Origin of the sequence: Pedobacter sandarakinus, assembly GCF_026240095.1 — a bacterium.
Taxonomy (GTDB): domain Bacteria; phylum Bacteroidota; class Bacteroidia; order Sphingobacteriales; family Sphingobacteriaceae; genus Pedobacter; species Pedobacter sandarakinus.
In genome coordinates this window covers 115,344-173,014 of the sequence record NZ_JAPIVG010000003.1, presented here as the reverse complement: position 1 = coordinate 173,014, position 57,671 = coordinate 115,344, and the positions used below count along the sequence as shown (strand labels likewise).

Genomic DNA, 57,671 nt, shown 5'->3' with positions numbered 1-57,671 from the left:
ATGCAGATCCAAGTATTGAATATCCATTTTTAGCAAAAAGTACTGGCGAGGCCCCAAAAATTATGGAAAAGAATAGCCCTACTGCAGTAGATCCGCGTGGAGATGTAGGCGCTGGTGAATTTGACTTTTTAAATGAAATGAATTTTGTACCTGAAGATACAGATGAATTGGAGGCTATGGGTGAAATGGGTATCAACCAGGAAGAAAGGGATGAAGATGAAGAGTCTGAAGATGACGACTTTGGAGATGAGTTTTCAGAGAATGACAATTTCGATGATGAAAATCACAAAGAAGACTATTAACAGAAATTGTGAATAAAATAGCGAGTCAGACGGGGAAACGTCTGACTTTTTGTTTTAAATTAAACCATGCTAACACAAAAGAGCACTCAGAGGTCGAAAACTTTAATAGCAATTGTTGGTCCTACCGCTATTGGTAAAACAGCACTTGCAATTCAATTGGCACGACATTTCGAAACCGAAATTGTTTCTGCAGATTCACGCCAATTTTTCAAAGAGATGGAGATTGGAACTGCTAAACCTAATAAAGAAGAACTTCTTGCTGCTAAACATCATTTCATTAATTCGCATTCGGTAACCCAGCTCTTTAGTACTGGTGATTTTGAAGTCGATGCACTGAAGGTATTAGATGAAATCTTTCGCTTGCAAGACGTAGCCATCTTAGTTGGAGGCTCGGGACTGTACATTAATGCAGTGTTAAACGGCCTAGATGAATTGCCTGAGATAGACTTAGCGGTAAGAGAGAAATTGAATCAACAACTCGAAAACGAGGGCATATTGGCAATCCAAAACATGCTAGCAGAGGTAGATCCAGAATATTATGCAAAGGTTGATCAGCATAACCCGCAACGAATGATTAGGGGCCTGGAGGTTTTCTTATCAACAGGCAAGAAACTGTCCTCAATGCTGTCATCAACCAGGAAAAAAAGACCATTTGATGTAATCAAAATTGGTTTAAATACAGATCGTTCGATTTTGTACGGAACCATTAATGAAAGGGTAGATAAGATGATTGCCGCCGGGTTGGTTGATGAGGTGCAATCGCTCCTGTCTTGCAGGAAATTAAATGCGCTAAACACCGTTGGATATAGCGAAATTTTTGATTTTATAGATGGCAAAATTACCTTGCAAAGTGCCATATCTGCGATAAAACAAAACACTCGCCGATTTGCAAAACGTCAGCTCACGTGGTTTAGACGAGATCCGGAAATTACCTGGTTCAGCCCGAATGAAGGAGATAAAATCATTACTCACGTCGAAGGCGAGATCAAAAAAAAGGGATCAGCTAATTGCTAATCCCATTAAGTTATTTTTATCCCTGTTAGCCAGGAAACTTAACACCCCTATATTTTGAAATATCTATTGTTGGGATGTTTGAACCATATTTGTTATTGATTGCATCGATAAATACATTGGCAATAACAGCGTTGCCTCTGGGCGTAAGGTGCACCCCATCGAGCGAGAAAGCACCCCCGCTGATGAACGCCGAACTCAGATTAATACCTTGGATGGCAATCCCGGATTTTACAAGATTTAAGTAGGTATAATTATCTGCTACGGCTAAACCTTTGCTGGCCGCTAATGATTTGATAGTACTATTATAGCTATTTACATAATCTTTAACCTTTACAATCTCGTCTTTATCCAACACCCAATTATTTGCTATAGGGTTTCTTGGATCTAAACCATAAGGAATAGCACCCGTACCAAATAATCCAGCAGATTGAAATGGCAAACGGATCAAGTCATCACTAGTAGCCGCCCGAACAGTACCAGCACCAGTTTGAATAAAGATTGCAGCAGCTGCCGGATTAATGGCCTTTGCCGCGGCTAACAGGGCCTGAACTGTTACAGTATTGAAATAAGGAACTGCTGTAACATCTGGGATGGTGCCAACTACGCCTTTCTGACCAGATGCCGTTAATGAATTAACTAAATTTGAATAAAGCAATGCAAAAGTAGCCTTATCCGTTAATACGTTGGTTGCATCGGTAGTTACACCACCATTTGTTGCATATCCCAAAGCATCGTTATTCCCTAGCCATAAAGAAAAGAATGTATGATTTCTACCTTGTATAAACTGAAAATATGTGGTTGTACCTACTTGAGCATCAGTAAGCAGTCGCTCCATATACATATTTGCAGCTCCATAGGGCCCCGCAAATGCCAGATCGACACGCATGCCTGGTACGCCCAAATTTTGAATTTCACCTGTATATTTAGCCAAGTGAGTTGCATCCCGATAGGCTAAATTAGTGGTAACATTGGTTAGCGTAGGTGTTCCATTTACCAGGGCCGATAGATTTAGATATCCCGAACCATTGGCTTGTGCATCTGCAAAGAAAGGCGAAGTAAAATTTCCGCCGCCTACGGATGCCATTTGTGCTGCAAGCAGATTTGGATAAGCTACCTTCTGCCCTTCTAAATATAAACCACCATCTGCGAAACCAGCCGTTAATGAATTACCCACAGCAATGTATTTTTGGAAATTCGCTGTCCCTGCAGTAGTTGCCGGAGTTTCAATTTCTGGCTTACAAGATGCGGCTAACATTATCGCAGCAGCAACAAAACTATTTATGATATATTTTTTCATTTTAAATTCTCCTACCATTTATAAGTTAATGAAAGCCCTGGAGCATAAACCAGCGTTTTAAATGTTCCATCTAAACCTGTCTCTATATTTTTTTGCTTACGTGCCTTAACATCTTCGAAGAAGAAAGCTGCATTAACCTCAAAATGACGGGTTGGAGCATAACCTATTCCGGCACTTAAAATGTAACGATCGGCATCTGGTGCCTCTGGTGTAACATAGCCATCTTGCACAGGTGAAAATGCATAGCCCACACCAGCTCTCAGTGCGAGTTTCTCTGATGCCTGATGGCTGACACCTAATTTAAATGAAGATCCATCGCGATAATTTCTCGCAGATTTAGTATCTGGCAAGGCACTCGTATTCGTTGCATAATCAAATGCCAATTCTTGATACACCCTCCATTGGACCCAATTGGCATCAAACGCCAACGTGGTACTTGTTGACAATGGAATACCTATACCCAATGTAGTTGTAGATGGAAGTGGTAATTCTGCATTGAAAGTATTACCAGCCGGAAAAGAAGATCGTAAAGATTCAGGAACTTCGAAAGTAGCAGTGCCATCATTCAATTTCGTAATCACCTTAGATTTATGTACAATAGCGAAAGTAATGTTGCTAAGGGTATTAATATACAAGCCTGCGTTCCAACCGTAACCTTTGCCAGTACCAGCTAAGGTGGCATGACCAGAACGCCCGTCAGCATAGTTGACAGGAAGTGCCCGCTGGAGATTAACCTCACCGTAATTATACACAAAACCAGCTCCAATGCCAATTCTATCGGTAATCTTCACACTTAAAGTGGGTTGAAAATAAATTGCTTTGAGATTTAATGAAGTTAAGGCGTAGCGACCAGACCATTCATTACCCCAATCTACCAACCCCCCAAAGGGTGTGTAAACACCCAACCCCAGTTTCCATTTATTAGATTTTGGTCCCCATACAGCATAGGCTTCAAAAGGAGGAGCGATCTTATTCTTAACGTTTTCTGTAATGTTCGTGCCACTTTGTTTGAAAGCAGACTTAAAAAATAATGGATTGACACCCGCAGAAATTGAATTCTGTTTGAGAAACGAAACAGCTCCTGGATTAAAGAAAACAGAGGCTTCATCTAAAGCAAGTGCAGATCCTGCTCCGGCCATACCAACCTGTTTTTGTCCTTGTAAATTAACTTGAAAACCTTGCCCCAATACCCAAAGGGGTGCTGAAAGTAATGCGCACAATAAAATTTTTTTCATTTGATATTTTTTTTGCCATGAGCCGTATCATGGCAACATTATAGATAGGGAATTGTTTTTAAGAAATAATAGGAGATTATGCTTGCGCAGTCGGTCCTCCAAAACCCATCGGAAAAGGTGGCTCTTCCTGCGCTTTAATTCGTCCATTTACCGCTTCGAATTTCTGGATATTATCATCAAGCGCCGTTAGAAGCCTTTTAGCGTGTTCGGGCGTTAATATAATTCTCGACTTCACTTTCGCCTTCGGAATTCCAGGCATAACCCTGATGAAATCTAATACAAATTCAGTATTAGAATGGGTGATAATTGCAAGGTTGGAAAAAATTCCTTCAGCAATCTCTTCAGATAATTCTATGTTTAATTGATTTTCGTTTTGTTGTTCTTCCATTGTAGAATATTATTGGTAAATGCTTAATTCAAGAGCGGGATTAAAGGTATGACTTTATGATAATATTTGGAGCATATTTAAATAAAAAGGGCTGTTCCAACTTAATGAAACAGCCCTTATAAAATATTAAGATGTACTATGCCTCTACTTCTTCTTGTTTAGAAGCCAATAGCTTATCGTACTCTTCTTGCGAACCAACAATGATTCTTTCATAACCACGAACACCTGTACCTGAAGGAATTAAGTGACCAACAATTACGTTTTCTTTCAAACCTAACATGTTATCACGTTTTCCGGCAATTGCTGCTTCATTCAATACTTTCGTAGTTTCCTGGAACGACGCCGCAGAAATGAACGATTTAGTACCTAATGATGCACGTGTAATACCTTGTAAGATAGAACTTGCAGTTGCAGGTCTTGCATCTCTAACCGTAATCTGTTTTAAATCTTTACGTTTCAATTGAGAATTCTCGTCTCTTAATCTACGTAATGATACAATCTGACCTGGTTTAAAATCTGCAGAATCTCCGGCATCTTCAACAACTTTTTTGTCGTACATGGCGTCATTCTCTTCTGCAAAATCCCAACGATCTACAGCATTGTTTTCTAGGAAGATAGTGTCTCCTGGATCTTCGATGTGAACTTTTTGCATCATCTGGTGAACAATTACCTCGAAATGCTTATCGTTGATTTTTACACCTTGCAAACGGTAAACCTCTTGAATACCATTCACCAGGTATTCTTGAACCGCTGCTGGGCCTTTAATTGATAAGATATCTGCAGGCGAAATTGAACCATCTGATAAAGGCATACCCGCTTTCACGAAGTCATTATCCTGAACAAGGATGTGTTTAGACAATGGAACCAGATATTTTTTCACTTCACCATCTTTAGATTCGATCGTAATTTCACGGTTACCACGTTTAACACCACCTAGAGTTACAACACCATCAATCTCAGTTACTACAGCCGGATTAGATGGATTACGTGCTTCAAATAACTCGGTTACACGAGGTAAACCACCGGTAATATCTCGGGTCTTACCAGTTGCACGAGGAATTTTCGCAATAATCTGACCAGTTTGGATTGCTTCACCTTCATCTACAGAAACGTGCGCACCAACCGGAATGTTATATCCTTTAATCATTTCGCCTTTTTTATCAACGATCTGAACTGAAGGGTTTTTAGTTTTATCACGTGTATCGATAATAACCTTTTCACGGTGACCAGTTTGCTCGTCTGATTCTTCACGGAAGGTTACACCCTCAATAATTGCATCAAATTGGGCTTTACCAGCAAATTCTGAAAGAATTACCGCGTTATATGGATCCCACGAACAAATTTTATCACCTTTTGATAGCTTATCTCCTTCTTTAACAAAAAGGAAAGCACCATAAGGAATGTTGTTAGTAACAATTATTCGACCTGTTCCTGGCTCCACAATTTTAAACTCACCTGAACGTCCAAGTACAACTTGTACTGTTCCATCTTCGGTTTGCGTATCAACTGTACGAATATTTTCGAATTCGATTACACCATCAAATTTCGCAACGATGTTAGATTCTGCAGCGATATTTGATGCAGTACCACCCACGTGGAAAGTACGAAGTGTTAACTGGGTACCTGGTTCACCAATTGATTGCGCTGCAATTACACCAACTGCTTCACCTCTTTGAACACGTTTACCCGATGCTAAGTTACGGCCATAACATAGTGCACAAACACCACGCTTTGCTTCGCAAGTTAATACCGAACGAATTTCGATTCCTTCCAACGGAGATTCTTCAATCGCCTTTGCAATGTCTTCGTTAATATCTTCACCTGCTCCTACTAATAACGTATTATCCAACGGATTGTAAACATCATGCAAAGAAGTACGACCTAAAATTCTGTCATACAATGGCTCAACAATATCTTCGTTATCTTTTAATGCTGTGGTATACATACCTCTTAAGGTACCACAATCATCATCATTTACGATCATATCCTGAGCAACATCATGCAAACGACGTGTTAGGTAACCCGCATCTGCCGTTTTTAACGCCGTATCTGCCAAACCTTTACGGGCACCGTGGGTAGAGATGAAATACTCTAATACGGAAAGACCTTCTTTAAAGTTTGATAAAATAGGGTTTTCGATGATATCGCCACCAGAACCAGATTTCTGAGGTTTTGCCATCAAACCACGCATTCCGCAAAGCTGACGAATCTGCTCTTTAGAACCACGTGCACCAGAATCAAGCATCATGTAAACCGAGTTAAAACCTTGATTATCTGAAGATAACTGAGTCATAACAAAAGTGGTCAACCTGTTGTTGATACGAGTCCAGATATCGATAATTTGATTGTAGCGCTCGTTGTTGGTAATGAAACCCATATTATAGTTGTTTCTTACCTCTTCTACCTCTGTAGCTGCTTGTTCAAGTAACGTATGTTTCTCTACAGGGATGTTTACGTCTTGTAAGTTGAACGACAAACCACCTTGGAATGCCATTTTGAAACCTAATTCCTTGATATCATCTAGAAATTGAGAAGCACGAGCCATACCTGTCATTTTAACTACTTCACCGATAATATCTCTTAACGATTTTTTAGTTAATAATTCGTTGATATAGCCTACCTCTTCCGGAACCAACTGATTAAACAATACCCTACCAACTGTAGTTTCTGTTAACTTATTTACGATAGAACCATCGTTTTGCTTAACATTAACCCTTACTTTGATAAATGCATGTAAATCCAATTCTTTCTCATTGTAAGCAATGATTACTTCCTCTGGAGAATAAAATGCTGAATCCTGACCTTTTACAACTCTAGTTTCATCGGTTCTGCGGCCTTTAGTGATATAATAAAGACCTAAAACCATATCCTGTGATGGTACAGTAATTGGAGTACCATTTGCAGGGTTTAAGATATTATGTGCAGCCAACATCAATACTTGGGCTTCCAAAATTGCTGCATTACCTAGCGGTAAGTGGACAGCCATCTGGTCACCATCAAAATCGGCGTTGAATGCAGTACAAACTAATGGGTGTAATTGAATCGCTTTTCCTTCAATTAGCTTTGGCTGGAAAGCCTGAATACCTAATCTGTGTAGTGTTGGTGCACGGTTTAACAATACCGGGTGACCTTTCAATACATTCTCAAGGATATCCCAAACTAACGGGTCTTTACGATCAACTATTTTCTTTGCAGATTTAACGGTTTTTACTACACCACGCTCAATCATCTTGCGAATGATGAATGGTTTGTAAAGCTCTGCAGCCATATCTTTAGGAATCCCGCATTCGTGTAATTTTAGGCTAGGCCCTACAACAATTACAGAACGAGCTGAATAATCAACACGTTTACCTAATAAATTCTGGCGGAAACGTCCCTGTTTTCCTTTCAGAATGTCTGAAAGTGATTTTAAAGCACGGTTTCCTTCAGTTTTAACCGCATTTACCTTACGAGAGTTATCGAATAACGAATCTACAGCTTCCTGCAACATGCGTTTTTCGTTACGTAAAATAACTTCCGGTGCTTTAATCTCGATCAAACGTTTTAAACGGTTGTTACGGATAATTACACGACGGTATAAATCATTTAAATCTGAAGTAGCAAAACGGCCACCTTCTAATGGCACTAGCGGACGCAATTCTGGTGGAATAACCGGAACGATCTTAACAATCATCCATTCGGGACGATTCTCGATACGGGTATTTGCACCACGGAAAGCTTCAACAACCTGAAGACGCTTTAAAGCCTCATTTTTACGTTGTTGAGAAGTTTCGTTAGCAGCCTGGTGACGTAGGTCGTAAGATAAAGTATCTAAGTCGATACGTTTTAATAAATCCTCTAATGCTTCAGCACCCATTTTGGCGATGAATTTACTAGGATCTTTATCATCTAGGTATTGATTTTCTTTTGGTAATTTATCTAAAATATCTAAATACTCTTCCTCTGTTAAGAAATCCATATAGTTGATACCCTCCTCGCCCATAAGGCCAGCCTGGATTACAACATAACGTTCGTAGTAGATAATTAGATCGAGCTTTTTAGTTGGTAACCCTAATAAATAACCGATTTTGTTGGGTAAAGAGCGGAAGTACCAAATGTGTGCTACAGGCACCACTAAAGCAATGTGCCCCATGCGCTCACGACGTACTTTCTTCTCTGTTACTTCAACACCACAACGATCGCAAACAATACCCTTATAACGGATACGTTTGTATTTACCGCAATGACATTCGTAATCTTTTACCGGACCAAAAATACGCTCGCAAAACAAACCATCACGTTCTGGCTTGTAAGTACGGTAATTGATGGTTTCTGGTTTCAACACCTCACCGCTTGAACGCTCCAAAATAATCTCTGGAGAAGATAAGCTAATGGTGATTGATGTGAAATTGCTTTTTAATTTATTATCCTTTTTGTAAGACATACTCTTTTATAAGGTTAAAGGCGGAGGGCGGAAAGGTGGAAGGTTTAGGGCGTTAAACCCTCAACCTTCTACCTTTGTACCTTCTACCTTAGTTAATCTAACGTAATATCTAAACCTAATCCGCGTAATTCATGTACCAATACATTAAATGATTCTGGTACACCTGGAGTTGGTAGGTTTTCACCTTTAACAATAGCTTCGTAAGTTTTTGCTCTTCCGATAACATCATCCGATTTAACGGTTAATATTTCCTGAAGAATATTAGCAGCACCAAATGCCTCTAAAGCCCAAACCTCCATCTCACCAAAACGCTGACCACCAAACTGAGCTTTACCACCCAATGGTTGTTGTGTAATTAATGAGTATGGTCCGATAGAACGTGCGTGCATCTTATCATCAACCATGTGACCTAATTTCAACATGTAGATAATACCTACAGTTGTGGTCTGATCGAAACGCTCACCTGTTAAACCATTGTATAAGTAAGTTTTTCCTGAAGCAGGAACACCCGCTTTAGCAATCCACTCTTCAACCTCATCGTGTGTAGCACCATCAAAAATCGGAGTTGCAAATTTCACACCCAATTCTTTACCGGCCCACGCCAATACGGTTTCGTAAATCTGGCCTAAGTTCATACGCGATGGTACACCTAATGGGTTCAATACGATATCAACAGGGCTACCATCTGCTAAGAAAGGCATATCTTCATCACGTACAATACGTGCAACAATACCTTTATTACCGTGGCGACCAGCCATTTTATCACCTACTTTTAATTTACGTTTCTTAGCAACATAAACTTTTGCCATTTGTACAATGCCCGATGGAAGCTCATCACCTACACTAATCGCAAATTTATCGCGTTTGTAAGCGCCTAGTTCTTCATTCACACGGATACCGTAGTTATGTAGCAACATTTTAATCATCTCATTCTTATCATCATCAGTAGTCCATTTGTTAGGGCTAATGTGATTATAATCAAGATCTGCCAAAATTTTCTGAGTGAATTTGGCACCCTTAGCAACCAACAATTCTTTATAGATATTGAAAACACCTTGAGATGTTTTACCATTAACGATAGTGAATAGTTTGTCTACTAACTCTGCTTTTAATTTCTCAGTGATATTGTTATATCCTTTGTCTAATTTCTCAATTGCCGATTTTTCCTCAGCTTTTGTCGTTTTCTTAGCACGGCTGAATAATTTAGTGTCAATTACCACACCTTGGATTGATGGAGGAGTTTTTAAAGACGCATCTTTAACATCACCAGCTTTATCACCAAAGATTGCACGTAGTAATTTCTCTTCAGGTGAAGGATCAGACTCACCTTTTGGTGTAATCTTACCTATTAAAATATCACCCTCTTTTACATCGGCACCAATACGAATAATACCATTTTCATCAAGGTCTTTAGTAGCCTCTTCAGAAACATTAGGGATATCAGGTGTTAATTCCTCTTCTCCACGTTTAGTATCACGTACTTCTAATTCAAACTCTTCAATATGTAGCGATGTGAAAACGTCATCACGAACAATTCGTTCGTTTATTACGATCGCATCCTCAAAGTTAAAACCTTGCCAAGGCATGAATGCCACTTTCAGATTTCTACCTAATGCTAACTCACCATTTTCAGTTGCATAACCTTCGCAAAGTACTTGCCCTTTGGTAACTTTCTGACCTTTTTTAACAATCGGCTTTAAGTTGATACAAGTATTTTGATTGGTTTTTTTGAACTTGATTAAACGGTAGGTTCTGCTATCACCTTCAAAAGAAACTAAACGATCATCTTCGTTACGTTCGTATTTAATGGTGATTTCGTTAGCATCAACATATTCCACAACACCGTTACCTTCTGCATTGATCAATGTTCTCGAGTCGCGGGCAACGCGACCTTCTAGACCTGTACCTACAATTGGCGCTTCAGGACGTAACAATGGTACGGCCTGGCGTTGCATGTTCGATCCCATCAAAGCCCTGTTCGCATCATCATGTTCCAAGAAAGGAATTAGAGAAGCTGCAATAGAGGTAATCTGGTTAGGTGCAACATCCATTAAGTCTAATTTCTCAGGCTCAATAATTGGGAAGTCACCCTCATAACGTGCTTTAACACGTGGTGTAATGAAATTACCTTTATCATCATATTCTGCATTAGCCTGGGCGATGGTTTTACCATCTTCGTCTTCTGCCGATAGATAGATAACATCAGAATCAACAACTACTTTACCTTCTTCAACACGTTTGTATGGTGTTTCGATGAAACCTAAGTTGTTAATCTTAGCATGCACACAAAGTGAAGAAATCAAACCAATATTTGGTCCTTCTGGTGTTTCAATAGTACATAAACGGCCATAGTGCGTGTAGTGAACATCACGCACCTCGAAGCCTGCACGCTCACGAGATAGACCACCTGGGCCTAATGCTGATAAACGGCGTTTGTGTGTAATCTCTGCCAGTGGATTGGTTTGATCCATAAACTGAGACAACTGGTTTGTACCAAAGAAAGAGTTAATAACCGATGATAAGGTACGTGCGTTAATTAAATCAGTTGGCGTAAATACCTCATTATCGCGGATGTTCATACGCTCGCGGATTGTTCTAGCCATACGGGCTAAACCAACACCAAACTGTGCGTACAATTGCTCACCTACCGTACGTACACGACGGTTTGATAAGTGGTCAATATCATCTACCTCTTCTTTAGAGTTGATCAATTTGATCAAGTATTTAACAATGGCAATGATATCTGCTTTTGTTAAAACTTTTACATCATCTGGGGTATTCATCTTCAATTTACGGTTGATGCGGTAACGACCAACATCTCCTAAATCGTAACGTTTATCTGAGAAGAATAAACGATCAATAATACCACGAGCAGTTTCCTCATCAGGTGGTTCTGCGTTACGCAAAGCCCTATAGATGTTTTCAACAGCTTCTTTTTCAGAGTTTGATGTATCTTTTTGTAATGTATTATAAATAATGGTATAATCGGCCTGGCTAGCTCCATCTTCCTTAGAAAGGATAATGGTTTTAACTCCAGCTTCGATAACCATATCAATGTGTTCGTCTTCTAAAACGGTCTCTCTTTCAAGAATCACTTCATTACGGTCGATAGAAACTACCTCACCTGTATCTTCATCTACAAAATCTTCAACCCATTTCTTTAAAACTCTGGCTGCAAGTTTACGGCCGATGTATTTCTTTAAACCAGATTTACTAACTTTTACTTCGTCAGCAAGATCGAAAAGTTCTAAGATATCCTTATCAGAATCGTAACCGATAGCACGTAATAAAGTGGTAACAGGGAATTTTTTCTTACGATCGATGTAGGCATACATTACGTTATTAACGTCTGTAGCAAACTCGATCCATGAACCTTTGAAAGGGATAACACGTGCAGAGTACAATTTGGTTCCGTTTGTGTGACGGCTTTGGCCGAAGAACACGCCTGGAGAACGGTGTAGTTGCGAAACGATAACACGTTCTGCACCGTTGATAACAAATGTACCTTTTGGTGTCATATACGGAATGGTACCTAAATACACATCCTGAATAATGGTTTCAAAATCTTCATGTTCAACATCGTTACAAGAAAGCTTTAGCTTTGCTTTTAATGGAACATTGTAGGTTAATCCACGCTCAATACACTCGTGTATATCGTAACGTGGCGGATCAACAAAATAATCAAGAAACTCTAATACAAAGATATTTCTTGAATCTGTTATTGGAAAGTTTTCAGCAAACACTTTAAACAAACCTTCGCTAGAGCGATCGTCTGATGTGGTATCTATCTGGAAAAATTCTCTGAATGATTGCAATTGCACATCCAGAAAATCCGGATAGTCTATAATGTGCTTACTAGTTGCAAAATTTACTCTTTGTTCGACTGTCTTTGCCAATGGACTAAAAGATTTTAGTTTAAGAATAAACTATTTGTTTGGTTCGGGTTTTAAACAGGCTCATTAACCAAACAAAATGAGGTGTTTATAAACAGGTAAAGACACCGACATTTTCAGTCGGTGTCTAATACATTTTTAGCTTAGCTAAATTAAGTGATTACTTAATTTCAACTACTGCTCCAGCTTCTTCTAATTGTTTTTTAAGAGCTTCTGCTTCGTCTTTAGCAACACCAGCTTTTAATTCTTTTGGTGCACCGTCTACTAAGTCTTTAGCTTCTTTCAAACCTAAACCAGTTAAGTCTTTAACGAGTTTTACAACTGCTAATTTCTGACCACCAGCTTCTTTTAAGATTACATCAAAAGATGTTTTTTCTGCAGCAGCAGCAGGTGCATCACCACCAGCAGCAGGACCAGCAACTACAGCAGCAGCTGCAGGCTCAATACCATACTCATCTTTTAAGATTTGAGCTAATTCATTAACTTCTTTTACTGTTAAGTTTACTAATTGCTCAGCAAACGCTTTTAAATCTGCCATTTTATTAAGATTTTAAAAATTTACGTGTGTAATAATTTTGTTTAATTTGCGAACTTAAGGTGTTCGTTAACCTTCTCTTTCTTGTAGAGTTTTAACAATTCCTGCAATTTTGCCTCCGCTTGATTTAAGCGCAGATACAACATTTTTCGCTGGTGATTGTAATAGTCCAATGATATCGCCAATAAGCTCTTCTCTTGATTTTAAGCTTACTAAGTTATTCAATTGGTCATCGCCAACGTATACTGATGAATCTATAAAAGCTGCTTTAAGTACTGGTTTATCAGAAGTTTTTCTCAAAGCTTTAATCAACTTAGCCGGAGCGTTAGCTGTTTTTGAGAATAATAATGATGATGAACCTTTTAAAGCTTCGTATATCTCAGATGCATCGCCATCTAAACCTTCAATCGCTTTGCGAATTAAAGAGTTTTTAGCAACTTTCATTACGATATCGCCTTCAAAACATTTGCGGCGGATGTTATTAATCTGCTCAACAGAAAGGCTAGAAGTATCAGCAATATAGAAATTGCCAAACTCTTGCATTTGTCCTTGTAGTTCTAAAACTACTTCGTTTTTTTCTTCTCTGTTCATGATTAGATCCCCGCTACTGATTTTGTTTCAATTGCAATCCCAGGACTCATTGTAGAAGACACGTGAATGCTTTTAAAATAAGTTCCTTTTGCAGCAGATGGTTTTAATTTAGATATTACAGAGATGATCTCCATAGCATTTTCATAAATTTTCTCTGCTGGGAATGATACCTTTCCTATCGAGGCGTGTATGATACCCGTTTTGTCTACTTTAAAATCAATTTTACCTGCTTTAACCTCTGTTACAGCTTTACCAACTTCGTTAGTTACTGTACCAGATTTTGGGTTAGGCATTAAGTTTCTTGGACCTAAAACACGGCCCAATTTACCTACCTTAGCCATACAAGCTGGTGTAGTGATAATAATGTCTACATCGGTCCAACCACCTTCAATTTTAGCAACATACTCGTCTAAACCAACGAAGTCTGCGCCAGCTGCTTTTGCTTCTTCTTCCTTATCAGGAGTTACTAAAGCTAAAACACGTACAGTTTTACCTGTTCCGTGTGGTAAAGTAGCAATACCACGAACCATTTGATTGGCTTTACGCGGATCTACTCCTAAAGATACATCAATATCAACTGAAGCATCGAATTTAGTAGTAGTGATTTCTTTTACCAAAGCAGCAGCATCCTTCAAAGTATAAGCTTTACCAGCTTCTATTTTAGCATGTGCCTTTTTTTGATTTTTAGTTAATTTCGCCACTGTTGTAAACTGTTTTTTAATTAATTGTTCCAGGGTGCGTCACCAGAAACGGTGATTCCCATACTGCGTGCTGTTCCAGCAACCATGCTCATTGCAGATTCGATTGTAAATGCATTTAAATCAGGCATTTTATCCTCAGCAATAACTTTAATCTGGTCCCAGGTCACCGACCCAACTTTCTTACGGTTAGGCTCAGCAGAACCACTCTGTAATTTAGTAGCATCTTTTAACTGGATAGCTACCGGAGGGGTTTTGATGATGAAATCGAATGACTTATCAGCATAAACAGTAATTACAACTGGCAATACTTTACCTGCTTTATCTTGGGTACGAGCGTTGTACTGTTTGCAAAACTCCATAATGTTCACCCCTTTAGCACCTAACGCAGGTCCTACTGGTGGCGATGGATTTGCCGCTCCGCCTTTGATCTGTAATTTGATCATTGCACTGACTTCTTTTGCCATTTTGTGTTTTTTGTTTATTTAAAACTCAATGTTAAATATTGGAAGCATGTAACATTTCTTTTTCCTTATGGCTCCTATAAAGCTTAAAGGACTGCAAAGATATGGATAATCTTGCAGTACTGCAATAGATCTTGGAAAATATTTTTCTCCAGATCATGTGCTACGCTCTATCAAAATATATTTTAAATAACTGTTCTATTCTCAATATATGTTTCCTACCTAATCTTCCCAAACATTTTTATCACGAAAGGTAGAAGCATGAAGGTATAATCGTCTGATTGTATTTTTTGTAATTAAAAACAGCATAATGCTTCCCTCATCATAAATACCATAATCACCTTGCGCCCCAAGGTTGACGCATCCTTCTCCATCAATAGCATCGTCTACCATTTGACAGGGATGAAAAGCTATGGTTTTCTTCCAGAGTTCTTTTGCCCTTTTTAGGAACGATATATTTCACGTTAAAACAGGCATTTGTATCAATCTTTAGCCGTTTAATTTTTAAATCTCTTTGTTGAAATAAATTTCTAATCTCACGGGGGTATCTCATTTACTCCACTTAGCCATTTGACTCAATTCTACATCACTATTTTTCCAGTGTCCTTTTTGCAACTATAAACTCCCAAAAGTGCTATACTGATTAATACGAGTGAAACCTTGGGTAGGCTTTCGTTAAATAGATTGTCTTTCATCCTTTATTCTTTTTTAAATGGTCACAACAAAACTCGCGATGGTTGTTCGGGAATCTGTGTTAAACAAAAATCATAGAAGAATATATAAATAAATTGAACTACTAACTATACCTAAAGAATTGGCATAAAAAAAGCCCCAAATTAACTTCGAGGCTTTCTAAATATTTTAAGAATTTCTTACTCTTTTTCTACTTGCATGTAGTTGAGCTCCAATGGTGTTTTACGACCGAAAATCTTAACCATTACTTTCAGTTTTTTCTTCTCTTCGTTTACTTCTTCGATAACACCCGAGAAACCATTAAAAGGTCCATCCATAACTTTAATACCTTCACCTACGTAATAAGGAACATTCATGGTTTCGCCTTGTTCGCTCATTTCATCAACCACACCTAAGATACGGTTAACCTCTGCTTGGCGCATTGGAATCGGGTTGCCAGCTTTATCTCCTAAGAAACCAATAACACTGTTGATACCTTTGATGATGTGCTCTAACTCTCCATCTAATGTAGCTTCGATTAAAACATAACCTGGATAAAAGTTACGCTCCTTGGCAATCTTCTTACCATCTTTCATTTGATAATACTTTTCCATCGGGATTAGAACCTGAGGAACCAAATGAGAGAAACCTAACCGACTGATCTCAGCATCTATGTATTGCTTTACCTTCTTTTCTTTACCGCTTACCGCCCTTACAACGTACCACTTTAGATCGCTCATTAGTAAATATTAATTAGAAAGTGATTTATAAAAAGTATCTAACACAAACGTAGAGCCTTTATCCATTGCAAAAATAACCAATGCAATAATTAAAGAAGCTACCAAAACCAGAATAGCAGAGCTTTGCAACTCACCCCAAGTAGGCCATGTTACCTTACTTGTCATTTCATCGTATGATTCTTTTATAAACTCAACTACTTTAGCCATATTATAATGATTAAATGATTGAGTTAGTGACGACTGACAGGGTGCATCATGCATTCGGTCATTGTAACATTCACTAATTCAATCATTGTTTTTGGCACGGGAACAAGGATTCGAACCCTGATCAAAGGTTTTGGAGACCTCTATTCTACCGTTGAACTATTCCCGTGGGTATAAAAAAGAGCTAGCCTAAACTAGCTCTTTCATATTATTATAGCTTAAAATTAAGCTAAGATTTCAGTTACCTGACCAGCACCTACTGTTCTACCACCTTCACGGATAGCGAAACGTAGACCTTTTTCCATTGCAATCGCGTTAATTAATTTTACAGTGATTGTAACGTTATCACCTGGCATTACCATTTCAGTTCCTTCAGCTAGTGAAATCTCACCAGTTACGTCTGTGGTACGGAAATAGAATTGAGGACGATATTTGTTGAAGAATGGAGTGTGACGACCACCTTCTGCTTTTGATAATACATAGATCTCAGCTTTGAAATCTGTGTGAGGAGTTACTGAACCTGGTTTACAGATTACCATACCACGACGGATATCAGTTTTCTCAATACCACGTAACAATAAACCTACGTTATCACCAGCTTCACCGTAATCTAAAATTTTACGGAACATCTCAACACCAGTTACTGTAGATTTTAAGTTCTCAGCACCCATACCTAAGATCTCAACCGGATCTCCAGAGTTGATTACACCACGCTCAATACGACCAGTAGCAACAGTACCACGACCAGTAATTGAGAATACGTCTTCAACAGGCATTAAGAAAGGAAGATCAGTTAAACGTGGAGGGATTGGAATGTAGCTATCTACAGCATCCATTAATTCCATAATTTTACCAACCCATTTAGCATCACCGTTTAATCCACCTAAAGCAGAACCTTGGATTACTGGAATATCATCGCCTGGGAATTCGTAGAAAGATAATAATTCACGAACTTCCATTTCAACTAGTTCTAATAATTCTGGATCATCAACCATATCCACTTTATTCATGAATACAACTAATGAAGGTACACCAACCTGACGAGCCAATAAGATGTGCTCTCTAGTTTGTGGCATTGGACCATCAGTAGCAGCAACAACGATAATTGCACCGTCCATTTGCGCAGCACCAGTAACCATGTTTTTCACATAATCCGCGTGACCTGGACAGTCTACGTGTGCGTAGTGACGGTTAGCTGTTGAATACTCAACGTGAGCTGTATTGATAGTAATACCTCTTTCTTTTTCCTCTGGAGCAGAGTCAATTGAATCGAATGAACGTGCCTCAGTTAAACCAGCATCAGCCAAAACTTTTGTAATAGCTGCTGTTAAAGTTGTTTTACCGTGATCGACGTGACCGATTGTACCGATGTTTAAGTGCGGTTTACTGCGGTCAAATTTTTCTTTTGCCATTTTATTTATAACTAATTAGTAGGTTAACTTTTTATTATTTATTTTTTGTTATTTCAACACAAAAAACCTTGTCTACTCTGTATATTTAACAGATTTAACAAAGCTTTATTATACCTGAGCCAAAGATGGGACTTGAACCCACGACCTCTTCCTTACCAAGGAAGTGCTCTACCGCTGAGCTACTTCGGCTTTCTTTAAAGCTCATCAGTTCAAAGCGTTCATTTGTTCATGAGGATTCAAATGAACCAGTGAACATACTCACCAATGAATTTCCAAAGAGCGGAAGACGAGGTTCGAACTCGCGACCTATAGCTTGGAAGGCTATCGCTCTACCAACTGAGCTACTTCCGCTTACTAATTTACGATTGGTGACTCACGAGTTACGATCTTGAAATCGTCAATCTAAAATCTTTAAATCTAAAATCAGATGGTGGGGAGAGAAGGATTCGAACCTTCGAAATCTTGCGATAACAGAGTTACAGTCTGTCCCATTTGGCCGCTCTGGAATCTCCCCAACTTTACTTTAAAATGTTAACACTTTAAAATAAAAAGAGCCTCCTATCGGAATCGAACCAATGACCTACTGATTACAAGTCAGTTGCTCTACCAGCTGAGCTAAGGAGGCTTTTAATTTTGTGTAATGATACGAAAAATCTTCATTTTTCATACAATTAGCGTGTATTTTTTAAAAATCTATCTATTTAAAGAACTTACCTTTTCTTGGTGGCGTAACGCCCTTTCCGAAAGGGAATGCAAATATACACACTTATACTTCACTTCAAAATAAATTTGAAAAAAAATAGCGAACTTTTTGGTTCGCTATCTCGTTATTAGTGTTTTTAAATAATACCTACTTAATAATCAGATGCTTCGCTTTCGCTTAAAATAGCTTTATGTTCGCTTAATTTTGCCCGCGTCTTATCCTTATGTTTAGTGATCTGTTTTCTGAGCGACTCGATCGCTAAATCTGTAGCCTCTTCAAATGATTTACATTGTTCTTTAGCGAATAAAGTTCCCCCTGGCACAATAAGTTTAATCTCACTTATCTTATTCGCCTCGTCTTCTACATTCTCTAATTTTAAATACACTTCACCGCTTATGATCTGATCAAAGAACTGATCTAGCTTATTCGCCTTCTTCTGTATAAAATCTAACAACTTACTGTCTGCACTGAAGTGGATTGATTGAACTCCGATTTTCATTTTTCCTCCTTTTTTTACGCCTTTGGATGGGCTTGTTTATAAATTGTTTTTAATCTTTCAATTGAATTGTGGGTATATACTTGGGTTGCGGCTAAACTCGCATGGCCCAAAAGCATTTTTATTGCATTTAAATCTGCACCTGCATTTAATAATGTAGTAGCATAGCTGTGCCGTAACACATGTGGGCTCTTTTTGTTTTGGGTTGATACATAGTTTAAATACGATGTAACAATCCGATAAATTAGCTTCGGATAAGCTGGAGAACCGGTATTTGTAACGATTAAGTTAAGGGAATTGTTATCAAACTGCTGTAACTTTTTTTCTTTAACGTAGTTAAAAACCTGTTGTACAAGCGTTTTATTTATTGGTATGATTCGTTCTTTATTACGTTTACCCAAAACCTTTATGGTACCAGCAAAATGATCTACATCATTTTCTTTAAGTTGAACTAATTCCGCTAAACGCATTCCAGTTCCAAAAAGCAATTCTATTACCAAATGATCGCGAAGCGATGGAAAACTATCATCGAAATGCTGTGTCGAATCCAATAAATGATCCATTCGTTCGGCATCTATGAAAACAGGTAATCGTTTTGGGATTTTCGGGGCCTTGATGAGCAAGCTAGGATTTTGATCAATTTTTGCATTTTTGAACAAAAACTTATAAAAACTCCTAAGCGCAGAAACCTTTCTATTAATGCTACTTTCAGATGTTTCTTTCTCCATCAAGTAGACCATATAGCTACGCAGGTGCGTATGCTTAACTTCCAGATAATTTAATTCAAATGTTTCTTTGATGAAAGCTCCGAACTGCACCAAATCGGTTTGATAGGAAGAAACCGTATGCGCAGAATAACGTTTCTCGTGCGTTAGATATGTGATAAAGCTATTCAACAACATTCAAAATCATTTATGGGGTGCTGATATGAAGTTACAAATTGTTTTGATATAAAGAAATCATTAATAAATTGTTTTATGTAAAGTTTTGAATAGCCTTTAAACAAAAAAACCTCCAAGAAAAATCTTGAAGGTTCTAATCATTTATATCTTGAACAACTATGAAGTTGTATCTTGATTCATATTCTGAATGTAAACAGCATGTTTAATTTCAGTACGGCGAGCAACGGATTTTTTCTCGTATGCTTGGCGACTACGTAATTCTCTCAATACACCAGTTTTTTCAAACTTTTTCTTGAAACGTTTAAGGGCTTTATCTAATGATTCGCCGTCTTTAATGTTGATAATGATCATAACGCTGAAATACCTCCTCTCGTGGTTTTTAAATTTTCCGATTTATCGGGGCTGCAAATGTATGCAAAATATCTACAACATAAAACATTTAAAAAAATATTTTGTTCAGTAAACCATTCAGACTGCTATTCTTTTTAAGCACGCTTATTAATTCCTTATTACACATGACTTCAAGAAAAAAAATATTTGGAATCGTTGCCATTTTAATAGTAATCATTTTGGCCATTGTGGTCTATTATAGGTATTTCTTCGTTTTTGGAGAAGGCGTAAAAGCAGGAGAGCTAAATTACGTGGTAAAGAAAGGGTATGTTTTTAAAACATACGAAGGAAAACTGATACAAAGTGGAATTAGATCGAGGCAAACTGGCACCGTTCAAAGTAATGAATTTGAGTTTTCCATTGCCAATAAAGACATTGCCGAAAAAATGATGGCGAACAGCGGAAAACTGTACGAATTGCACTATAAAGAGTATAAGCATTCGCTTCCGTGGAGAGGATTTAGCGTTTACGTTGTAGACAGTATCTTAACGGTTAAATAGTCTTAGGGCCTAGGTTTAATAACCCCTGTACTACCGTATGTTTCACTAATCTTGTTTCTTCAGCATTTTCATTGCTTCTTTTTCAACCCCAGCTAATTTATTGAAATGGCTTGATCATGGATTTAATTGTTAATTAATTTAAAAATTTGAACAAAAAAATCCGAAGAACACTGCCCTTCGGATTACTCATAATATATTTGGTTTGTTGTTTCTGTACTAACCAAGCTTGAAGCTTCGGTGTTTAAGCGCTAGCTTAACAATTCTCTTGCAATTACGATTTTTTGGATTTCTGATGTGCCCTCTCCTATTGTGCATAATTTGCTATCGCGATAAAATTTCTCTACTGGAAAATCTTTGGTGTAACCATAGCCTCCAAAAATTTGCACCGCATCTGTTGCAACCCTCACAGAAACCTCTGAAGCAAAGTATTTCGCCATAGCCGATTCTTTAGTCATGGGTAGATGCCTGTTTTTTAGATCTGCAGCTTGGCGAATCAACAATTCGGCGGCTTCGATTTCCGTTGCCATATCGGCCAATTTGAAACTTATTCCTTGGAAACTAGATATGGGTTGGCCAAATTGCTGACGCTGTTTAGCATAAGTAACTGCCGCATCGAAGGCCCCCTTTGCAATTCCAAGGGCCAGGGCTGCAATGGAAATTCTACCACCATCTAAAACTTTCATAGCCTGTTTAAAGCCCTCGCCTATATTGCCTAACAAATTGGCTTTGGGCACTCTGCAATTATCAAAAATCATTTCTGTAGTTTCTGATGCTCGCATACCCAGTTTATTTTCCTTTTTTCCTGCCGAAAAGCCTGGTGTACCCCGTTCTACTACTATCGCCGATATACCTTTCGAACTTCCTTGTTCGCCTGTTCTTACCATTACTACCGCAATATCGCCGCTCTTGCCGTGGGTGATCCAGTTTTTGGCACCATTGATAATGTAGTCGTCGCCATCTTCCACAGCGGTAGTCATCATTCTTAAGGCATCTGATCCGGTATTTGCTTCTGTTAACCCCCAAGCTCCAATCCATTCTGCAGTGGCAAGTTTTGGTAGCCATTTTTGCTTCTGCTCTTCGTTGGCAAAAGCTAAAATATGGCCAGTACATAGTGAATTGTGTGCCGCCAATGATAGGCCAATGGATCCGCAAACACGTGCAACTTCTACAATTACATCTACATATTCTTGATAACCTAAACCCGACCCACCGTAAGTTTCCGGAACTAACACACCCATTAATCCTAGTTCGCCTAGCTGTTTAAATAACTCGACCGGGAAATGCTGACTTTCATCCCAATCCATGATATGCGGACGTATATTTTTCTCTGCAAAATCGCGGACCATTGCCTTAACATTTTGCTGAGTTTCTGTTTCTGAAAAATTGAAGCTTACGCTCATTTAATTATATTTTAAGTTAGTTTTAGCAATTATAAACATTTATTTAGTAGATCATTACCATTAAATATTTGCAGATTTTAAGAATGAAATGGTATTGGGTTCATTTCTATTATCGATTGAATTTAAAGCATGAATTGTAACCTAAATAGCTTTCTGTATTTTTTTAAAATAATATTGCTTTTTATTTGGTCTGGTAAAGAATGGTGATATCGGGCAATGTAATAAGTAAACTAAGCCTGATTGAAGTGAAAATACCTTTTGCCAATTACTGACGAAAAACTTGCTACAGATTTGATATTAGCGCTGGATAAATTTTAGAACACCCACCTTGAAGCAAAAGGATTGCAACGAAAAGCAGGGCCGCAATAACCGATAGGCAGTTACCTTGCCTTACTAAAAAGAAATATAAGGAATTATTTTATCAATTGTTTGTTGGTTCAAAATAGCAACCTTTAGCAAATCTGCCGGGCCGGAATAATTACCATGCTGCTTTCTAAACTGGATGATGGCATTAATTTGCTTGAAAGACAGGTATGGATTGCTCCGCAGATCGTTAAACTGCGCCGTATTGATATTTATTTTTGCAATTGTTACGGCGCTGATGGAAACCTGATTTTGGATTTCTGCGTATTTTACCGAATCTAAACCATAAACCTCCAATAGCTGTTCTTTTTTATGAAAACCACCCAGGCGTTGCCTATATTTTAGAATGCGGTTTGCAAATGCACCACCGATGCCTCTGATTTGATCTAGCTCGGCTGAATCTGCCGAATTAATATCTATCAATGTTAATGATTTTTTAGCAGTTGGAATTTTGGCTTCAAATTGTTGCTTGTCGAAAGCGCTGGGTTGATCTATAATTTTTACGTAAGGCAACAGTTTCTGGTACATTTCTGGGGAAATGGTGTAGGCTTTCTGCAAATCTTCTGGCTTATAAAATCTGCCTCCCCTGCTGGTATAGTTAACAATGGACTTTGCCTGTTTAGGGGATAAACCAAGCTGTTGCCATCCGGTGGCAGCTAAGGTATTGGGATCGAAATTAAAAAGCAGGCCTTTTTTGTTAATTTTAGGCTGATAGTTTCTGCTGCTGAAATTACTATTTTTAAGATTGGCTATGGTGAGTTTCTGAATTTGATCGGTCAAATCTGGAGGATCGGTATGGGAAGGTTGCAGCTGGTAATACAACAGCGGGAGCAATTTCACCAACAAGATAATGGTGATTAATACAATAAGCCCATTGTACTCGCCTTTGTTGAAACCGAAATATTTGTTAAGCCAAAATCTCATTGATGCGATATGACATGTGTATTATAAATTTAAATCATATTTTTGGGATTGCAAAATGTAACGTCTTTTGCAAAATCAACAACTAAGAATTTTATATGAAGATCATAACTACATCTGAGTTTGCAAAGGCTACTAAGATAGATAAACTAGGTGTGCCGGGATTAGCTGGTTTAATGATGGAGATCATGAAACTAAATGACATTAACGATGTTTTTGCCCAAAACCAACACTTTAAAGGCTTGGAATTTGTTGATAAGATACTGGAAACGATAGGTGTTTCTATTGAATTTGACCAGGATGAATTAGATAGCATTCCGAAAACAGGACCGTTTATTGCCATTGCCAACCATCCTTATGGTGGTGTAGAGGGTTTAGCATTGGTAAAACTTTTATGTACTGTGAGGCCAGACGCCAAGGTAATGGTTAATTTTATTTTGAAGAAGATTCCAAATTTGGATGAATTTTTTGTTGCGGTTAATCCTTTCGAAAACGTGCAACACTCATCGAGCATTAGCGGATTGAAAACTACATTCGACCTCTTGCGCAGTGGTACACCAATAGGAATTTTTCCGGCAGGAGAAGTTTCTACCTTTAAATTAGATGCGCAACAGGTTACCGACAGAATGTGGCACCCAGTTGTTGGAAAATTGATTGCGAAGGCCAAAGTGCCGGTTGTACCCATTTATTTTCATGGTAATAATGGCGTGTTGTTTAACATTTTAAGTTTCATACACCCCACATTACGTACTGCTAAACTTCCTTCAGAATTTTTAAACAAGCAAGGTTTAACCATCAAAGTAAGGATTGGAAAGCCCATTGCGCCGGCGGAAGTATCTAACATGAACAGCAGCAACAAGTTGATGGACTTTTTACGTGCCCGAACTTATGCATTGGGTGTTGGTTTAGATACAGAGAAAAAGCTTTTTAACCCGCTTAATCTGTTTAAGATAAAGAAAAAACCTGCTGAAATTATTGAAGAAACGGCCAGAACATTAATTAAAGCCGAGGTGGCAACACTTGAGGCTTTTAAGGTATGGACGGAAAAAAACTATGAGGTGTATATTGTACCTACCTTAAAAATCCCTAACATTTTGAGGGAGATTGGCAGGCTAAGAGAAATTACCTTTAGAGAAGTTGGAGAAGGCACAAATAAAAAAATAGATTTAGACAACTATGACATCTACTATAACCACTTATTTATATGGGATAAGGATTTAGAAAATATTGTTGGCGCATACAGAATTGGAAAAGGCGACGAGATTTTAGAAAGTATGGGTAGGCGTGGCTTCTACCTCTCGGAACTTTTTAAAATGAAAGACCAATTTTACCCCATGTTGAGACAAGGAATAGAGCTAGGCCGATCGTGGATAAGAAAAGAGTACCAAGGCAAGCCACTCCCACTATTTCTTTTATGGAAAGGGATTTTGAAATATTTGTTGGATAACCCACAATACCGTTACATGTTCGGACCAGTAAGTATTAGCAATAGCTTTTCGAAATTTAGCAAGGCATTAATTGTGAGCTACATTACCAAAAACCATTTCGATTATGAAATGGCTAAATATGTAAAACCGAGGAATAAATTTAAAGCCGATTTATTACCTATTTCTACCGATACATTGGTAGATAGTAGCGAATCTTTCAAAGATCTTGATAGCATAATCGGGGATATTGAAAATTCGCATATTAAAATTCCGGTGCTGTTGAGACAGTATATGAACTTAAATGCGAAAATCATTTCCTTTAATATTGATCCAAAATTTTCTGATTGCCTGGATGGTTTCTTAGTAGTAGATACCCATAACATACCGCCAGAAATGATTGAAAAACTTGGTAAAAACCTATAGATTAAAAACAAAAACCCAGACATCCATCTGGGTTTTTTTTAATCAACTAACCTAAACTTTATAAATACTAACCAAATATTTACATCACAAAAGTATAGTCGAATTGTTAAACCGAGATTAACAATTGATTACGATAAGGTGCTAATAAGACCTCCAAAATTAAATTTACGTTAACCATGCATGCTGTAATTAACATGAAGAAATTGTTGCTTTTATGTTAATTATATATAAATTTAATGTAACCAAATATGAATCGGGTTGAAAAAAGAGCGCTTAAAAACATTATCGAAAGTTTGGCTATTCAGCTGCTTGCTATTGCTTTCTACTTTAGCGAGTGCGCAAAACTACGCTTTCGATTTTTATGGTGATACCTTTAATATCAGCATTGATAGCAGCGTAAATTTACCCGTAGCACAAACTGCAACTGCTGCCGCAGTTAGTAAATTTTACGCTAAAATTTATGAAGGCAATTCTACCAGCTTAATCAACACCCTTAAAACATACCAGAAGCAATATGGATTAAACGATTGGGTATACTATCAGCTGATCCGTAAAATTGCAGAGCAGATTAGCCCGAAGGCCGACAACTATTTCCGTTACACATTATACAAATGGTTTTTACTTAACAAATGTGGTTATGATGCCCAAATAGCGGTGGGTAAAGAACAGGTAATTTTGTACGTTAGAAACGAGGAAGACATTAGTGACGTTCCTTTCTTTGTGGTTGGCGAGCAGAAATACATATGCCTCAACTATCACGATTACGGAAAACTTTTTAAACAATCTACCTATGTACCGGTGCCAATTAAATTTGCGGAGGGCACCAAATCTTTCTCTTACAAGGTTACACGCCTCCCAGAATTTAAGCCAGAGGACTATGAAGAAAAAGATTTACAATTTAGCTACAGGCAAAAAACTTATCACTTTAAGCTCAAAGTAAATGTCGAAATCCAGAATTTGTTTAAAAATTATCCGGTTGTAGATTACGAAAGCTATTTTAATATTCCATTAAGCAGACAGACCTATAGCTCGTTAATTCCAATTTTAAGAGGAAATGTAAAGCACTTGGATCAAAAGAGAGGTGTGGACTATTTAATGCGGTTCACCAGGTATGCATTTTTATACGAAGATGACAGCCAAAATTTTGGGAAAGAAAAAAGGTTATCGCCAGAGCAAACGCTACTAAACAAGTATAGCGATTGTGATGACAGAGCAGCACTTTTCTTCTACCTGGTAAAAGAGATTTACAACCTGCCCATGATTGCCATTTTGTATCCTACCCATTTAACTATGGCCGTAGAATTTGATAAGCCTATTGGTGAACCTATAGATTACAATGGAAAAAAATATTCACTATGTGAACCGACGCCTCAGCTTGAAGACCTCAAGATCGGTCATATAGCTACAAATCTGAAAAACCTACAATATCAAGTGGTATACGCATACGAACCAGCTAACAAACCATAGCCTTTATGGAAATGTTAAGATTGGGTTAATTTGATGTTTATTCGATGTTATCTTATTGTTAACTGTATTGAATGTATACTTTTTAAACTACATTAGATTAAAATCCACAAATTGAGTATATATGTCGGCCATCATTTACACTATATTAAAAGAATTGTATGTAGAAATCCATGGTCACGGAGTTAAGGCAAGAATTATGTCGCCGATTAATAGCGAAAATAGCTTTACCTTCCAGATTAACGCTTACTTTAAAAAGAGTAGTGATGGAGAATCAAACATTCCATCGGCTATGTTTACCTCATACGCAAATGCAGAACGCCATTTGCTGAGCTATTTAGAGGATTTCCAAAACACGCTGGATTTAGGAGGCGAAATAGCGGTGAATACTAAGTTTTAGATATTCTCTTTATCATCTTTTTCTGGCGGCAGCTCAGTATCAATTACGTCCTGCTTAAATTTTTTCTCATCTTTATGGTTCCTTATCAGTAAAAAAATGATCATGGCAACAACCAAGATAATCACGGCCACTATAATCGAATAATTCATAAGGCTAATTTTCTTTATTTTCTCATACAATTTACCCAAAATATTATAGATGTTAAGTATCGGAATGTTGCTTAACATAATCATAATATGAATTTAACATAACACGCTTTTATCTTTGTAAAAACCAATCAGCGTTAAATGAAAAAGCATAAATCCAAGTCGAAAAGCAATTCGGCAAATAAGAAAGTACGCAAAGAATTAGAAACCCAATTAACACTTGCTTTTACTGCCGTAGTCACCCAGTTTGGCAAAGCAAAAAAAACCGAAAAATTGGTAGAGAAATTTGCGAAACAACTTTCTAAAAAAGTATCGTTACCAGCAAAAGCTGATGATTCCATTACGCCTTTCATTAAAAATGATGAACCAACTATTGAGGTTACAGAAAAAATGACCACAAAAAAAACGGCAAAGGGCGTTAAAGACCCTTATTGATATTAAACAAAAAATGCCAGCGTGAATTTACGCTGGCATCTACATTATATTAATTAAGGTAACTTATTTTACTGCCCCAGGAGTAGTGTAAGGCAATGTTTGCGCATCAGCATCAGTCCAGCCGGCAGCCCAATTTACTGTTCCGAATGCACCCCTATAATCTACCTTTTCGAAGAAAGAACCAGAAACTTTGGCGTTTGTAAATGATGCACCAGCTGCAGCTGCAGATGTTGCAGACAAGGTGAAGTTAGCAAAACCAGCAGCACCGCTTGCGGCGAAATCAGATCCATAGGTGTATGGACTTCCAAAAAGTGTACTAGCGAATAGAAGTGGCGCAAAAGTGTTCTCAGCTTTTAACTTTGTTTCTATTGCCGCAGCTACAGCAGCATTGCTTACGCTAACTTCTGTATTTTTTGTGCCGTAGATCAGATTATTTGCTATAACCATATTCCCGGTAGTGAAATTTGCAGAAGTTGCTCCTGCAGTTACCACCCTGGTATCATCGATGTAAATTCCAATAGGGAAACCAGATATAACGGAGTTTAATAAGCTAATAGATGAATTACGACGAATTTGAGCTCCATGATAGTAGTTTGCATTATATGAACCTCCAGATGCCTTTATCGGACCCAAAACGGTTACATTAGAGAAAACCGCAGATGTTTTTGGTGTTTGATCTGTTCCTGTTGCGTTATTGTCTGATTCGAAACCATTTGATTGCGATTGATCTGCAACTGTTGAGACACGTTGCGCCAAGGCAAACTGAACGTTTCCTGAGTAACCAAAATCTGTATCGAAATCGTCATCCCAAGTTCCAATAGCTAATAAGTGTTTCGCATTTACAGTTCCACCAAACCATTCAAATGAATCATCGCCAGAACGATAAACTTGGATATAATCTAGCGTTGTGCCGTTACCTACGCCACCAAGAGTTAAACCATTAATCTCGTTGTCTACAGAATAGGCAATCCCACCGAATTCAATACGAACATATTTCATTACCCCTGAATTATCTGCAGGATCTGAACCACCATAGAAGATATAAGCTTTTTCATCTTTACCAGTTGGCTGAACTAAACCACCCTCAATTTTTACATCGGTACCTTGGTTTACTGGTGCTTTTCCTAAAATAATAATGCCACCCCAGTCGCCCTGAGAACGTGCACCGGCTGCTAAAGCAGAAGTAAATACGATAGGTTTGTCTACCGTACCAGTTGCATTAATCTTAGCGCCACGAGTAATAATTAAAGTACCTTTAGAAGCCTTATCACCTTTAATAATGGTGCCGGGTTCTATAGTTAGTGTAGCATTGTTGCTTACAAATACAAAACCCTTTAACGAATAAATTTTACTGGCAGACCAAGTTGTGTTTGTAGAAATCTCACCAGATACCTCAACAACATTTGAAGTTGTACCTGTTGGCGTTTCGGTTGATGGACCTTCAACAATAACGTTCTTCTTACATGAAGTAGAGAATAAAACTATTGCAAGTGCAAATAGCATGAATTGGTTTTTCATTGTTTTCGTTTTAAATATTTTATTTTTACAAAAGGACATTTTTATTTTTTCCTTAGGATTAACATGCTGTTAAGATATTGTAAAGCCTAAAAAGAATAGTTAAATGATAAAGAAATGTTTGTTCCGGTTTTATAGGCGCTAAAAGTTTCGTCGCCGCCATTACCCACACTCCCATTGTACTTTTTATCTTTATTATAATCGAAATAGATGATACTTCTTTGATTTAAGATATCGCCAACATTTAATTTAATTTCCCCTTTTGCTTTAATTACTTTTAAGCTTGCCTGGAAATCGATTACATCTCTAGGGTTCTCCCATGTGCTCGGGAAATTGATTCCACTGGCCTGGATTATTCTTCTGCCGACCTTGTTATACAAGATGTTGATGTTTAATTTATTGTCTAATGCACTGTGCTGTAAACCTGCATTAATTACGTATGGCGATTGACCCACCATCGGACGGGTTTTATCTATATAATTCTGATCTGTTGGATTATCAACTTTCGATTTGATTAAAGAAAGGTTAAAATACGCTATTGTATTTTTGAAAAATCCCTCATCCTTTATAAAGTTTAAGTTTTTCCGCCCCTCAAACTCTAAACCATAAGTATTGGCTTTTGGTGTATTGAAGAAAGATACATCAGGGGTTGATAGCACATCGTAACGATACGATTCGATAGCATTAGTGAAATTTTTATAAAACGCTGAAACAGAAAATAACTGTCCTGCATCTGGATAAATTTCATACCTTAAATCTACGTTGTCAATAATAGATCTTTTTAAATTCGGGTTACCTGTAATATTTCCTAGCTGCTCATAATCATAGTATGATGACAGCGACAACTCTCTAAATTCTGGTCTTGCCAGAGTGCGATAATACGAGGCTCTTAAATTCGTTTTTTGGTTTAAGCTGTACGTTAGATTTAAAGATGGTAGTACATCAAGTTGCTTATCATCTACATAAGTTTGAAGTGAATTTAAAACCTTAACATTGTAATTTTCAATTCTTACACCATATACTGCTCTAAGGTTTTCACCAAATTTTTGATCTAGCATAACATAGCCGTAATTAGTTAGGGAGTTGGCCATGTAACTATCTAACGGACCACTAACTTCGGCTATCCGGTACACACCAGATTCAAATAGTTGGTGAGAGAAGATTTCGGTAACTGGTAATCTTCTTATGGCAGATTGAAGGTCGGGATTGTTCGTGGTAAGCTCTGCTCCAATAAAACGGGCTGTAAAATTACGATCGCGATATTGTGCGCCAACACCAAATTTGGCAGTTGTAGAGAGATTGAAAAGTTTGAATGGACTGCTGTAATTAACTTCACCAGCATACACATCTTCATTCAAGTCTGAAAATAACCTCGTATTGTCTTTACCTAATGAAGTAATGTTAGCTTCGAAAGGAACCGAAGGATCGTTTTGAGAGGCTAAGGGTTTAGTGTAGTTAATTTTAAGTTGGTTTGGCTGATTATTACCTACATTACTGTAAGAAACTGTCCATTTTAACTTATTGTTGCCTTCACCAATTTGATGATCGCCTTCTAAGGTAGTTTTGAAAAGCGATTTCTGCATGATATCATAGGCATAAAATTGATTTAGGGCATTACCATCTTTAACACCAGTACGAATCGTGTAGTTATCATCGTAGTTCTTGTTATAAATGTTTTTGAAACTGATTTTATTCTTTCCAAAACTATAGGCAAAATTGGCCAATGCACCTAGGTTTGTTGCAAAGCGGTATTGGTTATCATCGTAATTATATACATAGAAATTGCGCTCTACATCTTGATTAATCGTCTGCGCATTTCTGTACGTGGCAGAAATCATTGCACCGAATTTGTTTCCATTATCAAAATTTTTAACCCTACCTAAATTAAATTGATAGTTTTGTGTTGGCAAAGCCGATGTGTTCCTAACGCTATTATCAACAGGTAAAGATTTTAGTGCGGCAATGCTCTTTGAACTTGGCAAAGTACCTGCTGCAATTGCTGCGGCGCTTGGAAAGTTCTCTGCTAGTTGCTTGCCACCATCTTCATAACCCAAATAAGCCATGGCATTTTTCTTAGTTGCAAGAAAATCTTTAAAGGTAGATTGGCTATTATAACCATAACCGATACCAAAAGATAAAAAGTTTTGATCGGGAATATCTTTAGTAACGATCTGTACTGCGCCACCGGCAAAGTCTGCGGGCAAATCTGGGGTGGCTGTTTTACTGATCGTTATTTTATCAACTAAATTAGAAGGCACAATATCGAACGAGAAAGCTTTTTTGTTAGCCTCTGTACTTGGTAGCGTGGAATTGTCAAGAGTTGCAGTATTGTATCGGTCGCTCAAGCCACGCACAATAACAAACTTATTGTCTTGAATTGTAGCACCACTAACTCGCTTTAAAACATCAGATGTATTTCTATCTGGAGACTTTTTAATTTGTTCGCTGGAAATACCATCAGAAATTAAAGCGCTATTTTTTTGTTGAGCGTATAAGGTGTTGATGGATTCTTGTTTGAAGCTTGCTTTTATTACCACCTCCTGAAGATTTTGACCACTAGCTTCGGCCAAAATTACGTTAAGATTAGTTACTGCCGGCGCTTTAACGTCTACCTCAGATATCTCTTTGGTTTGATAACCTACATAAGAGAACTCTAGAAGGTATTTTCCAGAAGCCATTGCCTGTAAAATGTAATGCCCATCAACATCGGTTGACACGCCTTTGGTAGTCCCTTTAACTCTAACTGTTACACCAATTAGGGTTTCACCAGTTTTTTTATCAGTAACTGTTCCAGAAATTTTGCCAGTTTGTGCGTAAGCAACAATGCTTAGAAATGAAATCAGCATTGTTAATGCCGATTTTTTAAAAATTGTGATTAAGTCCAATTTGCCTATGTTTAATTTTAGGCAAAGCTATTACCACAATGTTAGCTACATGTTAGGTGTTAATTAAGATTTGTTTAGCTAAAAGTTAATTTAATGTTACCTGTGTCAAGATTAGTATCTGATACCCGTTTTTTTGCAAATAAAGTGCAATAACCAAATCGGTCCGATTAATAAGAACTTAACATCATTCAAAAATGAAGGCTTTTTACCTTCTATTTTATGACCGATAAATTGTCCAACCCAGGCAGCAACGAAAATTGCAGCATAGATACCATATGCCATTCCACTACCCAAACCCACCGCTTGTTCAATTTTCACAATGAAATAACTCATTAGCCCCACTACCCAAATCATCATGAAAAATAATACCGGCGATAAGGTAAAATAATAATACAATGAAAAAGCAAGTAAAAAAGAAGCCCAATTGAAAAAACCATTGTAGCTTCCCAAAAAGTTTAAGTGTGGAAATGGAATTTGCCATACTAGCCCAAGCAAACTAAATACAATTAATGGAACACAAATCCAATGCACCAACTTATTAGTGGCGTTCTGGTGGCTTTCGGCATATTGATCGAAAAGTAAATCAACCGGGCGCTTTGGTTCTGTTAAATGGGTTTGCTTGCTCATGGTGTAAAAATAAAAAAAGCGATGGAATATCCATCGCTTTTATATTGAGTCCTTAAAGGTTTTAATTATTAGTGATTTCTGTAGTACTATTTTGCAAATGCCACTGAGCGGGTTTCTCTGATTACCGTTACCTTAATCTGACCTGGATAGGTCATTTCAGTTTGAATACGTGTTGAAATATCAGCTGCAAGCAATTCGGCCTGTGCATCAGTAATTCTTTCACTTTCTACAATTACGCGTAGCTCTCTACCCGCTTGTATTGCAAAAGTTTTCTCAACGCCTGGATAAGATAATGCCAATTCTTCAAGATCTTTCAGACGTTTTATATAACTCTCCACTACTTCCCTACGAGCGCCCGGACGTGCACCTGAAATTGCATCACAAGCCTGAACAATTGGAGAAATCATCGACGTCATTTCAATTTCGTCGTGGTGAGCGCCAATGGCATTACAGATTTCCGGATGTTCTTTATATTTTTCTGCGAGTTGCATACCTAAAATTGCGTGTGGCAATTCCGGGTTATCATCAGGCACTTTACCTATATCATGCAGTAAGCCCGCACGTTTAGCCATTTTTGCATTAAGACCCAACTCTGCGGCCATAGTAGCACAAAAGTTAGCCACTTCACGAGAGTGGTGCAACAAATTTTGTCCGTAAGATGAACGGTAACGCATACGCCCTACCATTCTAATTAATTCTGGGTGTAAACCGTGAATTCCTAAATCGATTACCGTCCGTTCGCCAATTTCTACAATTTCGTCTTCAATTTGTTTTTTCGTTTTCGCAACAATTTCCTCAATACGAGCTGGGTGAATTCGACCATCAGTTACCAAACGGTGGAGTGCTAAACGGGCAATTTCTCTACGTACTGGATCGAAGCCTGAAAGTATAATTGCCTCTGGTGTATCATCAACAATAATTTCGATACCTGTAGCAGCTTCTAAGGCACGGATGTTTCTACCTTCTCTACCAATTACCCGACCTTTAATTTCATCACTTTCGATATGAAAAATAGAAACTGAGTTTTCTATTGCTGCCTCTGTAGCGGTACGTTGAATGGTTTGAATCACTACTTTTTTAGCTTCCTTGCTGGCAGTTAACTTAGCTTCATCAACGATATCTTTTACCTGCATCATGGCCTGGGTACGTGCCTCTTGTTTAAGGTTTTCTACCAACTGTTCCTTAGCTTCCTCGGCAGATAGGCCGGCAATGGTTTCCAACTGCTTAAGGTGTTGATTTTTCAAAACCTCTACCTCTTCTTGCTTTTTAACAGCGAGGTCAGTTTGTTTTTCGAGGTTAACCTTTTGCTTATCTAATTCCTGTTCTTTTTTGTTGAAATTCTCCATGCGCTGATTTACCGATTGCTCTTTCTGCTTCATGGTATTTTCGCGTTGGTTTAAGGTATTATTTTTTGCATTAACCTCTTGTTCGTGCTCTGCTTTAAGTTGCAAAAATTTCTCTTTCGCTTCTAAAAGTTTATTCTTTTTTAAGATATCTGCATTATTTTCTGCATCCTTTAAAATCTTTTTAACCTTGTTTTGCGCTGCAACTTCTTGTGCTTTTAGCAAGTTGCGAAGTAGATATCTACCTACCGCTATACCGATACCTAGGCCTGCTATTAAGGCAAATATGTATCCCAGAATTTCCGTTGTCTCCATTTTGTTTTTTAAGTAAAAAAAAAAACCGCAACTAATTTTTTAAAGTCTCAATCATTTTAAACCTCAACTAAGCATAATTGGGATTTAAGCCATTTTCAGGTGCCGAAGCAGATGAAATACGCCCTCTTAACCCCATAGATATTGAAGTGTTAAGTTTTATAAATTTTGAAACTCAAAAAACTAGCCGCGGCTATGTCTTTATGCTAATCTGGCATTGTTATCTTTAAGTTGTTTCAAAATCATGCAGATGCTGAAACAAATTTAAAATGAGCAATGGCCGAAAGAACGAACCCTTATTTAGTAAAGAAACCGTTGAGTAAAATATCCAATTCTTCAACTTTATCAGCAACGGCAGTATCTTGGCTTTGCACCTTATTTTCCGTTCTCAAAACAGCAGTTGCATAATGCAAAACTGCCATAGAAAGCAAATCTTGTTTATCTCTAACCGCATAATTATCTTGATAATCTTTTATGCGCTCATTGATCATCTTTGCCGCCCGTCTCACAATTTCTTCCTCTTCAGTATTTACCTTTAGTGGATAAATACGATCGGAAATGGTTATTTTAATCGAGATTTCTCCCATTTGTTAGCTTAGTTTCTGATTTCTTCGCATCATTATTTTTTCAATAATGCGATACTCTTATCAATCTCCCGCACAAAATCGTTAATCTTTTGTTTAATGTCAAGCGATTTTTCGCTTGTGCCCTCTATACTTTTAGCCAATTTTGTAACCCTCAATTTTTCTTCGAGTTCTACATTCTTAACCTTAGACGTATCCAGTGCAACTTTTAACGATTGATTTTCAAGCCTTAATAAATCACTTTCTTCCTGCAAAGCATTACATAACTCAATTAATCGAGTTGTTTTTTGTAGTACTTTATCTAATTGGTCTGCAACAGAAGTCATGAATTTATTTCTAAAAATACGAATTTATATTTTATTTCCTAATTTCTGCCCCGGCTTGCTGCGTAAAATTTGCAATTAACTTCTGCATGATGCTTTCAATTTGCTTATCTGTCAAAGTTTGCTCTTCATCTTGCAAAATGAAATTTAAGGCATAAGATTTTTTACCTTCGGGCAGTTTATCGCCCATATAAACATCAAAAACACCAACTTCTTTAATCAGCTTTTTATCGGTTTTAAAGGCAATACCTTTCAAAGTATCGAAGCTTACCGATTGATCGATGAGCAAAGACAAATCTCTACGCACCTGAGGGTATTTCGAAACTTCTTTATTTACAATTTTATTTTTTTTCACCACATCCAGCAGTGTGGCCCAATCAAAATCAGCGTAAAAAACAGTTGCATTTATATCTGCCACCTTTCTATCTGCTTTGCTAACTGCACCAAAGCTAACCAACGTTTTGTCGCCACGAAAATACTTAATGCCATAGGCAAAGCTATCATCACTTAGTGTGTCGGTTTGGTATGTTGTAATTCCCAATCTAGCTAATACTCCATCTACTGCCGCTTTAAGATTGTAAAAGCTTACTGGTTTAGTGTTTTGATTCCACCGTTCACTTTCTTTCGCACCAGAAATTAATAACAACAATCTCGCCCGCTCTACGTATTTCTCGTTAATTAAATGGTAGGTTTTGCCAAATTCATAAAACTTTACATCAGCATTTTTGCGGTTTTGATTATAAGCGACACTTTCCAAAGCAGGCATTAGCAAACTCTGACGCATTACGTTCAAATCACTACTCAATGGATTCAAAATAAAAACCGCCTGATCCAGGTTTTTAGAATAAGTAGATTTGGTTAGTGAATTACACATAATCTCTGCGTAACCATTTGCAGTAAGCAAATCTGCGATAGTATTGTGGGTATTTTCTTTTTCTGGTTTGGTGCTGTAAGATAATGATGCATTTACCTTCGACGGAATCTCAATATTATTATACCCGTAAATCCTCAATACCTCCTCAGTAATATCACACTCACGGGTCACATCCACTTTAAATGAAGGAACTCTTAATGCCAAAGTATCTGTTGACGTGCTGGTTGCAGAGATACCCAATGCCATAATGATGTGCTTAATATCTGCCGATGGGATATTTGCGCCAATTAATTTATTGATGTTAGTATAGCTCACTTCAAACTCGTAAGGACGGATTGGCGTTGGATAGGCATCTGCCACAGGCGATGAAATTTCTCCACCAGCAATTTCCTTAATGAGCAAAGCGGCATATTTTAATGCGGTAACTGTGATTTCCGGATCGGTACCTCGCTCGAAACGGAATGAGGCATCAGTTTTTAATCCATGTCTCTTGGCCGTTTTACGAACCGAAACGGAGTTGAAATAAGCACTCTCTAAAAAAATATTTCGCGTAGCATTATCAACACCAGAAGTTTTGCCACCAAATACACCCGCAATACACATCGGGCCTTCGGTATTACAAATCATGAGGTCTTCACCACTCAATTTACGCTCAACATCATCCAAAGTGGTGAAAGCAGTTTCGTCGGCAACTTTTTTTACGATGACTTTACCACCTGTAATTTTATCTGCATCGAAGGCATGTAAAGGCTGCCCTAATCCATGCAATACATAATTGGTAACATCTACTACATTATTGATAGGACGGAGTCCGATAACTTTCAATTTGTCTTTTAGCCAATCTGGCGATTCTTTAACACTAACACCAGAAATGGTTAAGCTGCTATAACGCGGACAGGCTTGAGGGTCTTCTACCTCAACAGGAATTATTAGCAACTCATTATCTACCTTAAAGTCACTAAGATCAGGCATTTCAAATTCAGATCTAAAATAGGCTGCCAAATCTCTTGCCACACCCAGGTGCGAAGCGGCATCGGCACGGTTAGGTGTTAAGCCAATTTCGAAAACAAAATCATCATCCATTTTGAAATGATCTTTTGCCCTGATCCCGATTTGTGTGTCTTTAGCCAAGATCATGATCCCGTCATGGTCGTTACCCAAGCCGATTTCATCTTCTGCACAAATCATTCCTTGCGAAACTTCTCCCCTAATTTTCGATTCTTTGATTTTAAATGGCTCACCGGCTAACGGATAAACTGTGGTACCAACAGTAGCTACCACCACTTTCTGACCCGCAGCAACATTTGGCGCCCCGCAAACGATTTGCAGATTTTCTGCACCACCTACGGTAACAGTGGTAACCCTTAAACGATCTGCATTTGGGTGTTGTATGCATGTCAAAACCTCGCCAATTACTAAGCCCTCTAATCCGCCCACCACAGGCTGAACCCGATCTACACTCTCTACCTCTAAGCCAATATTGGTTAGAATTAGTGATAGCTCTTGCGGAGTCTTGTCTATTTGTACGAATTCTTTTAACCAGTTATATGATATTTTCATTTATTGAGATTTGAGATTTTGGAACTATATTTTTGCGCTAAAACGCAAAGAACATTAATCCTTGAAATTTGAAAGGCAAAGATAATATTTAATGATGAAAGGTTTTAAAAATTGAAAAACATTGGACATTAAATATGTCTCATTTAGTTTTCTAAATTCTAACCATATTTAAGTAAATACTGAAAAGGTAAGTTTTCACCCAATAGTTTAATGAGAAAGATTGAGGTTGGTTAAGATATAGGCACATACGCCACCACCGATTACTATTAAGATCAAAGCAATGAGCATCAGCTTTAAACCAGGTTTTGCAGGCTTATTGTAGATGCTGCCGATGATTACTTTTAAGAGCCCTACCGCGAATAACACTGCAACTAAGATCCAATATATTAGAAACAGACCCATACACTAACCATTTGCAAGTATAACAGCGCAAGCGCCAGCCCCTATAACAATCAATATTACAGAACCGATAAGCATTTTTATCCCAAGCTTTGTAGATCGATTCTGAGAAGACTGAACAATTATGGTGATTATTCCGCCAATAAATAAGACTATAACTGCAAATGCATACAGCAATAACAAAAAAATCATATCAAGTCATATTAAGTTTTGCCCTTATGGTATCTATTTTCTGATCACGATAAAAGATATTCATTGTTTCGAATGGAACCATTTTATATTTATCGCTAACAATATGTACACAGGATTTCTTGACTGCACGAACATCAAAATCCAGTGGATCCATAAAATTCATAATAATAATCCGAAATAAGTTGTCGTAGTTCAGATGATCTGATTTGACTCTTGGCAAGCAACACATCAATTCCCCAAGTGTATCTTCGGCACAATCTACCGAAACACCGGTGCTAAATAAGTTTAACATGTGCTCTTTCAGCTTTTCATCATGTTCGAAAACGATGGTATTTTTGGAATTATTAAGCAAGTCTTCCGGATTAATCAAGTGCGTCATCGGGAATACTTCATCGCCAATTTTTAGGGCATAAGCCATGCATAACGCATCTGGATTACAAGGTACCGGGATCAAATCTTGAGGCGTGAAGACCGGAGACTGCTCGTAAATCTTTCGACGTACTTCGGTTAAGGTAATCCGGCCTTGCTGATCATTGTAATCATCATTCCTGCCCGCAACTTGTGTAGGTTGGAAGGTTACACCACGAACGCAACGTTGTTTTAACGCATAATCGATAATCTCACCAATCTCGTGGTCGTTCAAACCTTTTTGCAGCGTAACTACCAAGGTTGTAGAAACATTAAATTGATTGAGGTGATTGATAGCCTTCTTACGCACTTCGGTTAAGTCCTCTCCTCTCATTTTGGTAAGTACTTCAGCGCTAAAACTATCAAATTGCAGGTAAATCTCAAAATCTGGCATATATGAGGCCAGTTTTTCAACGAAGTTGATGTCTTTGGCAATCCTGATCCCGTTGGTATTTACCATCAGGTGCTTGATGGGTTTGGTTTTGGCTAAATCTAAGATTTTGAAGAATTCCGGATGAACAGTAGGTTCACCTCCAGAAAGCTGTACCACATCTGGCTCTCCTTCGTTAGCTACAACGATGTCCATCATTCGTTCTATTTCCTGCAATGTTCTATGTCTACCATAATTTGGCGAAGACATTGCGTAACATGTTGGGCAAGCCAAATTGCAGCGATCGGTAACTTCAATAACGGTTAAGCAAGAATGCTGCTCATGGTCGGTACACAAACCACAATCGTACGGACAACCATAATGCACTTTAGTATTAAACTTTAGTGGAATTTCAGATTGCTTATTGTAATTCCTGATTTGCTTGTAATATTCAACGTCATCAGCAATCATTACTCTACTATCGCCATGCGTACGACAATGCTTTAACATGTAAACTTTTGCATCCTGAAACACAATCTTCGCATCGCAAAGCAATAAGCATTCTGGGCAGAGGCTTTTAGTGTAATCGTAATAGACATAATCTCTAGTATTGGCCATATTGATTATTTTTTTGAGCGATTACTGAAAATGTTCTTAAGATAAATTTATAATAATAAACGATTACCACCAAACCAGCCCAGTGAATACTACTTAAATTAAGATATAATGGCTGGTAAGGTTTGATGAATTCGATAAGAAATCTAAACAAGAAATACAGTACCATAAACAGTTTGAAACGATCTCCATTTGGCATTTCACTGGTTTTGATGCGCTTAAAAACTAAAAGAAGTAAAATGAGATAAGCCATTTCGTACAACATAATGGGATGTCGCAGAACACCATCACCTAGGTCAATGCCGGCGAAGAAATCTGTTTCAACGCCAAAAGTAGGCTCATCAATACCCATGGAGAAACAGCCGATGCGACCGATAAATAATGCGATGATAATTGGAACCACATAAATATCACCCGAAGCAATGTTTACTCGAATAATTTTTTTGGTGATCTCTACACCAACGAGCCCTCCCAACAAACCACCAACAATGGTTTTACTTTGATAGAGAATGTTAAAAGTAAGGTGATGTAAAACCCCTGGCGTTTCTAAAACCGCAAGCAACCGAGAGCCAACTAAAGCGCCAACCATGGCACCAAGCATAATCCAAAGTCTATTCTCGTCTGAGATGGGATCTGCAATACCTTTTTTAAGATAATAGTAAACCCTAACACCAACAATAAATGCAAGTGTCTCAAACAGATAGTGGTAATGATACCTTTGCTCAAGGAATTCGAATTGGAATGGAAATGGCGATGAGTTTATCAAATCCTAAACAATTTAAAAATTCAGTCGTACAAAAACAGGTAGATGATCGGAATAATATCTTTTGTCTTTACTATCGCTTAGCACAGCAAATTTTTGTACCGAAAAATATTTATTAACGAAAATGTAGTCGATTCTATTTTTAAGGTCACTATTAAAATCGAAGGCATTAAAAGTTCCATTTGGCCCATAGGGCGGCTCTCTGCTGATGTCTTTAGCATCGATTAAAAAAGATTTTATGGTTGCAATAGCGGCTGTTTCGGGTGTTACGTTTAAATCGCCGGTAAACACGACTGGAAGATTAGGCGCTATCTGCTGAATTTTCATCTTCAATAGCTTTGCAGATTCTATCCTGGCTTGAACGCCAATATGATCGTAATGTGTGTTAAAAACCAAAAACTCCTTTTTATTAAGTTTATCGTACAGCCTAACCCAACTACAAACCCTGTTTAGTGCCGCATCCCATCCTTTAGATGGTACATCTGGAGTTTCTGAAAGCCAAAAGGTCCCACCATCCTTCTTCGTAAAACGATCTTTATCATAGTAGACAGCAGAAAATTCGCCTTTGCGTTTACCATCATCACGACCTACCCCTACAACATTGAAATTGGTATTCTCAAGTAAGGCATCAAACTGTTCTGGTAAGGCTTCTTGTACGCAAAGAATATCAGCATCGTGAAATTTCACCAAAGCCTTCACATTATCTTTTCGGTTTGGCCAAGCATTAATACCATCTGAAGCTACATTTAAACGTATGTTGTATGTAATTATATTAATGGGCGCTCCTTTTTTCTGCGCAAAAGTTGTGTTGAAAGTTATAAAAAATGCGAGTAATAGTTTAAGAATTTTCATATGAGGGATGTTTTATAAATTTTTCCAATAATACAAAAATTGTGTTAACTGCATTTTAAATAGCCAAATTGTTATCGGGGCTAGCAATTCAACTGGAGTTTATACGGAACGTCTAAATCCTATCCTCATCTCTATAACTATAGTAGCTATTATTGCCAAAAATTAAATGATCTACTACGAAAAGGCTGAGCATATTACCAGCATCTACCATTTGGCGGGTAAGTTTATTGTCCGCGTCACTCGGTTTCAAACTACCAGAGGGGTGATTATGTGCCAAAACAATATTTGCAGCATTCTTTTCGAGTGCAACTTTAAAAATAATCTTTGCATCCGCAACAGTGCCTGCTTGTCCGCCTTTACTAATTAAATGTTTCCCGATTATATGATTTGCCCGGTTCAGCAACAAAATCCAAAATTCCTCATGATTTAAATCAGCAAAGGTTTGATGTAAGTATTGGTACACATCATTAGAAGAAGATATTTGTATCTGCTGGTCGGCAGGCGTATCTTTTCTACGGAGCCCCAGCTCAAGTGCAGCCACAATAGCTATAGCCTTTGCTTCCCCTATACCTTTAAACTTCGCCAAATCCTCAACAGAAGCTTTGCCCAAATGCGTTAGGTTATGGCTATAAAATTGAAGAATCCGCTTACTTAAATCTACAGCAGTCTCGTTTCTGTTGCCCGATCCGATCAAAATTGCTATCAATTCAGCATCGGTAAGGTGCCGTCGGCCATGTTGTAAAAGTTTCTCCCGAGGGCGATCTTCTTCTGCCCAAAGCTTTATACCCAATTTATGATCGTAGTGCTCCATAATTTTTTCGACAAAAAAAAACATCCCAACTGTTGGTTGGGATGCCTTCACTAATATCGTAAAAAAATATAGCTTATGCTAAACCGTTCACAAATTTCGTTAATTTCGATTTGTTGTTAGCAGCCTTATTTTTGTGGATGATGTTCTTTTTAGCTAAACGATCTAACATAGAGATTACTTTTGGCAATAAATCTGAAGCAGATTTTTTATCTTCTGCAGCACGCAATCTTTTAATGAAAGTACGCGTAGTTTTTGCCTGATATCTGTTACGTAAACGTTTTGTAGCGTTTGCTCTAATTCTTTTTAATGAAGATTTATGATTTGCCATTTCTATTTAGCCTTTTATTTTTTCTTATTCGTTTCCTATAATTCGGGTTGCAAATATAGAGTTAATGTTTTTAAATTACAAAAGATTTTTATTTTTTCTTTCGATAAAATTGATGCGCTTTTTACAGCCACAAAAATAGGTTAAAATTAATTGTTAATAGCGAATTAATAGGTGCAATAAAAAATACTTTCAATATAAATAAAATGGGTAAAAATACTATTTTTGGAGAAAACGACCTTTAGTGAAAAAACGAATAGCCATCTTTGCATCAGGTTCTGGCTCTAATGCCCAAAAGCTGATGGAGCATTTTAAACGAAGTAACGACATTGAAATTTCTTTGGTGCTTACCAATAATGCAGATGCCTACGTATTACAACGAGCCGATAATTTTGAAATTCCTACACATATATTTGATAAGCACGAATTTTATAAAACTGATGAGGTAACAGACCTGCTGAAGAATTTAGACATCGACTTTATTGTTCTTGCAGGCTTTTTATGGCTCATCCCTCAAAATCTGATTAATGCTTACCCTGGAAGAATTGTAAACATTCACCCTGCAATTCTGCCCAAATTTGGCGGCAAGGGCATGTATGGCGACCGTGTGCACAACGCTGTTCTGGCAGCTGGCGAAAGCGAAGGGGGAATTACTATTCACTACGTTGACGAACATTATGATGAGGGTGAGTACATTTACCAAGCAAGATATAAAATCGAAAAGAGCGATAACCTGGAAATGGTTAAATTTAAAGGTCAGCAGCTTGAACATTTGCACTACCCAAAAGTTGTAGAAACGCTGGTAAAAAAATTAAAGAAATAGGTGTGAGTTAAAAGCTACTTATTTAATGGCTTGAAGGAACCGCTTATAAACAAGAAGCTATAATCTATTTTTTAAACGTAAATATTACCAAAAACAATCCTGTTTTACTACCTTTGCGGCTCAAAATTTACAGTATAATGAGTCAATCGATTAAGATCAAAAACGCTTTAATTTCAGTATATTATAAAGATGGTTTAGAACCATTGGTGAAACTGTTGGCCGCACAAGGAGTGCAATTATTTTCTACTGGCGGCACCGAACAGTTCATAAAAGATTTAAACTTACCTGTTACTGCTGTAGAAGATCTAACTGGATACCCATCTATTTTGGGTGGACGTGTTAAAACCTTGCACCCAAAGGTATTTGGTGGTATTTTAAACAGGAGGAATTTAGCTGGCGATCAGGAACAGATTGCGACATATGATATCCCAGAAATTGATTTAGTGATTGTTGACTTATATCCCTTTGAAGAGACGGTTAAGGGAGGTGGAACGCCAGAAGAAATAATCGAGAAAATTGATATTGGTGGCATTTCGCTTATCCGTGCAGCCGCCAAAAATTTTAATGATGTAGTGATCATCGCATCAAAAAATGACTACCCTACTTTGCAAGCGCAATTAGAGGCACAAAATGGAGAGACTACCCTGGCGCAACGTAAATCTTTTGCAAAAAGCGCTTTCCATACTTCTTCCCATTACGATACAGCCATCTTTAATTATTTTAACCAGGAAGAGCCAATTGAGGTTTTTAAACAAAGTGTTACAGATGCAAAAACGTTAAGGTACGGGGAGAATCCACACCAGGGCGCTGTATTTTATGGCGATTTAGATGCCATGTTTACCAAATTAAATGGTAAAGAACTTTCTTATAACAACCTGGTAGACGTTGATGCTGCTGTGGCTTTAATAGATGAGTTTGAAGAGCCAACATTTGCCATTTTAAAACATACCAACGCATGTGGCATTGCCTCTCGCCCAACTGTTAAACAAGCTTGGATTGACGCCTTAGCCTGCGACCCTGTTTCTGCATTTGGAGGTGTTTTAATTACGAACGTAGAAGTTGATTTGGCAACAGCTGAAGAAATAAACAACTTATTTTTTGAAGTGCTGATTGCGCCTTCATACCAACCGGAAGCCGTGGAATTATTCAGCAAGAAGAAAAACCGCGTTATTTTACAACGCAATGAGGTTGAACTGAATAAAAAACAATTTAAAACCTTATTAAACGGCGTAATTGAGCAAGACAAGGATTTGGTTATAGAAGGGCCTGAGCAAATGACAACAGTTACAGATAAAGCACCAACTGCGCAAGAATTAAAAGACCTGCACTTTGCCAATAAAATTGTAAAACATACCAAATCGAATACTATTGTTTTGGTTAAGGATGATGTGTTGATAGCCAGCGGTGTTGGTCAGACCTCTCGTGTAGATGCCTTAAGACAAGCCATTGAAAAAGCAGCTTCTTTCGGCTTTAGCGTTAAAGGGTGTGCAATGGCTTCGGATGCTTTTTTCCCTTTCCCAGATTGTGTGGAGATTGCAGCGGACGCTGGAATTACCGCAGTTTTACAACCTGGAGGATCTATCAAAGATGCGGATTCTATTGCAAAGGCAAATGAAAAAGGTATTGCAATGGTAACTACCGGCGTAAGACATTTTAAACACTAGTTGGTTTTTAAACTTGATCGTTTGAAAATTTTTGGCTGGAAAGATAAGCACCATGCAATTCCCCCCTCGAGGGGTGGCAGCCTCGGCTGACGGGGTGGTTTATTTGAGCAGTTTGCAACCTTAAATATTTGCAATAACTTTAGTTTTTAAACTTAATAGTTTGAAAATTTTTGACTGAAAGGTTTAGCACCATGCAATTCCCCCCTCGAGGGGTGGCAGCCTCGGCTGACGGGGTGGTTTCGTTGAGCAATTTGCAACCTTAAATCGTTGCAACAACTTGGGTTTTAAACCCGATAGCAGTGGAAATCCTTTTACAAAAATGACTATTTTAGGAATTTTTAGGTAAAAGATTGAAACGAATAGCGGGACTACAGGAACCTATAGAAACGAGGTATTGATTTTCAAATCTTTCGGCGTGATTAATCTTCGACCGAAAAGATTTTTAAATTTTAAATATAATAAAAAGACTATTTTTACATTAGGAATAGTATAGATTTGATAAAATAAAAACAACATAGCTCATACATGGGATTATTTAACTGGTTTACGCAAGAAGTTGCCATCGATTTAGGCACAGCGAATACCCTAATTATACATAACGATAAAGTAGTAGTAGATGAACCCTCTATCGTCGCTTTCGATCGAACAACAAATAAAGTAATTGCGATTGGCAGGCAAGCCATGCAGATGGAGGGTAAAACCCACGATAATATCAAAACAGTTCGCCCTTTAAAAGACGGTGTAATTGCCGATTTCAACGCTGCAGAAGCGATGATTAAAGGTATGATTCGCATGTTAAATGGCGGTAAAGGTTGGATGTTTCCATCTTTACGTATGGTAATTTGTATTCCATCGGGGATAACTGAGGTTGAGAAGCGAGCCGTACGTGATTCTGCAGAAATTGCAGGTGCCAAAGAAGTATATCTTATCCACGAACCGATGGCTGCTGCAGTGGGTATTGGAATTGATGTGGAGGAACCGATGGGTAACATGATTATTGATATCGGTGGTGGTACCACAGAGATAGCGGTAATTGCACTTTCGGGTATTGTTTGCGACCAATCAATTCGCGTGGCGGGAGATAATTTCGATTCAGATATCGTAAATTATATCCGCAGGCAACATAATATTATGATCGGTGATCGTACTGCTGAAAAAATTAAAATAGAGGTAGGTGCTGCTTTACCAGAGCTTCAAGATGCACCTGCAGATTTTGCCGTTCAGGGACGTGATTTAATGACTGGCGTACCTAAGCAGATTACGGTTTCTTACACTGAAATTGCACACTGCTTGGATAAATCGATCTCTAAAATTGAGGAAGCAATTTTAAAAGCGCTAGAGATAACGCCTCCAGAACTTTCTGCAGATATTTACCAAACAGGAATCTATTTAACAGGTGGTGGTGCACTACTCAGGGGATTAGACAAGCGTGTTGCAGCCAAAACCAAATTACCTGTTCACGTAGCCGAAGATCCACTTCGTGCTGTTGTTCGGGGTACTGGTATAGCGCTCAAAAATATTGGTGGATATAAATTTTTAATGCAATAAATAGCTTTGCAAACAAAAGGTATTGGTTGGTAAGATTTACGAATTAACCAAATTATTTTTGCTGGTTCAGATCGAAATATTTCCAGATCAATAGTATCATGTTATTGCTCGAAGATATTGTTGTAGTTGATTCTTGGTATTTACCAAAATTTATCTCAAACCAATGCAACATCTGGATGGACATAATAAAAGAATCTGCGGAGGGCTTTGTTGAACACCTTCAGGGTTGTTTCAAGCTATCAACATGGCTCGTAGACCTCAAAATTTTGAATTAAATGATATTGCTTTGCAGAAAATCTTCATCCGTAAATCGAGCATCTAAAATCGTTAAACAGTATGCGTAACCTTTGGATTTTCGTAAGTAGATACAATGCATTTTTTCTGTTTATTATTTTCTTCGTTATTGGAATTTACCTAACTGTAAAAAATAATGCGTATCAGCGTAGCGTAACCCTGAATTCATCAAACGAAGTGGTAGGTACCGCATACGAACGGTTAAATGTTTTTAAACGCTACCTAAACTTAGGAATGGTTAACGACAGTCTCGCTGCTGAAAATGCTAAGCTTAAAACCAAACTACTGGGCTTAACTACGGTAGATTCTACGAAAGATGTTACGGTAATAGACACCATTACCAACCAAAAATATACTTACCTGGCTGCAAAGGTAATTAAAAACTCCATCACACTGAGAAACAATGTGATGACGGTGAATAAAGGTAGCTTAGATGGTATTAAAAGTGGCATGGCAGTTATTGCACCCCAACGCGGTGTAGTAGGGTTTATTAGAGATGTTTCTGAACACCTCGCCACCATCCAATCGCTTTTGCACAAAGACACTAAAATCAGCGTAACTTTAAAAAAGAATAATGCGCTTGGCTCTCTTGTTTGGGGAGATGGCAATTTTGATATAAAAAAGGCCCTGATAAAAGAAGTGCCTAACCACATTAAGATGTATGTTGGTGATACCGTGGTAACTTCTGGCTTCGGATCTTTCCCGGCTGGGATTTTGGTGGGGAAAATCACCAAGCCAAACGTACCTACCAATGATAATTTTTTGTCGGGCGAATTGAATTTATTTACCGATTTTGGCACCTTGCAATATGTTTACGTAGTGAAAGATAAACAAGCAGAGGAACAAAAAGCCTTAGAAAGCCTAATAAAACCTAATGAATAGTAAGCTCATCATCGTCAATATCATCAGGTGGTTTTTACTCCTCTTTGTCCAGGTATTCCTGCTCAAAAATATGGGCTTTTATGATCTGTCTACTCCTTTTATTTATGTGCTTTTCCTGCTGCTGCTTCCTTTCGGCATGCCTAATATCTTATTGTATCTCCTTGCTTTTGTAACCGGATTAACACTAGATGCATTTTACGATACCATGGGCGTACATGCTACCGCTTGTGTAGTATTGGCTTTTGTAAGAATATCTTTTATCTCTATAAGTTTAAACCGCGATGCAATTGACGACCCCGAACCTTCGTTAAGTTATATGGGTTTTCAGTGGTTTTCGCTTTATGCTTTTCTTTGTATTATAGCCCATCATTTGGTGCTGTTCTTTTTAGAAACATTTAGGCTAACTGAAATAGGTTACACCTTAATGAGATGCGGCTTAAGTTGTATCTTTACACTGCTTATTATTTTTTTAGTAGAGTTTATCTTCTATAAAAGAACATCGCGCTAATGGATCAGTTATTTAATCGAAAATATATCGTTCAAGGATTATTTATTTTAATCGCCATCATCTTATTGGGTAAGCTTTTTTATATCCAGGTGATTAGCGATGCCGCTTTCGTATCTGCAGAAAGTAACGTGCTCCGAAAAATCTACAAATATCCTGCTCGTGGCGCCATATTGGATCGGCACATGAAAGTTATTGTGCAAAACGAGCCGGTGTATGATCTGATGGTGACCCCGAATGAGGTAAAACCTTTTGATACATTGGCCCTGGCCCAAGCATTGGATATTACGATTCAAGACGTACGAAAAAACCTCAAAAAGGCCCGGGGAAAATCATCTTACCAGGCAACACCATTTTTAAAACAGATATCTGTACAGAGTTATGCTCGCCTGCAAGAAACCCTTTATCGTTTTCCGGGTTTTAGAACGCAGGATAGAACCATCAGGCATTATCCAGATAGTGTTGGCGGACAGTTATTTGGATACGTTAAAGAGGTAAGTCCTTCAGATATAGAAAAATCGGAAGGATTTTACAAGCCTGGAGATTATAAAGGGAAGAGTGGTTTAGAGTTTTCTTACGAAGAAACCCTAAGAGGTGAAAAAGGCGTTATTAACACCGTTTATGATGCACACAATACGCCGCAGGGAAGTTACGCTGATGGAAAATACGATGTGAATGCTGTTTCGGGAGAAAGATTAATCTCTGGGATAGATATGCGCATACAAAAATTAGGTGAAGAATTGATGCAAAACAAAGTTGGTGCTATCGTAGCCATAGAGCCAGCAACTGGCGAAATTCTTTCCCTTGTGAGTAGCCCTGGTTACGATCCGAATCTTTTAGTAGGCCGAAACCAAGGCAATAATTATATGGAGTTTATTGTTGGTAATCCCTACCGGCCATCGCTAGTGAGGCCAATTATGGGTTATTACCCACCAGGATCATCGTTTAAGCCTGTTGATGCATTAATTGGATTACAGGAAGGCGTAATTGATCCGAATACGACATTCTTCTGCCCACACTATTATCAAGCTGGAAACCGCCGAATTAAGTGTGAGCACTTTGATGGCCCTATTGCCTTGAGGAAAGGAATAGCCCGATCTTGCAATACTTACTTCTGCTATGTATTCCAAAAATTAATCACTAAAAATGGAATGAAGAACCAGCGTAAAACCTACCAGGAATGGCGAGATAAGGTAGCTAAATTTGGATTTGGCAGCGAATTGGGGATAGATATGCCTTACGAAAGGAAGGGGTATTTTTACACCGCAGATCATTACGATAAAATTTATAACAAAAGGTGGGGTTATACCAATGTTATTTCACAGGCAATTGGGCAAGGTGAAATTACGGCTACACCACTACAAATGGCTAATGCTATGGCCATTATCGCAAATCGTGGCTACTACATTAAGCCGCATTTGATTAAAGGGATTGGCGATAAAAACCTGGTCAAAAAAGAATACATTGTAAAAAATTATGTTGGAGTAGATGCAAAACACTTTGACCCTGTAATCGACGGGATGCAAGATGCTGTAAACACCAGTTGGGGAACGGCCATCTTATCGAGGATACCCGATGTATTGCTTTGTGGTAAAACTGGTACGGTGCAGAATCCGCACGGCAAAAACCACTCGGTATTTATTGGCTTCGCTCCGCGTGATAATCCAAAAATTGCCATTGCTGTAATTGTAGAAAATGCGGGTTATGGCAGTACTTATGCAGCCCCAATTGCCAGCTACATGATCGAAAAGTATTTAAAAGGAGAGGTATCTGGAGCAAGAGCAGCACAAGTAGAATGGATGAAAACACAAAATCTGTTACCTGTACTTAAAGACAAAAATAAACCTGTGAATAAATTAACAAAGGCAGATAGCTTATCCATAAAAAAAGCATATTCAGCGAAACGGGTAAAAGATAGCATCAGGATAAAGGAAGCTACACCAATGTCTCCGGTGCTTAGCAAACCAAGAGAATTAAAACCTATTACCATTACTAAATCTGTGATAAATAAGTAGCATGCAGCAGCAACAAGGTGGTCGTTTCTTTTTTAACGTAGATTGGATTACAGTTTTAATCTATATTGCACTCTGTGCAATTGGCTTCATCAACATCTATGCTTCCATTTATAATCCAGACAAGGCAGGCGTTTTTGATTTTACCAGTAGCTATGGCAAACAATCTATCTACGTAATCACTGGTTTAATTTTAGGCCTATCTATCCTTTTATTCGACGGACGCCTTTTCAATGTATTTGCACCTGTTATTTACGGTGGCACTTTGCTCTTGCTGCTGGCTGTTTTGGTCATTGGAAATAAGGTAGCCGGCAATCAGGCCTGGATTGCGATAGGATCATTCAAACTGCAGCCTGCAGAGTTTGCGAAGTTTGGCACCGCACTGCTCTTGGCTAAATACGTCGGGGCCTTTAATCCTAAATTTCGAGACTTTAAGTCGATTGCAATAGCTGGCGTTATTGTAGCTGCGCCATTGGTTTTAATAATGCTGCAACCCGATACGGGTTCTGCCTTGGTATTTTTATCTTTCATGTTCCCCTTATACCGTGAAGGATTATCGGGCTATTTTTTATTGATTTTTTTGGGGATGATTGTCCTTTTTGTAGCCGATTTTCTAGTGCCAACGTACATCCTGATTATTATCATCATAGCCATAGCGGGCCTATTTATCTACAATAACCGACGGAAGCAAAAAATCATTTTTTCGACCATTTTGGTTACAATTTTTGCCATTGGTTATTTGTTTGTAATTAAGGTTGCTTATGAGAAGGTACTTGCGCCACACCAGCGTAGTCGTATCGAATTAATGCTTGGTTTGAAAACAGATAATAAAGGTGCTGGTTATAATGTTATCCAATCGCAAATTGCAATTGGCTCTGGCCAAACAACGGGGCGTGGCTTTCTACAAGGTACGCAAACCAAATACGGTTATGTGCCCGAGCAAAGTACCGATTTTATTTTTTCCACTATCGGAGAAGAATGGGGCTTTCTGGGATGTAGTGTAGTTATTGGACTCTATATCTTTCTTTTGCTTAGACTAATTAATCTTGCAGAACGACAGCGATCTACCTTCTCAAGGGTGTATGGTTATTGCGTAGCTTGTATCCTCTTCTTCCACGTATTCATTAATATCGGGATGACGATAGGCATTATCCCGGTAATTGGAATTCCATTGCCCTTAATAAGTTATGGTGGGTCGTCTCTTTGGAGTTTCACCATTCTATTATTCATCTTCTTAAAGTTAGATTCGAATAGAATGGGTTTTTTCTAAGATGAACCCTGCCTAATTAAATCTCCTGTTAAGTAATTCGTAAAATTGATCTACAGTAGCCTGTTTATTCGCCCATTCGTACTTAGCAGCATAATTGCTTTGTAAAAAACTATCTGCCGCTTCGAAGCTATTCATCTTGTTTACAATATCAATAGCTTCAGAATAAGCTAAATTATAACCTTTAAACAGGTCTTTAATAAATAAAAGCTTCTCGTTTAAGTTGATAGCCTGTTTGAGGTCGGAAATGGGTGCCTTCACGGGTTCATCAGCTTTAGGGCCACTATTCGTTTTCGCCAATAATTCGTTGAGGCTTGGAGCACTGGATTGATGTACAGGTCGCACAGGAACGGCCTCGGGTGTAAAAATTGGCCGTTCTGCTACCGGCGGAGAGATAATAGGTTCATCTAGTTTTACATCTCTCAAAGGTGCAATTGGTGATGCTTGCTCTGCCTTAGTCTCGGGCAACTGCTCAGCTACCGGTTGGGGCTTTGGTTCAACTATTGGTGTTTCCTCTTGCTTTGCAATCAAAAATGGTTCAGGGCCAATCTCATCTTCATCGTTTGCTACCAATTCATCTTCTACAGCCAATGGTTCCTCTTCAACGGGCATTATAGTTGCCTTCTTCCTTTCAGCTAAAATCTCTTCCTCTGCCCGGCTTAGTGGTCTGTCGAAAATTTCTTCAACAGGCTTTGCTTCGTAATCAAATTGATCATCTTCACTATGCTGACCCAAAACAAACTCGAAAGTATTTTCTTCCTGATCTGGTTTAAAGAAGTCACGTTCCAATAAGGTATCAGCCAAATCTTCCTTTACCTTTTCATCGTCCTGTACTTCCTGTTCAGGTTTGATATCAATGCGTTCTTCATCTTCTTCTGCAGCAGCAATTTCTTCGAGCTCTGGCATGGCAAAGGATTCACTTTCCGGAAGATAACTTGGGGGTGTTTCTGGCAAAATGATGGTATTTTGTTCGGCCAACAACCCTGCACTGGAAGCCTGCTTAACCGGCTCCGCTTTTAAATTCAATTTCTGAACAACCCGGATATGGTCTGCAAGAAAATCGGCGTTAGCTAAAAATAATTCAAGCTCCAAATCATTTAACTCTTGTGGATTTTGAGCAAGGAAGCGATGCTGCTCATTTAATTCGGTTAAAATATGGCCTACTTTCTTAAAGATATCTTGTGCGTTCATCATAAACTTGAAACGTTTTTTTAACTGATTTATGTTGGTAACTATGTGTTCAAAAATAACACATAATTCTCATATTTGTTCGGTTTTAAATTAATAGCGAACATAAAGGGCATAATAAATAGGGCATGTTATTTAGCGAACAAAATTTTAGAAGGAGGGGTGAATTTTCGGGGAGTATTGAAGTCGTTTGTGGCTCTATGTTTTCTGGAAAAACAGAAGAACTAATTCGCCGATTAAAAAGAGCCCAGATTGCAAAGTTAAATGTAGAGATTTTTAAACCCCGTACTGATACCCGTTACCATGAATCTGCGGTAGTTTCGCACGATTTAAACTCGATTAATTCCACGCCTGTAGATAGTGCCTCGGCCATTTTACTTTTAGGTACCAATACCCAAGTGGTTGGTATTGATGAAGCTCAGTTTTTTGATAATGAACTACCGGAAGTCTGCAGTAAACTTGCCATGAGGGGTATTAGGGTAATTGTTGCTGGTTTGGATATGGATTTTGCAGGCAAACCTTTCGGACCAATGCCTGCATTAATGGCGATAGCTGAGCATGTAACAAAGGTGAATGCGGTATGTGTTTGTTGCGGGAACCCGGCGCTGTATAGCTACAGAACAGTAGCTAACGATTCTACGGTACTTCTGGGTGAAAAGGAAAGTTACGAACCCCGGTGTAGGGCTTGTTATAATTTGGGTAAGGCGTAATTGCTGAATCGCTTAAGCGCAAAAGCGTAGGCCATCAGAAGTGAGTAATAACATTCCTTCGTATTTTATTAATTTTTATTATTTATGTCGATTTTGCATCCCTTAAAAACTATTTCTGTTTTAGGTTGTGGCTGGTTCGGTTTTGCCTTTGCAAAGAAGATGGTTGCACTAGGCTATGTGGTGAAAGGCTCTACTACCACTGAAGATAAGCTAATAACCGTTTCGGAAGCGGGGATTGAACCCTACCTGATTAATTTTACAGCAGAGAAGATTTTAGCAGACTCATCATTTTTTGATGCAGACGTATTATTGATCGCTATTCCACCGAAACGCAACTCGGCAGAATTGACCGACTACCCACAAAAGATTAAGGCAATTTTAGCAAGCGCTGATCATCAATCAAAAAACATCATTTTTATTAGTTCTACCAGTGTTTATGGAGATGGAAACGAAGTTGTAAATGAAACCAGTAACACCAATCCCGATACGGAGTCTGGCAATATGGTATTGCAAGCAGAAGAAATTGTAAAACAATCTTCAAATTACACCATCATCCGCTTTGCGGGATTATTTGGCCCTGATAGAAATCCGGGAAGATTTTTTGCAGGAAAAACTGATGTTCCAAATGGCCTGGCACCTGTAAACTTAATTCACCAGGAAGATGCCGTGGGATTGGCAACTAAAATTATCGAAAAGCGGGCCTTTGGCAGAACCTATAACGCGTGTGCCCCTACGCACCCTAGCCGAATGGAATTCTATACCGCAGCGGCAGCAGCTTCGGGACTAGTTGAACCTATATTCATTTCCGAGAAAAAAGATTGGAAAATTATAGAGAGCGAAAATGTTCCAAAATTTTTAGACTACCAGTATCAAGTTGACCTTCAATTTAAGACCTAATCGGGAAGCACCCAGCACTAGCTTAGCAAACTGAGTAATTCATCCTTGGTTAAATTTTTAAACATTCCACCTTCGGTTTGGATAAGATTTTTTACGAGATCTTTTTTTGTTGCCTGCAATTTCATAATTTTTTCTTCGATAGTATCGGGGCAGATTAAACGTGCGGCCATTACATTCTTATGCTGGCCGATGCGGTATGCACGATCTATTGCTTGATTTTCGACAGCCGGGTTCCACCAGGGATCGACCAAAAAAACATAATCTGCCGCCGTGAGGTTTAGTCCGGTGCCACCAGCTTTTAAGCTGATTAAAAAAACGGGCATTTGCGGATCTTCCTGAAAGCTTTTTACCACGGCTTCCCTATTTCGTGTTTTACCTGTTAAATAGGCATAGTTAATTCCCTTCTCTTTTAGACGAACCTGGATTAAATCGAGCATGGTTACAAACTGAGAAAAAACCAGAATTTTATGATTGGGCGCCTTGTGTTCGATTTGCTCCAGCAAAACTTCAATTTTAGATGATGACTGAAGATAGGACTTCCCATCTGCCAGAAGGGCTGCCGAATTACAAATTTGCCTCAAAACGGTGATACTTTTAAGAACATGCATGGCACTTTTCGGCAGTTCATCATCGGTTTTACCTAGTATAAAATCTTGAATTTCCTTTTTATTGGCCTCGTAAACTTCCCGCTGTTCCCTCCCCATTTCGCAATACAGGATAATCTCGGTTTTATCTGGCAGTTCTTTGGCAACTTCTTCCTTGGTTCTCCGTAATATAAACGGCTTAATCTTGCGCTGTAATTCTGCTGCCCGTTTGCTGTCTTTAAATTGATCAATAGGGGTAGCGTATAAATCTGAGAACTGTTGTTTACTACCAAACAAACCCGGACAAGCAAAAGACAACTGTCCATATAAATCGAAGGTATTGTTTTCTATCGGCGTACCAGTCATAACAATCTTATTCCTTGATTTTAGCAATCTCACGGCTTTATACCTTTGTGATTCGGGATTTTTAATGCTTTGCGATTCATCAAGGATAATGTAATTGAAGTAGTAATCTTTAAGAAAACGAATGTCGGCTAGCAAGGTGCCATAAGAAGTGATAACAATCTCAAAATCGTCAAAATCGTGGGTCGTTTTGGTTCGCTCATTTCCATAAACAGTTCGTACCTTGATAGAAGGGGCAAATTTTTCGATCTCTCTTTGCCAGTTGAAAATAAGTGACGCGGGGACCACAATCAGGTTGGTATTATGGGTAACTTTTTCCCGTTGCGATAAGATAAAGGCTATTACCTGTATAGTTTTACCCAAGCCCATATCATCGGCAAGGCAGGCGCCAAAATTGAAATTATCTAAAAAATTGAGCCAGTTAAGGCCGTCTTTTTGATAATCTCGAAGTGTTGCTTCCAGCGAAGCGGGCACTCCTACCGATGTCAGTTCTGTAGCATTCTCGAACTGCTGTTGATATCGTTTAAGTTCATTTTTAACTTCTCCATCAATCAAGGCATCCTCATATAGATCAGTTAAGGTAGAAAATCTGATCTTAGGCGTTAGAATGCTATCTTCAGCTACTTCTCCGGCGGCGAAATACGTTAAAAATTTCTCCATCCATTCTTGGGGTAAAATTCCCTGGGTGCCATCATCAAGCGTAATAAACTTGCTTTTATTCCTGATGGATTTATGCAAATGTTTTAGCGCAACCTGCTGCTTGCCAAACTTCACCTTTACTTTAGTTTCAAACCAGTCTGTCCCACTTAAAACCTCAATGTTAATATTGGCCTTATATGGGCTAAGTTTATTGTTTTTAAGTTGATTAAAACCAAGAATGTGGATACTCTTGTTCCGCCAATTTTCAAATGCATCGAGAAACCAATCTTCCTCCAAAAATCTTTTCCGGTGCAAGTAAAAAGCATCATTACTTTCCTGTTCGTAAAAATAAGGATGTTGTTTTAACACCGACCCAATAAACTGTAACTCCGCTTTCTCATCTCTATGAAGCGTAAAGATGTTACCAAGTTTGTCTTGGGCTTGTATTTGCCGTTTAGAAAGCACCGGGATCTCGAGATTGCCATAGCGCATTACCGGCGTAATTAGTATAAAATCTTCTGATTCTGAAAGATAGATAAGTTGCTCATTTTCCAGGTCGAATCCTTTTTCCTCAATTTGGCCAGGTGTGGCAGGTTTAAGGTAAGCGTAATCTACCCTGATACTACCCTCGAGCTGTATTAAAATGGTTTTTTTAAACTCTGAATATTTCGACTTATGCAAAATTAACCTATTGCTCTGTTTCTTAAAAAAGCCAATAACTTTTAAAAAATCTGATCTGGCAATGAGATAAAGCTGGTCTTTCAGTTTAATAAAATACTGGTGAACCAAAACCAAATTATCCAATTCGTAAGATTTTCCATCGATCATTAGTCTACCGGTAATCTCAAAAAAATCGTTCAATTGATTTACGCTAAGACGTAAATCAACCGCTAATAAATTTAAATGTATAGGGGAAATGGTATTGGCTTGCACCGAACGCTCGGATAGGTTTTGCAAGAAAACAGGGATCTGAAGTGGATTTTTAACGATAGCCTGCAAAGCTTCGAGTTCTGCCTCTACCTGATCGTTGTTATAATTTTGTTGAAAAACACCTACTCCACTATAAAATTTAAGTTCGTCGATATCATCAGCTTTAAATTTAAGCGCATTTACATCAATGTTTTTAAGTGGATTTTTAATCTTTCCTGCCCTGGTTCTCTCTGTTTCATAAAGTTCGATGTTAAGGTTGCTATAATAGCGATGATTACCCAAAACCATGATGGTTTTATGGATGTCTATCTGCTTTAATTTCTGTAGCACATCCTTCTGCTTTGGCAGCAGTAAATCTTTCATTAGGTCTTGTTCACTCTTACCAAAAGACTGCAATTGAGGTATAACCGGTTTAATGCTAAGCGCACCGGCCTCGTAGCTGATGTTGAAATGTAAATCGAGGTTGCTTTCATGCGCTAACCCATAATTAACGGCCAACTTCGTTAGGCGTTGGTTTCTCAGGGGCTGATCGAAAAAAATGGCAAAATCTTCTCGATGAAGTAAGTTATAAAGAACCTGTGCCTGGTGTTCGCAGAGTTTGTTTTTGGGTGTTGCACAACGACAAGATAGCCTTACCAGGTTTTCCTCCTGGCGAATTTGCACTACGGGAAAGAATTTTTCTTGATCGAGGTGTTCAAAGGCAGCGAAGTTCAGCTCAATTTGAATGGGATACAGATCAAAAAAACCTCTTTCTGCCGTATTGATTTGC

The 57,671-nt window shown here is 38.2% G+C and carries 50 protein-coding genes and 5 tRNA genes (2 of these 55 cut by a window edge); 16 read left to right on the top strand and 39 right to left on the bottom strand.

Going from position 1 to position 57,671, the window contains the following annotated elements:
- On the top strand, window positions 1–302 hold the final stretch of the coding sequence (locus tag OQ268_RS09330) for an IS1096 element passenger TnpR family protein (protein WP_265855850.1). 343 nt of this gene lie to the left of the window's left edge; only the last 302 of its 645 coding nucleotides appear in the window; the start codon falls outside the window, past its left edge; its stop codon occupies window positions 300–302.
- Between the two features lie 66 nt (window positions 303–368).
- A complete protein-coding gene (gene miaA, locus OQ268_RS09325) occupies window positions 369–1,316 on the top strand; it encodes a tRNA (adenosine(37)-N6)-dimethylallyltransferase MiaA (protein ID WP_265855849.1) in 948 nt (315 codons plus the stop codon).
- 25 nt (window positions 1,317–1,341) lie between these two features.
- Here miaA and OQ268_RS09320 read toward each other — a convergent pair whose 3' ends face one another.
- From OQ268_RS09320 to rpsU, 21 genes are all read right to left on the bottom strand, one after another.
- Window positions 1,342–2,613, bottom strand: a complete 1,272-nt coding sequence (locus OQ268_RS09320) for an SGNH/GDSL hydrolase family protein (protein WP_265855848.1) — start codon at window positions 2,611–2,613, stop codon at window positions 1,342–1,344.
- Window positions 2,614–2,624: 11 nt separating this feature from the next.
- Complete coding sequence (locus tag OQ268_RS09315) at window positions 2,625–3,848, bottom strand: OmpP1/FadL family transporter (RefSeq protein ID WP_265855847.1); 1,224 nt, start codon at window positions 3,846–3,848, stop codon at window positions 2,625–2,627.
- A 76-nt stretch (window positions 3,849–3,924) separates the two neighbouring features.
- Window positions 3,925–4,236, bottom strand: coding sequence for a DUF3467 domain-containing protein (locus OQ268_RS09310; protein ID WP_265855846.1), 312 nt, complete (start codon window positions 4,234–4,236; stop codon window positions 3,925–3,927).
- Between the two features lie 136 nt (window positions 4,237–4,372).
- Window positions 4,373–8,659: a DNA-directed RNA polymerase subunit beta' gene (rpoC, locus tag OQ268_RS09305; RefSeq protein WP_265855845.1), complete on the bottom strand. Its 4,287-nt coding sequence runs from the start codon at window positions 8,657–8,659 to the stop codon at window positions 4,373–4,375.
- A gap of 92 nt (window positions 8,660–8,751) precedes the next feature.
- Window positions 8,752–12,555, bottom strand: coding sequence for a DNA-directed RNA polymerase subunit beta (gene rpoB, locus OQ268_RS09300; RefSeq protein ID WP_265855844.1), 3,804 nt, complete (start codon window positions 12,553–12,555; stop codon window positions 8,752–8,754).
- 157 nt (window positions 12,556–12,712) lie between these two features.
- On the bottom strand, window positions 12,713–13,090 hold the full coding sequence (rplL, locus tag OQ268_RS09295) for a 50S ribosomal protein L7/L12 (RefSeq protein WP_010601097.1): 378 nt from the start codon (window positions 13,088–13,090) through the stop codon (window positions 12,713–12,715).
- Between the two features lie 66 nt (window positions 13,091–13,156).
- Window positions 13,157–13,678 (bottom strand): 50S ribosomal protein L10, encoded by a 522-nt coding sequence (gene rplJ / locus OQ268_RS09290; protein ID WP_265855843.1) that lies wholly within the window; start codon window positions 13,676–13,678, stop codon window positions 13,157–13,159.
- A gap of 2 nt (window positions 13,679–13,680) precedes the next feature.
- Window positions 13,681–14,379 carry a 50S ribosomal protein L1 gene (gene rplA, locus OQ268_RS09285; RefSeq protein ID WP_265855842.1) on the bottom strand — a complete coding sequence of 233 codons (699 nt, stop codon included), beginning with the start codon at window positions 14,377–14,379 and terminating at the stop codon, window positions 13,681–13,683.
- 20 nt (window positions 14,380–14,399) lie between these two features.
- Window positions 14,400–14,843, bottom strand: a complete 444-nt coding sequence (gene rplK, locus OQ268_RS09280) for a 50S ribosomal protein L11 (RefSeq protein ID WP_010601094.1) — start codon at window positions 14,841–14,843, stop codon at window positions 14,400–14,402.
- A gap of 219 nt (window positions 14,844–15,062) precedes the next feature.
- Window positions 15,063–15,233 carry a hypothetical protein gene (locus tag OQ268_RS09275; protein WP_265855841.1) on the bottom strand — a complete coding sequence of 57 codons (171 nt, stop codon included), beginning with the start codon at window positions 15,231–15,233 and terminating at the stop codon, window positions 15,063–15,065.
- 479 nt (window positions 15,234–15,712) lie between these two features.
- Window positions 15,713–16,252, bottom strand: coding sequence for a transcription termination/antitermination protein NusG (gene nusG / locus OQ268_RS09270; RefSeq protein ID WP_029283241.1), 540 nt, complete (start codon window positions 16,250–16,252; stop codon window positions 15,713–15,715).
- Window positions 16,253–16,261: 9 nt separating this feature from the next.
- A complete protein-coding gene (gene secE / locus OQ268_RS09265) occupies window positions 16,262–16,459 on the bottom strand; it encodes a preprotein translocase subunit SecE (RefSeq protein WP_010601092.1) in 198 nt (65 codons plus the stop codon).
- A gap of 92 nt (window positions 16,460–16,551) precedes the next feature.
- Window positions 16,552–16,625 (bottom strand) — tRNA-Trp (locus tag OQ268_RS09260).
- A 55-nt stretch (window positions 16,626–16,680) separates the two neighbouring features.
- Window positions 16,681–17,868 (bottom strand): elongation factor Tu, encoded by a 1,188-nt coding sequence (tuf, locus tag OQ268_RS09255; RefSeq protein ID WP_010601091.1) that lies wholly within the window; start codon window positions 17,866–17,868, stop codon window positions 16,681–16,683.
- 117 nt (window positions 17,869–17,985) lie between these two features.
- Window positions 17,986–18,057: transfer RNA gene (locus tag OQ268_RS09250), tRNA-Thr, on the bottom strand.
- An 89-nt stretch (window positions 18,058–18,146) separates the two neighbouring features.
- Window positions 18,147–18,219 (bottom strand) — tRNA-Gly (locus OQ268_RS09245).
- A 77-nt stretch (window positions 18,220–18,296) separates the two neighbouring features.
- A tRNA-Tyr gene (locus OQ268_RS09240) sits at window positions 18,297–18,382 on the bottom strand.
- Window positions 18,383–18,420: 38 nt separating this feature from the next.
- Window positions 18,421–18,493, bottom strand: a tRNA-Thr gene (locus OQ268_RS09235).
- A gap of 229 nt (window positions 18,494–18,722) precedes the next feature.
- Window positions 18,723–19,070, bottom strand: a complete 348-nt coding sequence (gene hpf, locus OQ268_RS09230; protein WP_047798117.1) for a ribosome hibernation-promoting factor, HPF/YfiA family — start codon at window positions 19,068–19,070, stop codon at window positions 18,723–18,725.
- 14 nt (window positions 19,071–19,084) lie between these two features.
- Complete coding sequence (locus tag OQ268_RS09225; protein WP_265855840.1) at window positions 19,085–19,969, bottom strand: tyrosine-type recombinase/integrase; 885 nt, start codon at window positions 19,967–19,969, stop codon at window positions 19,085–19,087.
- Window positions 19,970–20,125: 156 nt separating this feature from the next.
- Entirely contained in the window at window positions 20,126–20,320 is a 195-nt protein-coding gene (gene rpsU, locus OQ268_RS09220; RefSeq protein WP_010601088.1) for a 30S ribosomal protein S21, read from the bottom strand.
- 164 nt (window positions 20,321–20,484) lie between these two features.
- Between rpsU and OQ268_RS09215 the strand changes: the two genes are divergently transcribed.
- Window positions 20,485–20,859, top strand: coding sequence for a hypothetical protein (locus tag OQ268_RS09215; protein WP_265855839.1), 375 nt, complete (start codon window positions 20,485–20,487; stop codon window positions 20,857–20,859).
- 248 nt (window positions 20,860–21,107) lie between these two features.
- Here OQ268_RS09215 and OQ268_RS09210 read toward each other — a convergent pair whose 3' ends face one another.
- Both OQ268_RS09210 and OQ268_RS09205 read right to left on the bottom strand, forming a co-directional pair.
- Window positions 21,108–22,259, bottom strand: coding sequence for an acyl-CoA dehydrogenase (locus OQ268_RS09210; RefSeq protein ID WP_265855838.1), 1,152 nt, complete (start codon window positions 22,257–22,259; stop codon window positions 21,108–21,110).
- A 393-nt stretch (window positions 22,260–22,652) separates the two neighbouring features.
- Window positions 22,653–23,546, bottom strand: coding sequence for a ComEA family DNA-binding protein (locus OQ268_RS09205; protein ID WP_265855837.1), 894 nt, complete (start codon window positions 23,544–23,546; stop codon window positions 22,653–22,655).
- A 95-nt stretch (window positions 23,547–23,641) separates the two neighbouring features.
- On the opposite strand from OQ268_RS09205, the gene OQ268_RS09200 reads away from it, so the two are divergent.
- The 3 genes from OQ268_RS09200 to OQ268_RS09190 all read left to right on the top strand — a co-directional run bounded on the left by OQ268_RS09200 (window position 23,642) and on the right by OQ268_RS09190 (window position 27,257).
- Window positions 23,642–25,393 carry a lysophospholipid acyltransferase family protein gene (locus OQ268_RS09200; RefSeq protein WP_265855836.1) on the top strand — a complete coding sequence of 584 codons (1,752 nt, stop codon included), beginning with the start codon at window positions 23,642–23,644 and terminating at the stop codon, window positions 25,391–25,393.
- A 258-nt stretch (window positions 25,394–25,651) separates the two neighbouring features.
- A complete protein-coding gene (locus OQ268_RS09195; RefSeq protein ID WP_265855835.1) occupies window positions 25,652–26,860 on the top strand; it encodes a hypothetical protein in 1,209 nt (402 codons plus the stop codon).
- A gap of 121 nt (window positions 26,861–26,981) precedes the next feature.
- On the top strand, window positions 26,982–27,257 hold the full coding sequence (locus tag OQ268_RS09190; RefSeq protein ID WP_265855834.1) for a hypothetical protein: 276 nt from the start codon (window positions 26,982–26,984) through the stop codon (window positions 27,255–27,257).
- Here OQ268_RS09190 and OQ268_RS09185 read toward each other — a convergent pair.
- Window positions 27,254–27,406, bottom strand: coding sequence for a hypothetical protein (locus OQ268_RS09185; RefSeq protein WP_265855833.1), 153 nt, complete (start codon window positions 27,404–27,406; stop codon window positions 27,254–27,256). The two genes, OQ268_RS09190 and OQ268_RS09185, sit on opposite strands and share 4 nt — an antisense overlap.
- 138 nt (window positions 27,407–27,544) lie before the next feature.
- Here OQ268_RS09185 and OQ268_RS09180 point away from each other — a divergent pair, with 138 nt between their 5' ends.
- A complete protein-coding gene (locus OQ268_RS09180) occupies window positions 27,545–27,838 on the top strand; it encodes a hypothetical protein (RefSeq protein WP_265855832.1) in 294 nt (97 codons plus the stop codon).
- Between the two features lie 63 nt (window positions 27,839–27,901).
- On the opposite strand, the gene OQ268_RS09175 is transcribed toward OQ268_RS09180, so the two are convergent.
- The 13 genes from OQ268_RS09175 to rpsT form a co-directional block, all read right to left on the bottom strand.
- A complete protein-coding gene (locus OQ268_RS09175; RefSeq protein ID WP_265855831.1) occupies window positions 27,902–29,356 on the bottom strand; it encodes a hypothetical protein in 1,455 nt (484 codons plus the stop codon).
- A gap of 86 nt (window positions 29,357–29,442) precedes the next feature.
- Window positions 29,443–32,199: a TonB-dependent receptor gene (locus tag OQ268_RS09170; protein ID WP_265855830.1), complete on the bottom strand. Its 2,757-nt coding sequence runs from the start codon at window positions 32,197–32,199 to the stop codon at window positions 29,443–29,445.
- A gap of 150 nt (window positions 32,200–32,349) precedes the next feature.
- Complete coding sequence (locus OQ268_RS09165; protein WP_265855829.1) at window positions 32,350–32,865, bottom strand: Mpo1 family 2-hydroxy fatty acid dioxygenase; 516 nt, start codon at window positions 32,863–32,865, stop codon at window positions 32,350–32,352.
- Between the two features lie 86 nt (window positions 32,866–32,951).
- On the bottom strand, window positions 32,952–34,523 hold the full coding sequence (gene rny / locus OQ268_RS09160; protein ID WP_265855828.1) for a ribonuclease Y: 1,572 nt from the start codon (window positions 34,521–34,523) through the stop codon (window positions 32,952–32,954).
- Window positions 34,524–34,816: 293 nt separating this feature from the next.
- On the bottom strand, window positions 34,817–35,107 hold the full coding sequence (locus tag OQ268_RS09155; protein WP_265855827.1) for a cell division protein ZapA: 291 nt from the start codon (window positions 35,105–35,107) through the stop codon (window positions 34,817–34,819).
- A gap of 32 nt (window positions 35,108–35,139) precedes the next feature.
- The gene (locus OQ268_RS09150; protein ID WP_265855826.1) at window positions 35,140–35,430 is read right to left on the bottom strand and encodes a hypothetical protein; all 291 of its coding nucleotides are present in this window, start codon (window positions 35,428–35,430) and stop codon (window positions 35,140–35,142) included.
- A gap of 31 nt (window positions 35,431–35,461) precedes the next feature.
- Window positions 35,462–37,861, bottom strand: coding sequence for a phenylalanine--tRNA ligase subunit beta (gene pheT / locus OQ268_RS09145; protein WP_265855825.1), 2,400 nt, complete (start codon window positions 37,859–37,861; stop codon window positions 35,462–35,464).
- Between the two features lie 207 nt (window positions 37,862–38,068).
- On the bottom strand, window positions 38,069–38,263 hold the full coding sequence (locus OQ268_RS09140; RefSeq protein ID WP_265855824.1) for a hypothetical protein: 195 nt from the start codon (window positions 38,261–38,263) through the stop codon (window positions 38,069–38,071).
- Between the two features lie 190 nt (window positions 38,264–38,453).
- The gene (locus tag OQ268_RS09135) at window positions 38,454–39,848 is read right to left on the bottom strand and encodes a radical SAM protein (protein ID WP_265855823.1); all 1,395 of its coding nucleotides are present in this window, start codon (window positions 39,846–39,848) and stop codon (window positions 38,454–38,456) included.
- The gene (locus OQ268_RS09130; protein WP_265855822.1) at window positions 39,835–40,611 is read right to left on the bottom strand and encodes a prolipoprotein diacylglyceryl transferase; all 777 of its coding nucleotides are present in this window, start codon (window positions 40,609–40,611) and stop codon (window positions 39,835–39,837) included. The genes OQ268_RS09135 and OQ268_RS09130 overlap by 14 nt, the downstream gene beginning before the upstream one ends.
- 12 nt (window positions 40,612–40,623) lie before the next feature.
- Complete coding sequence (locus OQ268_RS09125) at window positions 40,624–41,460, bottom strand: endonuclease/exonuclease/phosphatase family protein (RefSeq protein WP_265855821.1); 837 nt, start codon at window positions 41,458–41,460, stop codon at window positions 40,624–40,626.
- Between the two features lie 112 nt (window positions 41,461–41,572).
- On the bottom strand, window positions 41,573–42,271 hold the full coding sequence (gene radC, locus OQ268_RS09120) for a RadC family protein (protein WP_265855820.1): 699 nt from the start codon (window positions 42,269–42,271) through the stop codon (window positions 41,573–41,575).
- Between the two features lie 73 nt (window positions 42,272–42,344).
- Complete coding sequence (gene rpsT, locus OQ268_RS09115) at window positions 42,345–42,599, bottom strand: 30S ribosomal protein S20 (protein WP_010603296.1); 255 nt, start codon at window positions 42,597–42,599, stop codon at window positions 42,345–42,347.
- A 241-nt stretch (window positions 42,600–42,840) separates the two neighbouring features.
- On the opposite strand from rpsT, the gene purN reads away from it, so the two are divergent.
- The 7 genes from purN (at window position 42,841) to rodA (ending at window position 51,594) form a co-directional block, all read left to right on the top strand.
- On the top strand, window positions 42,841–43,419 hold the full coding sequence (gene purN, locus OQ268_RS09110; protein ID WP_265855819.1) for a phosphoribosylglycinamide formyltransferase: 579 nt from the start codon (window positions 42,841–42,843) through the stop codon (window positions 43,417–43,419).
- Between the two features lie 137 nt (window positions 43,420–43,556).
- A complete protein-coding gene (purH, locus tag OQ268_RS09105) occupies window positions 43,557–45,083 on the top strand; it encodes a bifunctional phosphoribosylaminoimidazolecarboxamide formyltransferase/IMP cyclohydrolase (RefSeq protein ID WP_265855818.1) in 1,527 nt (508 codons plus the stop codon).
- A 525-nt stretch (window positions 45,084–45,608) separates the two neighbouring features.
- Window positions 45,609–46,631, top strand: coding sequence for a rod shape-determining protein (locus tag OQ268_RS09100; protein ID WP_010601761.1), 1,023 nt, complete (start codon window positions 45,609–45,611; stop codon window positions 46,629–46,631).
- A 336-nt stretch (window positions 46,632–46,967) separates the two neighbouring features.
- On the top strand, window positions 46,968–47,807 hold the full coding sequence (gene mreC / locus OQ268_RS09095) for a rod shape-determining protein MreC (RefSeq protein WP_265855817.1): 840 nt from the start codon (window positions 46,968–46,970) through the stop codon (window positions 47,805–47,807).
- Window positions 47,800–48,315, top strand: a complete 516-nt coding sequence (locus OQ268_RS09090) for a rod shape-determining protein MreD (RefSeq protein ID WP_265855816.1) — start codon at window positions 47,800–47,802, stop codon at window positions 48,313–48,315. Before mreC ends, OQ268_RS09090 begins: the two co-directional genes overlap by 8 nt.
- Entirely contained in the window at window positions 48,315–50,327 is a 2,013-nt protein-coding gene (gene mrdA / locus OQ268_RS09085) for a penicillin-binding protein 2 (RefSeq protein ID WP_265855815.1), read from the top strand. Before OQ268_RS09090 ends, mrdA begins: the two co-directional genes overlap by 1 nt.
- A gap of 1 nt (window position 50,328) precedes the next feature.
- The gene (rodA, locus tag OQ268_RS09080) at window positions 50,329–51,594 is read left to right on the top strand and encodes a rod shape-determining protein RodA (protein ID WP_265855814.1); all 1,266 of its coding nucleotides are present in this window, start codon (window positions 50,329–50,331) and stop codon (window positions 51,592–51,594) included.
- Window positions 51,595–51,606: 12 nt separating this feature from the next.
- Here rodA and OQ268_RS09075 read toward each other — a convergent pair whose 3' ends face one another.
- Window positions 51,607–52,785 (bottom strand): hypothetical protein, encoded by a 1,179-nt coding sequence (locus OQ268_RS09075; protein ID WP_265855813.1) that lies wholly within the window; start codon window positions 52,783–52,785, stop codon window positions 51,607–51,609.
- Window positions 52,786–52,907: 122 nt separating this feature from the next.
- On the opposite strand from OQ268_RS09075, the gene OQ268_RS09070 reads away from it, so the two are divergent.
- A complete protein-coding gene (locus OQ268_RS09070) occupies window positions 52,908–53,489 on the top strand; it encodes a thymidine kinase (RefSeq protein WP_265855812.1) in 582 nt (193 codons plus the stop codon).
- A gap of 84 nt (window positions 53,490–53,573) precedes the next feature.
- Complete coding sequence (locus tag OQ268_RS09065; RefSeq protein WP_265855811.1) at window positions 53,574–54,386, top strand: SDR family oxidoreductase; 813 nt, start codon at window positions 53,574–53,576, stop codon at window positions 54,384–54,386.
- Between the two features lie 17 nt (window positions 54,387–54,403).
- On the opposite strand, the gene OQ268_RS09060 is transcribed toward OQ268_RS09065, so the two are convergent.
- Window positions 54,404–57,671: the 3' portion of a DEAD/DEAH box helicase gene (locus tag OQ268_RS09060; protein WP_265855810.1), read on the bottom strand. It continues 116 nt past the right edge of the window; 3,268 of the gene's 3,384 nt are visible here — the last part of the coding sequence; its start codon lies beyond the right edge, outside the window — the gene reads right to left on this strand; its stop codon occupies window positions 54,404–54,406.

Bases quoted from the DNA above. Each gene is read 5' to 3' on its own strand.
- OQ268_RS09190 (WP_265855834.1), top strand. From the start codon at position 26,982: ATGTCGGCCATCATTTACACTATATTAAAAGAATTGTATGTAGAAATC.
- tuf (WP_010601091.1), bottom strand. From the start codon at position 17,868: ATGGCAAAAGAAAAATTTGACCGCAGTAAACCGCACTTAAACATCGGT.
- mrdA (WP_265855815.1), top strand. From the start codon at position 48,315: ATGGATCAGTTATTTAATCGAAAATATATCGTTCAAGGATTATTTATT.
- rplK (WP_010601094.1), bottom strand. From the start codon at position 14,843: ATGGCAAAAGAAGTCAGTGCAATGATCAAATTACAGATCAAAGGCGGA.
- rplL (WP_010601097.1), bottom strand. From the start codon at position 13,090: ATGGCAGATTTAAAAGCGTTTGCTGAGCAATTAGTAAACTTAACAGTA.
- OQ268_RS09310 (WP_265855846.1), bottom strand. From the start codon at position 4,236: ATGGAAGAACAACAAAACGAAAATCAATTAAACATAGAATTATCTGAA.
- OQ268_RS09070 (WP_265855812.1), top strand. From the start codon at position 52,908: ATGTTATTTAGCGAACAAAATTTTAGAAGGAGGGGTGAATTTTCGGGG.
- OQ268_RS09205 (WP_265855837.1), bottom strand. From the start codon at position 23,546: ATGAGATTTTGGCTTAACAAATATTTCGGTTTCAACAAAGGCGAGTAC.
- OQ268_RS09155 (WP_265855827.1), bottom strand. From the start codon at position 35,107: ATGGGAGAAATCTCGATTAAAATAACCATTTCCGATCGTATTTATCCA.
- pheT (WP_265855825.1), bottom strand. From the start codon at position 37,861: ATGAAAATATCATATAACTGGTTAAAAGAATTCGTACAAATAGACAAG.
- OQ268_RS09140 (WP_265855824.1), bottom strand. From the start codon at position 38,263: ATGGGTCTGTTTCTAATATATTGGATCTTAGTTGCAGTGTTATTCGCG.
- secE (WP_010601092.1), bottom strand. From the start codon at position 16,459: ATGGCTAAAGTAGTTGAGTTTATAAAAGAATCATACGATGAAATGACA.
- OQ268_RS09135 (WP_265855823.1), bottom strand. From the start codon at position 39,848: ATGGCCAATACTAGAGATTATGTCTATTACGATTACACTAAAAGCCTC.
- rny (WP_265855828.1), bottom strand. From the start codon at position 34,523: ATGGAGACAACGGAAATTCTGGGATACATATTTGCCTTAATAGCAGGC.
- OQ268_RS09215 (WP_265855839.1), top strand. From the start codon at position 20,485: ATGACTTCAAGAAAAAAAATATTTGGAATCGTTGCCATTTTAATAGTA.
- OQ268_RS09180 (WP_265855832.1), top strand. From the start codon at position 27,545: ATGAAAAAGCATAAATCCAAGTCGAAAAGCAATTCGGCAAATAAGAAA.
- purH (WP_265855818.1), top strand. From the start codon at position 43,557: ATGAGTCAATCGATTAAGATCAAAAACGCTTTAATTTCAGTATATTAT.
- hpf (WP_047798117.1), bottom strand. From the start codon at position 19,070: ATGAAAATCGGAGTTCAATCAATCCACTTCAGTGCAGACAGTAAGTTG.
- OQ268_RS09275 (WP_265855841.1), bottom strand. From the start codon at position 15,233: ATGGTAGACGATGCTATTGATGGAGAAGGATGCGTCAACCTTGGGGCG.
- OQ268_RS09175 (WP_265855831.1), bottom strand. From the start codon at position 29,356: ATGAAAAACCAATTCATGCTATTTGCACTTGCAATAGTTTTATTCTCT.
- rodA (WP_265855814.1), top strand. From the start codon at position 50,329: ATGCAGCAGCAACAAGGTGGTCGTTTCTTTTTTAACGTAGATTGGATT.
- mreC (WP_265855817.1), top strand. From the start codon at position 46,968: ATGCGTAACCTTTGGATTTTCGTAAGTAGATACAATGCATTTTTTCTG.
- OQ268_RS09185 (WP_265855833.1), bottom strand. From the start codon at position 27,406: ATGAATTATTCGATTATAGTGGCCGTGATTATCTTGGTTGTTGCCATG.
- OQ268_RS09165 (WP_265855829.1), bottom strand. From the start codon at position 32,865: ATGAGCAAGCAAACCCATTTAACAGAACCAAAGCGCCCGGTTGATTTA.
- OQ268_RS09320 (WP_265855848.1), bottom strand. From the start codon at position 2,613: ATGAAAAAATATATCATAAATAGTTTTGTTGCTGCTGCGATAATGTTA.
- rplJ (WP_265855843.1), bottom strand. From the start codon at position 13,678: ATGAACAGAGAAGAAAAAAACGAAGTAGTTTTAGAACTACAAGGACAA.
- OQ268_RS09100 (WP_010601761.1), top strand. From the start codon at position 45,609: ATGGGATTATTTAACTGGTTTACGCAAGAAGTTGCCATCGATTTAGGC.
- OQ268_RS09170 (WP_265855830.1), bottom strand. From the start codon at position 32,199: ATGCTGATTTCATTTCTAAGCATTGTTGCTTACGCACAAACTGGCAAA.
- OQ268_RS09200 (WP_265855836.1), top strand. From the start codon at position 23,642: ATGAAGATCATAACTACATCTGAGTTTGCAAAGGCTACTAAGATAGAT.
- OQ268_RS09090 (WP_265855816.1), top strand. From the start codon at position 47,800: ATGAATAGTAAGCTCATCATCGTCAATATCATCAGGTGGTTTTTACTC.
- OQ268_RS09150 (WP_265855826.1), bottom strand. From the start codon at position 35,430: ATGACTTCTGTTGCAGACCAATTAGATAAAGTACTACAAAAAACAACT.
- OQ268_RS09075 (WP_265855813.1), bottom strand. From the start codon at position 52,785: ATGATGAACGCACAAGATATCTTTAAGAAAGTAGGCCATATTTTAACC.
- rpsT (WP_010603296.1), bottom strand. From the start codon at position 42,599: ATGGCAAATCATAAATCTTCATTAAAAAGAATTAGAGCAAACGCTACA.
- rpoC (WP_265855845.1), bottom strand. From the start codon at position 8,659: ATGTCTTACAAAAAGGATAATAAATTAAAAAGCAATTTCACATCAATC.
- nusG (WP_029283241.1), bottom strand. From the start codon at position 16,252: ATGAGCGATCTAAAGTGGTACGTTGTAAGGGCGGTAAGCGGTAAAGAA.
- miaA (WP_265855849.1), top strand. From the start codon at position 369: ATGCTAACACAAAAGAGCACTCAGAGGTCGAAAACTTTAATAGCAATT.
- OQ268_RS09225 (WP_265855840.1), bottom strand. From the start codon at position 19,969: ATGTTGTTGAATAGCTTTATCACATATCTAACGCACGAGAAACGTTAT.
- OQ268_RS09125 (WP_265855821.1), bottom strand. From the start codon at position 41,460: ATGAAAATTCTTAAACTATTACTCGCATTTTTTATAACTTTCAACACA.
- OQ268_RS09315 (WP_265855847.1), bottom strand. From the start codon at position 3,848: ATGAAAAAAATTTTATTGTGCGCATTACTTTCAGCACCCCTTTGGGTA.
- radC (WP_265855820.1), bottom strand. From the start codon at position 42,271: ATGGAGCACTACGATCATAAATTGGGTATAAAGCTTTGGGCAGAAGAA.
- rpsU (WP_010601088.1), bottom strand. From the start codon at position 20,320: ATGATCATTATCAACATTAAAGACGGCGAATCATTAGATAAAGCCCTT.
- OQ268_RS09210 (WP_265855838.1), bottom strand. From the start codon at position 22,259: ATGAGCGTAAGCTTCAATTTTTCAGAAACAGAAACTCAGCAAAATGTT.
- OQ268_RS09065 (WP_265855811.1), top strand. From the start codon at position 53,574: ATGTCGATTTTGCATCCCTTAAAAACTATTTCTGTTTTAGGTTGTGGC.